Below are 57,671 nucleotides of genomic sequence, written 5' to 3'. Positions count from 1 at the left end.
GCCGCTTGCGACGGCGGGAGGTAACCGCCTAGGTTCCCGACCATCATGGCGACTGCCCTGCCGCAGCACGCTGCCCTCGGCGCGCTCCTTCCCCGGCTACGCCGCTACGCCCATGCCGCCACCGGCCACGCCGTGATCGGCGATGCCATCGTGCGGGCGGCGGTGCCGGCCCTTCGGGCCGAGCTGGAGCGGCCCGCCTGGCCCACCGCCTGGCCCCTGCGCTGGCGTGCGGTCGCGGTGCTAGTGGGCGCGCTCCGGCAGGAGCGGCTGATCCCGCTGCCGCGGGGTGGCGGATTGGCGGCGGCGGTGGCCCGGCTGCCGCATGCCCAGCGCCACGGGTTGCTGCTGCGCCTGCTGGAGGACATGCCGCCGGCGGCGATCGCCGCCATCCTCGACCTGCCACCCGAGGAGCCGGCGCGGCAGGTGGCGGCGGCCCGCGCGGCGCTGCGCCGCAGCGTGCCGGCGCGGGTGATGATCATCGAGGATGACGAGCTGATCGCGACCCACATCACGCAGGTGGTGGAGGCGCTCGGCCACGCCGTCTGCGCCACCAGCAGCGACGAGACGGCCGCCTGCGCGGCGGCGCGGCGGCTGCGCCCGGAGCTGGTGGTGGCCGATGTCCACCTCAGCGCCGGCGGCAGCGGGCTGGTCGCCGCGCGCCGCATCCTGGCGGAGGCGGAAGGGACCGCGCCGCCGGTGCTGTTCGTCACCGCCTTCCCCGACCTGGTCCGCGCCGAGCCCGATTCCTTCGTGGTCCGGAAGCCGTGGCAGGAGGCGACGCTGCGTGCCGCGATCGGAATCGCCCTGGCGTCCCGGCCCGATGCCAGATCGACCCCATCCTGAGCCTCCCGTGACGGAACCCGAGGGCCGGCCGGACTTTAAGGCGAGCATGATGACCGCCCCTCGCAACCCGACCGATCCACGGTCCGCGACCGATGGGGAAGTCCGCCTGCCGCCCGAGCCCGGCGAGCTCGCCTTCGACCGCTGGGTCCGCGACGAGCTCGGACGCCTCTACGACGCCACCCTCTCGGAGCCCGTGCCGGAGGAGTTGCTGCGCCTGCTCGACCCGGATCCGGAGCGGAACTGACGGCCCTCCCCGGTCGCGCCCCGCCCTGCCGGACGGGGCCGCTCCGTCGCCGGGCGGCGACGTGCCGAGCGCGGCCTTGCATGCGGAAAATGCTTCTCTACCCTGTGCAACGCACAACGCCGCGCGCAGCGGCGCCACACGCAGCGCAGGAGATCCCCGCATGTTCCGCCGTCAGCTGCTGACCGGCGCGGCCGCCGCGACGCTCGCCACGCCCCTGGCGGAACTGGCCGCGCCGCGTCTCGCGCTCGCCCAGGCCCTGCCGAAGATCACCATCGGCATGTCGGGCTGGACCGGCTTCGCGCCGCTGACCCTGGCCGAGCAGGCCGGGCTGTTCCGCGACAACGGCATCGAGGTCGAGACCCGGTTCGTGCCGCAGCGCGAGCGCAACCTCGCCCTCGCCTCCGGGGCGCTGAACTGCGTCGTCACCACGGTGGACACGATGATCCTCTGGGCCAGCGCCGCGCCGCTGGTGCAGGTGCTGGTGCTGGACCGCTCCAAGGGCGGCGACGGCATCGCGGCGCGGCCGCGCATCGGCTCGCTGGCCGACCTCAAGGGCAAGCAGGTGGCGGTGGACGGGGCCGGCACCTCGCCCTACTTCACCCTGGCCTACATGCTGAGGAAGTCGGGCTCGGGCATCACCATGCGCGACCTCACCCTGGCCACGCTGGCGCCGCAGCCCGCCGCGCAGGCCTTCGTCGCCGGCCAGTTCGATGCCTGCGCCACCTACGAGCCCTATCTCTCCCAGGTGCGGGCGATGGGCGCCGACAAGGGGAAGATCCTCGCCACCACCCTCGACTACCCCTGCGTCGTGGACACGCTGGCCTTCAAGCCGGACTTCATCCGCGACCACCCGGAGGCGGTGAAGCGCGTGGTGAAGTCCTGGTTCGACGCCATCGCCCTGATCGGCAAGGAGCCGGACCGCGCCTTCGAGATCATGGGCAGGCGGGTCAACCAGACCGGCGATCAGTTCAAGGCCTCGGCGCAGTTCATCGAATGGCTCGATGCCGGGATGAACCGCGACTACGTGACCAACGGCCTGCCGGCCTTCATGCAGGAGGCGGCCGAGGTGCAGAAGGAGACGGGCGTGATCCGCGCCATCCCCGATCTCGGCCCGCTGCTCGACAAGCGTTTCGTGACCTGAGGGGCGGCGCCCTTGGAACCGCTGCGCCCGGTCCCGCCGGGGCTGCGCCTGGCGTTGGGCCTGGGCTTCTTCGCCCTCTTCATCGGGCTCTGGGCGCTCGCCACGGAGGGCGGCTTCGTGCAGCCGCTCTTCCTCGCCTCGCCCGGGCAGACGCTGCGCTCGGGCTGGTCGCTGCTGACCGAGTTCGGCTTCCTCGGCGACATCGCGGTGACGGTGGGCCGGGTGCTGGGCGGCTTCGCCATCGCGGCGCTGATCGGCGTGCCGCTCGGCCTGCTGATGGGCGCCTTCAAGCCGGTCGAGGCCTTCTTCGAGCCGTTCATCTCCTTCGCCCGCTACCTGCCGGCCTCGGCCTTCATCCCGCTGCTGATCCTCTGGGCCGGCGTCGGCGAGGCGCAGAAGCTCTCGGTGATCGTGATCGGCTCGGTGTTCCAGATCGTCATCATGGTCTCGGTGATCGCCGGCGGCACGCGGCCGGACCTGGTGGAGGCGGCCACCACGCTCGGCGCGCGCCGGGGCGGCATCCTGCGCCGGGTGATCGTGCCGGCGGCCGCGCCCGGCATCGCCGAGGCGCTGCGCCTCGTGCTCGGCTGGGCCTGGACCTACGTGATCGTGGCCGAGCTGATCGGCGCCACCTCGGGCATCGGCCACATGATCATGGACAGCCAGCGCCTGCTCGACACCGGGCAGATGATCTTCGGCATCGTCACCATCGGCGTGATCGGGCTGGTGACGGACTTCCTGTTCAAGGCCGCGAACCGGGCGCTGTTCCCCTGGGCGGCCCTGTGAGGGGCGTGGCCCCGGGAGGCCGCGCGAAGGCGGGACCGCCCGCCGGGTGGCGCCGCCGCCCCCGCCCGGGACGCGGCGCGCGGCATGCCCGGGTGCCGGGGCCGGCGGCCCGCCCGATCCGTGGCGGCCGCTTGCGGGCGAAGGCGGCGCCCGGGGCGCGCCCCGCCGCCACCGCGACCACGGCAGGGTAGGCGATGGACGCGACGAACCCGAGGCTTGCCGTCGAGGCGGTCACCCGTACCTTCCCCGCGCGCGGCCGCGCCGGCCCCACCCTTGCCCTGCAGCCCACCACCCTCTCCGTCGCGCCGGGCGAGTTCGTCGCCATCCTCGGCCCCTCCGGCTGCGGCAAGTCCACGCTGCTGCGCATCGTCGCCGGGCTCGACCGGCCGACCGCCGGCAGCGTCACCCTGGCCGGCCGCCCCGTCACCGGGCCGGGGCCGGAGCGCGGCATGGTGTTCCAGTCCTACACCCTGTTCCCCTGGCTCACCGTGGAGCAGAACATCCGCTTCGGCCCGCGCGAACGCGGCCTGCCGGAGGCGGCGCAGCGGGAGATCGCGGCACGGCTGATCGCCCGCGTCGGGCTCCGCGGCTTCGAGGGGCACTGGCCGCGCCAGCTCTCGGGCGGCATGCAGCAGCGCACCGCCCTGGCCCGCGCCCTGGCCAACGACCCGGCCATCCTGCTGCTCGACGAGCCCTTCGGCGCGCTCGACCACCAGACGCGGGAGCTGATGCAGGAGCTGCTGCTGGAGGTCTGGGCCGCCGATGCCGCCGGGGCGCGCAAGACGGTGCTGTTCGTGACGCACGACATCGACGAGGCGGTGTTCCTGGCCTCGCGCGTGCTGGTGATGTCGGCACGGCCCGGGCGGGTGAAGGCGGACCTGCCGGTCCCCCTGCCCTACCCGCGCGACTGGACGGTGAAGACCACCTCGGCGTTCGGGGCGCTCAAGGCCAGGCTGATGGGCGAGATACGCGAGGAGGTACGCCGGGCCGCGGCGACGGAGGCGTAGGTCCTTCCCAAGGCCGTGCACCGCCCCGTCGCGCCATGGCGGATGCGGGAATGCCGGCGGCCGCGGCGGATCGCCGGCGAGGCGGCCGGCCCCGCACGCCGGAGACGGCACGCGGCGGCGGGCCGGCACGGCGGCGCACGGCGCCGGTTGGCCACCGGAGCGGCTCGCCGGAGGGCGGACAGGCTCGAAGGCGTGCAGCCGCCCTGGAAACCCGAAGGCGTGCGGCCGCCCTGGAAACCAGGCCCCGAGCCGGAACCATCAGCCGGGCGTAAGCCGATCCCGGCAGGCTTGCCGGCTGAAACACCGGTCGAGGCGTTCCCATGGCCCCTCCGCCTCCGATGGCGCCGCCGCTCGCCCTGTTCCCGCCGGCGCCCGGCATCACCTTCACCCGCAACGGCCGGCTGGACGCGGCGGTCAAGGCCGCCGCGGCGGCGCTGCCGGCCGGCGGCAACGGCAAGCCCGTCTCGCTCTGCCTGATCGATCTCGGCGTCCTGGCCGACGACCCGTCGCCGCCCGCCGACCTTCCCTTCGGCGGCGCCGAGGACGGAACGGTCCACTACACGGCCAGCCTCGTGAAGGTCGGCGTGCAGTATTCGCTCTACGCGCTGCGGGACCTCGCGCGCCGCTTCGCCACCCTCCGCTCCCCCGCGAACGGCCCGGCCTTCTTCGCCGCGGCGCGCGCCGAGCTCGACCCCTTCATCGCCAGGGCCTCGCCGGTGATCGCCGGCGCGCCGCTGCGCCGCGAGCACCGCATCCCGAGCTGGGACAAGGTGTTCACGGCCGGCCGCTTCGGCTCCGGACTCGCCGTCGAATTCCAGCCCGGCATGCGCAACAGCCTGGAGAACATGATCGTCTCCAGCGAGAATCCGGAGACCGGCCGCTGCGTGCGCGGCCAGGGCTATGCCTACCTCAACGGCGCGCTGGAGGCGGCCGGGCTGTTCGACAGCCCCACCAAAACGGGCTTCTACGTCGGCGGCGACTTCTCCGGGGGCTCGACCTGGCCCTATGCGCGGATCCCCTCCGCCAATGACGGCGACGTGGCGCAGGCCTCCACCGCCTTCACCGTGGCGAAGCTGATGGCGCTCATCGCCGTCGGCGGCCTGCTGGACAAGCCGAGCTGCGCCGAGATGCGCGGGCGTCTCGGCCGCGCCGCGCGCGGCGAGGCCAAGCCCGGGCACGACGCCGACCAGTCCTGGCTCACCCGCGACCCATCCCCCGTGGGCTTCGACAATTCCCGCCTCGCCCTCGACAAGATCGGCCTCGGCCCGCTGAAGACGGGCCGGGAGGTCATCTCGGAAGGGCTGGTGCTGCGCGGGCCCGGGGGGCGCTCCTACGCCGTGGCCTATCAGAACGGTCTCAACAACGCCGCCACGACGCGGGCGCTGGTGGCAGGCATCCGCGCCGCGATCCTCGCCAACGAGGCGCTGTCGGGCGCCTCGGGCAATGCCGGCGTGCCCGGCACGGGCCGCGGGACCCTGCCCTGATCCGCCTTCCCACCGGCAGGGGGACCGCTGGCGCGCGGCGGACGGCCCGATCCGGGCTTGCGGGATGGCCGGCGGCCTTCCGCGCCGCACCGGCTCGTCGGCGGCCTGCCCGTGCGTCCCGGTCCCGCACCGGTCCGCCTCGGCGCGGATCGGCCTGATTCTTCGGACCGGCGGGCCGCCGCTCCCCGGCCGGATCCGCGCGCGATACCGGTCCGCCCTGGGCCCGACGCGGTCGTTCCGGCGGCGGAGCAGGCGTGGGTGGGCGGCGGCGCGAGGCGGTATCGTGCGCGCGGCGGCACCGGCCGGTCCGCGCGGCCCGCCACCGCACGCACGGTGCCCCCGGCCGCGCATGCCCTTCACGAGGCGGAAGGCCGTGCCCGAGACGGCTGGCGTCCGCCTGCCGAGGCATGCGACACGGGAAGCGGTTGCGTGCCGGAACCCGGCCGCGGGCGACGAGGCAGGAGAGCGCAGGCGATGGAGACCACCGACCTCTTTCCCACGGGCAATGCCCTGGGGGACCTGGAGGCGCGGAACAAGACCGAATTGCTCCATGCCCTTTCCGCCGAGGCCGCCCGTCGCCTCGGCCTGCCCGAGACGGAGGTCTTCGAGGCGTTGCGGTCGCGCGAGGCGCTCGGCTCGACCGGGCTCGGCAAGGGCATCGCGCTGCCGCATGCGCGGCTGCCGGGCGAGCACCAGCCGGTGGCGCTGCTGGCCCGGCTGCGGCGGCCGATCGACTTCGAGGCCAAGGACGACGAGGCGGTCGACCTCGTCCTCGCGGTCCTCTGGCCGGACGAGGAGGCGGAGGGTTTCCTGCCGGCCCTGTCCGGCGTCTGCCGTGCCCTGCGCGACCCGCAGGTGCCGCGCCGGATGCGCCGCGCCGAGACGCCCGAGGCGGCGCTGACGGTGCTGCGCGAGGCCTTGTCCCAGGGAGGTGGGCCGGTGCCGGACCCCGCATGACGGGCCGCGGCGGCGCCCACCCGCCGGGCTGGCCCTGCCCCCGACCGGGGCCGGCACCGTCCGCGTCGGGGCCACGGGCGCGCGCCGGCCGGCGGCGGGGCCATCGGGAGCGCCGCCGGGATAGCCGCCCCTGAAGCCGCCGCCCCCGAAGTCGCCGCTTCTTCCGGGCCGGGTCGCCCGACGGCACCTGCCCTCCTGCCGGAAAGGACGCAGCGGAAACGATGCCTGACGAAGTCCTCCTGCTCGCCGCCATCGCCCTGCCCTGGATCGGCGCCTGCGCGACCGGCCTGCTGCCCACCCATGCGCGCAACGCCGCCGCCTGGATCGCCGGCGGCACCGCGCTCGCCGCCTTCCTGCTGCTCTGGGCCTTCTACCCGACGGTCGCGGCCGGCGGGGTGGCGCGGGCCGACTTCGCCTGGATGCCGCAGCTCGGCCTCGAATTCTCGGTCCGGCTGGACGGGCTCGCCTGGGTCTTCGCGGCGCTGGTGAGCGGCATCGGCGGGCTGGTCGTGCTCTACGCCCGCTACTACATGTCGCGCGAGGACCCGGTGCCGCGCTTCTTCACCTTCCTGCTCGCCTTCATGGGGGCGATGACCGGGATGGTGCTGTCGGGCAACCTCGTGCAGCTCGCCTTCTTCTGGGAGCTGACCAGCCTCTTCTCCTTCCTGCTGATCGGCTACTGGTACCACACGCCGGCCGCGCGCGACGGCGCGCGCATGGCGCTGACCGTGACGGCGACCGGCGGGCTCGCCCTGTTCGCGGGCGTGCTGGTGCTCGGGCACATCGTCGGCGGCTACGACCTCGACCTCGTGCTCTCGGCGGGCGACCGGGTCCGCGAGCACCCGCTCTACCTCGTGGCGCTGGTGCTCATCCTGCTCGGCGCCCTGACCAAGAGCGCGCAATTCCCCTTCCACTTCTGGCTGCCCCACGCCATGGCGGCGCCCACGCCGGTCTCGGCCTACCTCCATTCCGCGACTCTGGTGAAGGCCGGCATCTTCCTGATGATCCGCCTCTGGCCGGTGCTCTCGGGCACGGATGCGTGGTTCTGGCTGGTCGGCTCGGCCGGGCTGACGACGCTGGTGGTCGGCGCCTACATCGCCATCTTCCAGAACGACCTGAAGGGCCTGCTGGCCTACTCCACCATCAGCCATCTCGGGCTGATCACGCTGCTGATCGGCCTCAACAGCAACCTCGCCCTGGTGGCGGCGGTGTTCCACACCATGAACCACGCCACCTTCAAGGCCTCGCTGTTCATGGCCGCCGGCATCATCGACCACGAGACCGGCACGCGCGACATACGCCGCCTCTCCGGCCTCAACGCCTCGATGCCCTTCACCACCCGCCTCGCCGTGGTGGCGGCCTCGGCCATGGCCGGGGTGCCGCTGCTGAACGGCTTCCTCTCCAAGGAGATGTTCTTCGCCGAGTCGCTCTCGGCGACGGTGCCGCTGGAATTCCTGCGCGGCGTGCTGCCGGCGGCGGCGATGCTGGCGAGCGGCTTCAGCGTCGCCTACTCGCTGCGCTTCATCCACGGCGCCTTCTTCGGCCCCCCGGCCACGGACCTGCCGCGCCAGCCGCACGAGCCGCCCGGCTGGATGCGCCTGCCGGTCGAGATCCTGGTGCTGCTCTGCCTCTTCGTCGGCATCCTGCCGGCGGCGACGATCGGGCCGTACCTGCACCTCGCCGTGCGCGCGGTGCTGGGCGACGCGACGCCGGAATACAGCCTCGCCGTCTGGCACGGGGTGAACCAGCCGCTGGTGATGAGCATGATCGCGCTCGCCGCCGGGGTCGGGCTCTACGCGCTGCTGCAGCGCCACTTCCGGCGCGGCATGGAGGGGCCGCCGGTGCTGCGCCACCTCAAGGGCCAGCGCATCTTCGAGCGCACGGTGGTGTTCCTCTCCTGGCGCCTCGCGCGCACGCTGGAGCGGCTGCTCGGCACGCGGCGGCTGCAGCCGCAGCTGCGGCTGGTGGCCGCCGTCACGCTGGTGGCGGGCGCCGCGCCGGCGCTGCTGCGCGGGCTCGGCCTCGCGCCGCCGGCGCTCGCGGGGCTGGACCCGGCGCTCGGGCTGGTCTGGCTGATCGGCGCGGCCTGCGCCGTGGGCGCCGCCTGGCAGGCCAAGTTCCACCGCCTCGCGGCGCTGATCCTGCTCGGCGGCGCCGGCCTCGTCACCTGCATCACCTTCGTCTGGTTCTCGGCGCCCGACCTCGCCCTGACGCAGCTCCTGGTGGAGGTGGTGACCACGGTGCTGCTGCTGCTCGGCCTGCGCTGGCTGCCCAAGCGCCTCCCCGACGACGGCTTCGACGCCGCCGGTCCCGGCCTGCTGCCGCGGCTGCGCCGGCTGCGCGACCTGCTGCTCGCCGTGGCGACCGGCGCGGGACTCGCGGCGCTGGCCTACGCGGTGATGACGCGGCCGCTGCCGGACTCGATCTCGCGGCACTTCCTGGCGCGCGCCTACACCGAGGGCGGCGGCACCAACGTCGTCAACGTCATCCTGGTCGATTTCCGCGGCTTCGACACGATGGGCGAGATCACGGTCCTCGCCGTCGTGGCGCTCGCCGTGTTCGCGCTGCTGCGCCGCTTCCGGCCCGCGCCCGACAGCATCGCGCTGCCGGAGCAGCAGCGCGACCAGACCGCCTACGACGAGGCGCATCCCGGCCGCACGGTGGGCGACACGGTGCAGGACTGGCTGCTGGTGCCGGGCGTCATCATGCGGCTGCTGTTCCCGGTGATCGGCGTCGTCGCGATCTACCTGCTGCTGCGCGGGCACGACCTGCCGGGCGGCGGCTTCGTGGCGGGGCTGACCATGTCGGTCGCGATCATCCTGCAGTACATGGCGGGCGGGGCGCGCTGGGTGGAGGACCACCTGCGCATCCACCCGCTGCGCTGGATGGGCACCGGGCTGCTGCTCGCCGCCGGCACCGGGGCGGCGGCGATCGCCTTCGACCGGCCCTTCCTCACCACCTACTTCGCCTACGAGACGCTGCCGGTGATCGGCAAGGTGCCGGTCGCGAGCGCGCTGCTGTTCGACATCGGCGTCTATTCGCTGGTGCTCGGCGCGACGGTGCTGATCCTCATCGCGCTCGCGCACCAGTCCCTGCGCAGCCACCGCGCCTTGCCGGCCCGGCTCCGGCCGGCGGCGCACGCGGCCGACAGCCTCGCCGAGGCGGCGGTGCCCGGCTCGGCGGCGGCGCTGGCCTCGCCTTCCTCATCGTCCCAGGCCCCTTCCCTGGCCCCCTCCCTGGCCACGACCGGAGACCCGCCCAGGGCCGGGCCGGGCGCGGCCGGCGCCGCCCCTCCCGCCCGCCTGCCGGCCTCCCTGCCGGAGAACCGCTGATGGAACTCCTCGTCGCGCTCGGCATCGGCGTGCTCGGCGGCTCCGGCGCCTGGCTGCTGTTCAGGCCGCGCACCTTCCAGGTGATCATCGGCCTCTCCCTGCTCGCCTACGCCGTCAACCTGTTCATCTTCGGCATGGGGCGGCTGCGCAGCAACGCCGCGCCGATCCTGGCGCCCGGCGGCACCGGCAGCCTGGCGCAGCATGCCGACCCGCTGCCGCAGGCGCTGGTGCTGACCGCGATCGTGATCGGCTTCGCCACCACGGCGCTGTTCCTGGTGGTGCTGCTCGCCGCGCGCGGCCTGACCGGCACCGACCACGTGGACGGGCGGGAGCGGCGCCGATGAGGGACTGGCTCGCGCACCTCGCCATCGCGCCGATCCTGCTGCCGCTGCTCGCCGGGGCGACGATGGTGCTGATCGAGGGCAGGCGGCCGGTGAAGGTCGTCATCGGCCTCGCCTCGACCACGGCGATGCTGGCCATCGCCGTGGCGCTCGCCTTCCTGGCCGACGCGGCGCCCGGCGCGGCGCCCGCCATCGTCTACCGGCTGGGCGACTGGCCGGCCGCCTTCGGCATCGTGCTGGTGGTGGACCGCCTCGCGGCCATGCTGCTGGCGCTGGCGGCGGCGCTGGGGCTGGCGGCGCTGGTCTTCTCGCTGGCGCACTGGCACCGGGTGGGGGCGCATTTCCACCCGATCCTGCAATTCCAGCTCATGGGGCTGAACGGCGCCTTCCTGACCGGCGACCTGTTCAACCTGTTCGTCTTCTTCGAGGTGATGCTGGCCGCCTCCTACGGCCTCGTGCTGCACGGCTCGGGCACGGCGCGGGTGCGCGCCGGGCTGCACTACATCGCGATCAACCTCGCCGCCTCGCTGCTCTTCCTGCTCGGCGCCAGCCTGATCTACGGCGCGGCGGGAACGCTGAACATGGCCGACCTCGCCGCCCGCGTGCCGGGGCTGGCGCCCGACGCGCGCACCCTGCTGGAGACCGGCGCGGCGATCCTGGGCACCGCCTTCCTCATCAAGGCCGGCATGTGGCCGGTCGGCTTCTGGCTGCCCACCACCTACGCCGCCGCCACCGCGCCGGCGGCGGCGCTGCTCTCCATGCTGAGCAAGGTGGGCATCTACGCGCTGCTGCGGCTGTGGCTGCTGCTGTTCGGCGCCCAGGCCGGCGCCTCGGCCGGGTTCGGCGGCGACTGGCTGCTGGTCGGCGGCCTGCTCACCATCGCCTTCGGCACCATCAGCGTGCTGGCGACGCAGGACCTGCCGCGCCTCGCCGGCGCCTGCGTGCTGGTCTCCTCCGGCACGCTGCTGGCCGCGATCGGCAGCGGGCAGGTGGCGGTGACGGCCGGGGCGCTGTTCTACATCGCCAGCGCGGTGCCGGCGATCGGCGCCTTCTTCCTGCTGATCGACATCCTGGAGCGCGGGCGCGAGGTCGGCGCCGACGTGCTGGCGGTCACCGCCGAGGCCTTCGGCGAGGGTGACGAGGAGGAGGCCACCGAGGGCGAGGCGGTCGGCCTCGCCATCCCCGGCACCCTGGCCCTGCTGGGCGCGGCCTTCCTCGCCTGCGCCCTGCTGCTGGCCGGGCTGCCGCCGCTCTCGGGCTTCCTGGCCAAGTTCGCCATGCTCGGGCCGCTCCTCGGGCGTTCGGGGATCGCGGGCGGGCCGGTGCCGCTGCTGTCCTGGCTGGTGCTGGCGGCGCTGGTGCTGTCCGGGCTCGCCACCGTGATCGCCATGACGCGTACCGGCATCAACCTGTTCTGGGGCTCCTTCGAGGACCACCTGCCGCGCATGCGCCTGACGGAGATCGCGCCGGTGGTCGGGCTCCTGCTGCTCTGCGTCGGCCTGACCGTGCTGGCGGGGCCGGCGCTGCGCTATGCCGAGGCCGCGGCGGGGGCGGCGCATGCGCCGCAGGACTATGTCCGCGCCGTGCTGCACGAGGTGCCGCGCCGCGCCGCCCCAGGACGCGCCGCTCCGGGACGCGACGGCGCCCGCGCCGGCCCGGGCCCGGGCGGCGCGGCGCCCGGGATGCCAGACGGGGTGCCAGATGGGGCGCGGTCGGCCGGCCGACTGCCGGAGGGCGGGGCATGAGGCGCCTGCTGCCCTTCCTGCTGCTCTGGGCCTGCCTGTGCGCGATGTGGCTGCTGCTGGTCGGCGGCGTGTCGCCGGGCAGCCTGCTGCTGGGCGCCGCGCTGGCGGCCGGCGCCTGCTGGGGATACGCCCTCCTGGAGCCGGGGCGGGCGCGGCTGCGGCGGCCGCTGGTGGCGGCCCGGCTGTTCCTCGACGTGCTGGCGGACGTGATCCGTTCCAACGTCGCCGTGGCCGGGATCATCCTGCGGCCCGGCCGGGCCGACCGCCGCGCCGGCTTCGTGCGCATCCCGCTGGCGCTGCGCGCCCCCGGCGGGCTGGCGGTGCTGGCCTGCATCCTCACCGCCGCCCCCGGCACCGCCTGGGTGGAGTACGATTCCGCCACCGGCGTGCTCCTGCTGCACATCCTCGATCTCGTGGAGGAGGAGACCTGGGTGCGCACGGTGAAGGACCGCTACGAGAGGCCGCTGCTGGAGATCTTCGCATGAGCGCGACGCTGCTGGCCGGCGCCATCCTGGCGTCCGGCGTCATGATCGCCCTCGCCATGGCCTGCGCGACGCTGCGGCTGCTGCGCGGGCCGCGCGCGCAGGACCGGGTGCTGGCGCTGGACGCGCTCTACGTCAACGGCATGCTGCTGCTGCTGGTCTTCGGCATCCGTTCCGGCACGACGCTCTACTTCGAGGCGGCGCTGGTGATCGCCCTGCTCGGCTTCGTGGCGACGGCGGCGCTGGCGAAGTTCCTGATGCGCGGCGAGGTGATCGAGTGACGCCGCTGGAGCAACTGCCCGCCTGGGCCGCGGTGCCGGCGGCGCTGCTGCTGCTGGCCGGCGCCGCGATGACCCTGCTCGGCTCGATCGGGCTGCTGCGGCTCGGCGGCTTCTACGAGCGCGTGCACGCCCCGACCCTCGGCACCAGCGCCGGCATCGCCTGCGTGCTGCTCGCCTCGATGCTGGTCTTCAGCGTGCTGCAGTCGCGCCCGGTGCTGCACGAGTTGCTGGTCGGCCTGGCCGTGATCGTCACCACCCCGGTCACGCTGATGCTGCTGGCGCGCGCGGCGCTGTACCGCGACCGCCAGGAGGCCGACGCCACCGTGCCGGCCAGGCAGCCCGACGCGCCGGCGGCCGGTCCACCTGCAGCCCCATTGGCCGCCCCGTTGGCCGCCCCGTCGGCCGGCCCGGGAAAAGAGCCACCGGCCGGCGACGCCGCTTCCGCCGCGCCCTGAGCCGCCGCCCCCCGCTCCCTGGCCCCCTGCTCCTGGGCCTTCTCCCCTGGGCCCTCCCCTGGCCCCTCCCCTGGGCCGGCCGCCTCGTGCAGCATGCGCGGGAGGAAACGCCGGGACGGGGTCGGGTGGCATGGCGGCTCACGCATGACGACGGGTGCGACCGGAAGCGCGCCGGAAGGCGCGACCGGGGGCACGATCCCACGTCGCACGGTGCTCTGCCTCGGCCTGTCGCAGCTCATGGCCTGGGGCGTCTCCTACTACCTGATCGGCGGCTTCGCGCCGTTGATCGCGGCCGATCTGGGCTGGAGCCGGGCGGTGGTCCAGGGCGGCTTCTCGACGGCGCTGCTGGTGATGGGCCTCGCCTCGTCCCGCGTCGGGGCCTGGATCGACCGGTACGGCGGGCGGCCGGTGATGGTGGCCGGCTCCTGCCTCGTGGCGCTGGGCTGCCTCGGCCTCGCCGCCGCGCACGGGCTCGCGGCCTACTACGGCGCCTGGGCGGTGCTCGGGCTCGGGATGCGCTGCTGCCTCTACGACGCGGCCTTCGCCACCCTGGCGCGGCTGGGCGGCCCGGCGGCCGGCCGGCCGATCTCGCAGATCACGCTGCTCGGCGGCCTCGCCTCCACCGTGTTCTGGCCGGTGGGCGAGGCGCTGGCCGCGCCTCTCGGCTGGCGCGGCGCGCTGGTGGCCTATGCCGGGATCGCGCTGCTGACCGTGCCGCTGCATCTCGCCATCCCGGCGACGGGCCGACCCGCGCCGGCCGCAGGCCCGGCCGGGGCGGCCCGAATGCGGGCGTCGGCGCGGCCCGCGCTGCGGGGGCGGGAGCTGCGCGTCGCGGCCGCGCTCTACGCGCTGCTCGCCGTGCTGATCAACGTGCTCAACGCCGCCATGTCGGCCCACATGATCGGCCTGCTGATCGGGCTGGGCCTCGGCGGGACGCTGGCGGTGTGGATCGCGACGCTGCGCGGCATCGGCCAGTCCCTGGCACGGCTGTGCGAGGTGGCTTCCGGCAGCCGCCTGCACCCGCTCGACCTCAACCTCGCGGCGACGGCGGCGCTGCCCGCCTGCTTCCTGCTGGCGCTGCTGACCGCCGCCTTCCCGCCGGCCGCGATCGGCTTCGCCTTCCTCTACGGCGCCGGCAACGGGCTGCTCACCATCACCCGCGGCACGCTGCCGCTGGTGCTGTTCGACCCGCAGGCCTACGGCGCGGTGGTCGGGCGGCTGCTGGCCCCGTCCTTCCTGCTTTCCGCCGCGGCGCCGCTCGCCTTCGCGCTGGTGATCGAGCGGTACGGCGAGCGGGCGGCGCTCGGCCTGGCGCTGGCGCTGGCCTCGGCGGCCTTCGGCGCGGCGCTGTACCTGCGCCGCTGCGGCAGGGAGCGGCGGCGGGCGGCGGCCGAACCCGGCCCGCGCCAGTCCTGACCCGGGCAGGCGGACATCGCGCGGGGCCGCCCGCGGCGCCGGCAGCGGCCGCGCGCCGGCACGAGGCGAGGCGACAAGCGGTCCGGGCTGCGCCACACTCGCGCCCATCCGGAGGAAGCCGCCGATGCCGATCGAACTCTATGCCTGGAACACGCCGAACGGCCGCAAGATCAGCGTCGCGCTGGAGGAGATGGGGCTGCCCTACGTCGTGAGGACGGTGAACATCGGCAAGGGCGAGCAGTTCGAGCCCGCCTTCCTGCGCATCAGCCCCAACAACCGCATCCCCGCCATCATCGATCCGGATGGGCCGGGCGGCCAGCCGATCAGCGTGTTCGAGTCCGGCGCCATCCTGCTCTACCTCGGCGAGAGGACCGGCCGCTTCCTGCCGGCCGAGCTGCGCGCCCGGGTGCCGGTGCTGGAGTGGCTGATGTGGCAGATGGGCGGCTTCGGCCCGATGCCGGGCCAGGTGCACCACTTCCTGCAGGTGGAGGACGAGAACGACCGCCGCTACGGCCTCGCCCGGTACGGCAAGGAGACGCGCCGCCTCTACGGCGTGCTGGACCGGCGGCTGGAGGGGCGCGACTTCGTGGCCACGGCCGACGAGCCGAGCGTCGCCGACTTCGCGATCCTCGGCTGGGCCTGGCGGCACGAGCGGCATCAGGTCGACCTCGCCGAGTTCCCGCAGGTGCAGCGCTGGTACGCGGCGATGATGGCGCGACCGGCCACGAAGCGCGGCTTCGAGGTGGCGCTTTTCTGAGGCGGCGGCCGGGTCCGGCGGGCACGCCCCGGCATGGCCGGGGGGGGGGCCCCCGCCGCCCGCCCGTTCACTCCGTCTTTTCGCCGCTCCCGCCATCCTCCTTGCCGGCCGCGAAGGCGGCCTCGGCGACGGTCTCGCCCTGGCCGCCCTGGCCCTGCGGCTCCGCCGGCTGGCTCGGCACCGGCGCGGACTGCTCGTTCAGCCGCAGCAGCGCCCGCGTCGCCCGGCGCAGCGCCACCGAGGCCTCGCCCTCCGGCTCCAGCGCGAAGAGCAGCACGGAACGGCCGGTGACGAGATAGGTGTCGCCGCTGCCGAACCGCTCCACCTCGGGGTTGCCCACCACGTTGGTGTCGAGCAGGCAGTGCCAGATGTTGCCGCCGGCGATCTCGGGCAGGCGGAACTCCACCACGTCGTAGTGCGCGTTCATCACGATCAGCGCCGTGGCGTCGGCGCCGGGGCGGCGGATGCCGGTCGCCTGGGCACGGCCGTCGAGCAGCAGGCCGAAGCAGCGCGCCGTGGGGTCGTTCCACTGCGCCTCGCCCATGTCGTCGCCGGAGGGGGTGAGCCAGCGCGCGTCGCGCACGTCCAGCTCCTCGTTGTACTCGCCGGTGAAGAAGCGCGCGCGGCGCAGGATCGGCAGGGTGTTGCGCAGCGCCACCAGCTTGCGGGTGAACTCGATCAGCTCATGGTCGGCATCGGTGATGCCTTCCCAGTTGATCCAGTTCAGCTCGTTGTCCTGGCAGTAGGTGTTGTTGTTGCCCTTCTGCGTGCGGCCCAGCTCGTCGCCCGCGAGGATCAGCGGCGTCCCCTGCGAGACCAGCAGGGTGGCCAGCAGGTTGCGCTTCTGCCGCTCGCGCAGCGCGCAGACCTCGGGATCGTCGGTCGGGCCCTCGACGCCGCAATTCCAGGACAGGTTGTGCGAATGGCCGTCGTTGTTGTTCTCGCCGTTCGCCTCGTTGTGCTTCTCGTTGTAGGAGACGAGGTCGGTCAGGCAGAAGCCGTCATGCGCGGTGATGAAGTTCACCGAGGCCCAGGGGCGCCGGCCGCGCCGGTCGAACACGTCGCCGGAGCCGGTCAGGCGCTTGGCGAACTCGGCGAGCTTGCCGTCCTCGCCCTTCCAGAAGGCGCGCACCGTGTCGCGGTACTTGTCGTTCCACTCCGCCCAGCCGGGCGCGAAGCCGCCGACCTGGTAGCCGCCGGGGCCGCAGTCCCAGGGCTCGGCGATCAGCTTCACCGAGGAGAGCACCGGGTCCTGCCGGCAGGAATCGAGGAAGCCGCCGCCCTCGTCGAAGCCGTAGGGCTCGCGCGCCAGGATGGTGGCGAGGTCGAAGCGGAAGCCGTCGACGTGCATCTCCTGCGCCCAGTAGCGCAGGCTGTCGGTCACCATCTGCAGCACGCGCGGATGCGAGAGGTTCACCGTGTTCCCGGTGCCGGTCTCGTTGATGTAGTAGCGCTTCTCGTCCGGCATCAGCCGGTAGTAGCTGTTGTTGTCGATGCCCTTGAAGGAGAGGGTCGGCCCCTTCTCGTTGCCCTCGGCGGTGTGGTTGTAGACCACGTCGAGGATGACCTCGAGGTTGGCCGCGTGCAGCCGCGCCACCATCTCCTTGAACTCGCTCGCGGCACCGCGCCGCTCGGTGCGCGTCGCGGCGTAGCGGAGCTCGGGCGCGAAGAAGCCGATCGTGTTGTAGCCCCAGTAGTTGGCGAGGCCCTTCTCGACGAGGTGGCTGTCCTGCACGAAGGCGTGGATCGGCAGCAGCTCGACCGAGGTGACGCCGAGCGAGCGGATGTAGTCCACCACCTCGGGCGTGGTGAGGCCGGCATAGGTGCCGCGCAGCGCCTCCGGCACCGCCGGGTGCAGCCTGGTGAAGCCCTTGACGTGGGTCTCGTAGAAGATGGTGCGGTCCCAGGGGATGGCCGGCTTGCGGTCCTGGCCCCATGTATAGGCGGAGTCGACCACGCGGCACTTCGGCATGTAGGGGCCGCTGTCGCGCTCGTCGAAGGTCAGGTCGTCGCCCGTCTCCATCTTGTAGCCGAAATGGGCGGGGTTCCACCGGATCTCGCCCACCAGCCCCTTGGCGTAGGGATCGAGCAGCAGCTTGTTGGCGTTGAAGCGGTGCCCGGCCTCCGGCTCGTAGGGGCCGTGGACGCGGTAGGCGTAGATGGTGCCGGGGCGGGCATCGGGGACGTAGCCGTGCCACACCTCGTCCGTGTACTCCGGCAGCTCGATCCGCTCCAGCTCCTGCTCGCCGGTCTCGTCGAACAGGCACAGCTCGACCTTGGTGGCGCTGGCGGAGAACAGGGCGAAGTTCACGCCGAGCCCGTCCCAGGTGGCGCCCAGCGGAAAGGGCAGCCCTTCCCGTACCCGGGAGCGCCGCATCACCTGCGGCCCGCCACGCGTTGTCGTACCCATGCAGTCCCCCGTTCGCGATACCGGCCAGAACAGCCGGCGGCGCCGGTCGTTTCCGCCGGCCGGCGGGAATTTTGCACTGCGGCGGAACGACGGGGCCGCCCCGGGTGTTTGCCCCGCGCCCCCCCGGTCCGATCCCGCAGTCCGGTCCGCAGTCCGATCCTCCAGTCCGATCCCGCAGCCCGACCAGGATACGCCATGACGCCGCGCGCCACCTACCGGCTCCAGTTCCACGAGGGCTTCGGCTTCGACCGGGCGGCGGAACTCGCCCCGTACCTGGCGCGGCTGGGCGTCAGCCACGTCTATGCCTCCCCCTACCTGAAGGCGCGGCCGGGCAGCAGCCACGGCTACGATATCGTCGATCACGGCGCGCTCAACCCGGAGCTGGGCGGCGATGCCGGCTTCCGCCGCATGGTCGCGGCGCTGCGGGAGGCCGGGCTCGGCCAGATCCTCGACTTCGTGCCCAACCACATGGGCGTCGGCGGCGCCGACAACCCGTGGTGGAACGACGTGCTGGAATGGGGCCCCGATTCCGCCTTCGCCGGCTGGTTCGACATCGACTGGGACCCGGACCGCCGCTACCTGCAGGGCAAGCTGCTGGTGCCCTTCCTCGGCGACCAGTACGGCGCCGTGCTGGCATCCGGCCAGCTCGCGCTGCGCTTCGACCCGGCGGCGGGCAGCTTCGCGGTCTGGGCCTACGGCGCGCACAAGCTGCCCATCTCGCCGCTGCACTACGGCCGGATCCTGGGCGACGCGCACCCGGCGCTGGAGCGCCTCGGCGACAGCTTCTCCGGCCTGCCCGACTGGCGGCCGCAGGTCGGGCGGCGCGCCGGCACGCTGAAGCGCGCCCTGGCGGACCTCGTGCGCGGGGACGATTCCGTCCGCGAGGCGGTGGACGCGGCGGTGGCGCGGCTGAACGGCCGGGAGGGCGACCTCGCGAGCTGGGCCGGGCTCGACGCGCTGATCCGCGACCAGAGCTGGCGCGCCGCGCATTTCCGGGTCGCCGCCGACGACATCAACTACCGTCGCTTCTTCAACGTCAACGACCTCGCCGGCCTGCGCATGGAGCTGGACGAGCTGTTCGACCATGCCCACGCGCTGGTGTTCCGCCTGCTCGGCGAGGGCGTGCTCGATGGCCTGCGCATCGACCACGTGGACGGGCTGCTCGATCCCGGCGGCTACCTGCGCCATCTGCGCTCGCGCGCGCCCCGCCCCGACTACTACCTCGTGGTCGAGAAGATCCTGGCGCATCACGAGCAGCTGCGCGAGGACTGGCCGGTCGAGGGCACCACGGGCTACGAGTTCACCAACCTCGCGCTCGGCCTGCTGGTCGATCCGGCCGGCGAGGAGGCCTTCTCGCGCCTCTACGTCGAGTTCACCGGCCGCACCGAGGAATTCGAGGAGATCGTGCGCGACTGCAAGATCCGCATCATGGAGAACGAGATGGCCAGCGAGCTGACCGTCCTCTCCCGCGATGCCGGCCGAGTCGCCCGCCAGAACCCGCGCACCGCCGACTTCACGCGCAACATCCTGCACCGTGCGATCAAGGAGGTGGTGGCCTGCTTCCCGGTCTACCGCACCTACGTGGACTACGACGGCACGCCCGCCGAGACCGACCGGCGCGACCTCGACTGGGCGCTGGCGCAGGCGCGCCGCCGGCAGCCCGACCTCGACCCGAGCGTGTTCGACTTCCTGGCGAGGCTGCTTTCCGGCGCGCTGGTGGCGGAGCCGCGCTCCGGCTACTCGCGCGCCGCGGCGCTGCGCGTCGCGATGAAGGTGCAGCAGTACAGCGGCCCGGTGATGGCCAAGGGCCTCGAGGACACCGCCTTCTACCGCTACAACCGCTTCGCCGCGCTGAACGAGGTGGGCGGCCACCCGGACCAGTTCGGCATCGGCCTGCCCGCCTTCCACAAGGCCAACGCGCAGCGCGCGAAGCGCTGGCCGGCCGCCATGCTCGGCACCTCGACGCACGACACCAAGCGCGGCGAGGATGTGCGCGCCCGCCTCGCCGTGCTCTCCGAGATGCCGGAGGAATTCGCGCGGCAGGTGCAGGCCTGGAGCCGCATCCTGCGCGCCCGGCGCGGCGACGTGGAAGGCACCGCCCCGCCCGACCGCAACGACGAGTACCTGCTCTACCAGCTCCTGCTCGGCTCCTGGCCGGCCGAGCTGACCGGCACCGGCGTGCCCGGGGCCGAGGCGCTGGCGGCGTATGCCGAGCGGATCGCCGGCGCGATGATGAAGTCGATGCGCGAGGCCAAGGTGCACTCCACCTGGGCCGCGCCCAACGCCGCCTACGAGGAGGCGACCATGGGCTTCGCGCGCGAGGCGCTGGACCCGTCGCGCTCGGGCGCCTTCCTCGGCGCCTTCCTGCCCTTCCAGGAGCGCGTGGCGCGGCTCGGCATGCGCAACAGCCTGGTGCAGACGGCGCTGAAGCTGACCCTGCCCGGCATGCCCGACATCTACCAGGGCGCCGAGCTGTGGGAACTGTCGCTGGTCGATCCCGACAACCGCCGGCCGGTGGACTACGCCGCGCGCACGGCGCTGCTCGACCGGATCGAGGCGGGGTTCGCGAAGGACCGGCGCGGCACCATGCTGGGGCTGCTGGAGAACTGGCAGGATGGCGGCATCAAGCTCGCCCTCACCGCCACGCTGCTCGGCCTGCGCCGCGAGCACCCGGCGCTGTTCGCCGAGGGCGGCTACGAGCCGCTCAACGCCACCGGCGGGATGGCGGAGCAGATGGTCGCCTTCCTGCGCCGCCACGCCGAGGCGCCGCCGCTGCTGGTGGCGGCCAGCCGCTTCCCGGCGCGGCAGGAAGGGGGCGGCCATGTCGAGGCCCGGATCCCGGTGCCGGAAGGCGTGGCGGCCTGGCGCGACGCGCTGACCGGCGCGGTGCTGAAGCCCGCGGGGGGCACGCTCTCGGCCGGCTCTCTCCTCGCCGACCTGCCGGTGGCGGTGCTGCTGCCGGTCGAAACGGAGGCATGACCCCCATGCGACGCGCGGTGATCTTCGACGTGGACGGCACGCTGGTGGACACGGTGGACATGCACGCCGAGTCCTGGGCCCGCGCCTTCGCGCATTTCGGCTTCGACGTGCCGGCGGCGGCGGTGCGCACCCAGATCGGCAAGGGCGGCGACGAGCTGATGCCGGTCTTCCTGCCGCCCGAGGTGATCGAGCGGCAGGGCGAGGCGATCGAGTCCTGGCGCAAGGACCTGTTCGCGCGGGAATACATGCCGAAGGTGCGCGGCTTCCCGGACGTCCGCGCCCTGTTCGAGCGGGTCCTGGCGGACGGGCTGCAACCGGTGCTCGCCTCCTCGGCCAAGGGCGACGAGCTGGAGGGCTACAAGCGCGCGGCCGGCATCGCGGATCTGGTCGCGGCTGAAACCTCCTCGGACGATGCCGAGCGGTCCAAGCCGCATCCCGACATCTTCCAGGCGGCGCTGGCGCGCGCCGGCGTGGCGCCGGGCGAGGCGCTGGTGGTGGGCGATTCCCCGTACGACGCCGAGGCGGCCGGCAAGGCCGGCATCCCGATGATCGGCCTGCTCTGCGGCGGCTTCCCGGCCGACGACCTGCGCCGCGCCGGCGCCCGGGCCCTGTTCCGCGACCCGGCCGACCTGCTGGCGCACTGGCCGCCGCCGGGCTGAGATCCCGCCCCCCCGGATGGCCTGCGGGCCGGTCCGGCGGGTCCTTCCCGTGCCGGGGGCGCCAGGCCCCCGGCCCGCCACACCGCATCGCGCCGGCGGTCCGTCCCTCGCGGCACGAAGGATCCGTCACCGTCCCCGCCGCCATTCCCGGCCACCATCTCCGGCCACCATCCCTTGCGGCCGGCCACCCCGCCAGGCGCCGCGGGCGCGACCGGATCCGGGCCTGGCGGCACGCCCCCGTCTCAAAGAATATCCTCTCGTCAGCGGCGAAGCGGCACGTCAGTTTTCCGCGCAACGATGAACCATCATCGACCGAGGGCGGGGGACGCGTGCATGGCCGACGGTGACTGGGAGTGGATGACTCCCGGCGAGTGCGCCGACTGGTGGAACGGCCTGTTCCAGTCCAGGGCCCAACGCATCGCCGAGAAGGCGAGCGGCGTGCCCTATGTCGGCTTCTACGTCTCCTGGGCGAGCTACAGCGCGGCCGACGCGGCGGACCTGCTCTTCCTCGACAACCTGCGCCTCGGCCGCGGGCTGCAGGACGCGGTGGACAACCCCGAGGGCAAGGGCCTGTTCGGGCGCGGCCTGTCGGTGGTGGCCGATGTCGGGCGCGCGGCCTTCTTCGTGCCGGTCGGGCGCGTGGCGAAGACCGCCGTGATGGGGCGCGGGGGCGGCAAGGCCGGCACGGTGGCGGTCGAGGAGGCCGCGAGGCTGCCCGGGCCGCACGCACCGGCGCCGAAATCGCCACCGATGCGGGCCGGCGGGGACGCCGTGGCGCGCGGCAACCCGAGCCCCGAGGTCAACGGCCTGTTCCGCAAGATGTTCTATTTCCACGACCCCGCGCCGGGGCGCGGCATCTGCTGGTTCGTCTCGCTCGGCCAGGCGCTGCGCCACACCGGCCGCTACTGGATCAAGCTGGACGACCTGCTGAACCTGTTCCCCAGCATCCGCAACCTCGCCTCGCTGGACGGCAAGCTCGCCAGGCTGGAGACGATCGGCCACTTCGACTTCGGCAACATGGCGCGCTACCTGCACGAGCTGAACGTCAGCTTCCGCCCGCTCGGCAAGGTCGCCAGCCTGCAGGAGCTGATGCGGGTCGTCGGCCCGAAGCCGAACGGCGCCGTGCTGTTCGGCATACGCTGGATCCACCCGGTGGAGGGCGAGTGCGCGCACGCCCTCTACATGGCGCTGCGGCCGAACGGCAGGCTCGCCATCTTCGACCGCTCCGGCATCGTCGTCGAATCCTTCGCCGAATTCGAGCGGCTCGCGATCGCGAAGGGCTGGAAGGGCTATCGCGGCATCGCGCACGCGAACCTGCTCGAACGCGCCGAGCCGATCCTCGTCTACAACGCCCGCGTCGTGGAGACGACCTGGGCCGCCCTCAAGGCGGGCTACGCCTCGGGCCTGTTCGGGGCGCTGGCGCTGGAGATCAAGGTGATCAGCGCGATGTTCGACCCGAACCGGCGGTAGCCGCGCCCGGCCCGGCATCCGGCTCCCGCGCCGGCCGGCGACCGGCCGGCACCGGTGACGGATCGGACCGAACGCGCCGCCCCGCTTTCCCTCCCCCGCACGAGCGCCTAGGTTCCTCCCATGTGCGAACTCCTCGGCATGAGCGCGAATGTGCCGACCGACATCTGCTTCAGCTTCGCCGGGCTGATGCGCCGGGGCGGCCAGACCGGGCCGCACTCGGATGGCTGGGGCATCGCCTTCTACGAGGGCAAGGGCTGCCGCACCTTCCACGACCCCGAGCCCAGCGCCCGCTCCGAGATCGCGGCGTTCCTGCGCCGCCACGCCATCAAGAGCTGCACCGTGATCTCGCACATCCGCCGCGCCAACCGCGGCCGGGTGGCGCTGGAGAACACCCACCCCTTCACGCGCGAGCTGTGGGGCCGGATCTGGTGCTTCGCCCATAACGGCCAGCTTCGCGGCATCAAGCGGCGGCGCCTCTCCCACTACCGCCCGGTCGGCACCACGGACAGCGAGCATGCCTTCTGCTGGATGCTGGACCAGTTGCGCGCCCGCTGGCGCAACCAGCCCTCGGACGCCGCGCTGGAGCGGGCGGTGGGGGAGATGGCGCAGGACCTCGCCGGGCTCGGCGTGTTCAACCTGCTGCTGAGCGACGGGCGCACCCTGTTCTGCCATTGCAGCACCAAGCTCGCCTGGCTGACCCGGCGCGCCCCCTTCGGCCCCGCCACGCTGGTGGACGAGGACCTGACGGTGGACTTCGCGCGCGAGACCACGCCCGACGACGTGGTGACGGTGGTCGCCACCCGCCCCCTCACCCGCGACGAGCGCTGGGAGGTGCTGTCGCCCGGTGCGTTCATCGCCTTCCGCAGCGGCGACCCCGTCGCCCGCCGCGCCGCGCCGCTGCCGCCGGCACAGGGCTTGCAGCGCCGCGCCGCCTGACGGCGGGCGCCGGCGACGCGCCCCGGCGCGCCGCCGTGCCCCGCCTGCTGCCCCATCCACCCGCCATGGCCGAATCCGCCGACGCCGAGGAGCCTGCATGAGCGACCCCGCCCCCGCCGATGACGGCCCCGTGGGCGCCCCCGGCGCCGCACCACTCGCCGGCCGCCACGTGGTGGTGCCGGAGACGCGCGAATTGGAGGTGCTCTCCCGCCTGATGGAGAAGCAGGGCGCGCGGGTGATGCGCTGCCCGATGGTGGCGATCCTCGACCACCCCGACCCCGCCCCGATCGAGGCCTGGCTGCGCCGCTTCGTGGAAACCCCGCCGCAGGACCTGATCCTGCTCACCGGCGAGGGGCTGATGCGCCTGCTCGGCGTCGCCGAGCGGGCCGGGATGCGCGAGCCCTTCCTCGCCACGCTCGCGAAGGTGCGCCGGATCACGCGCGGGCCGAAGCCGGTGAACCGGCTGCGCCAGCTCGGCCTGACCGCCGACCTCTCGCCGCCCAACCCGACCACGGAGGGGGTGATCGAGGGGCTGGCCGGCGAGGACCTCGCCGGGCACCGGATCGGGGTGCAGCTCTACCCGGACAACCCGAACGAGAAGCTGCTCGACTTCCTGCGCGGCAAGGGCGCCGAGCCGGACGCGATCCTGCCCTACGTCTATGCGTCCAAGGCCGAGGATGCGCGGGTGCTGGCGGCGATCGACGCCATGGCGGACGGCTCGGCGGACCTGATCGTGTTCACGAGTTCCCCGCAGGTGCGCCGGCTGCTGGACGTGGCCAAGGCGGCGGGGAAGGAGGCGGCGCTGCGCGAGGGGCTGGCGCGGGTACGGATCGCGGCGGTGGGGCCGGTGGCGGCGGCGGCGGCCGAGGAGGCGGGCGGCACGGTGGCGGTGATGCCGGAGGACAACTTCCACATGCGCCCGATGGTGAACGCGATCGTGGCGGCGCTGGGGTAACCCCTCCGGGACCGCCCCGCCGCCACCGGCGAGGCACCGGCCGGCTTCGGGGCGTGGGTGGATGCCTCGCGCTCCGTCCCGGCCTCAGCGTTGCACGGCCGCCGCGCCATCCTCGTCCCAGCGCCAGCACGGCCCCGAACCGGAGATGGACACCCCACCGACCCATCTGGGCCGTGGCCCCAGCGACAGCCAGTCCACCGTCCCCGCCAGCACGGCGCGGCCGAGCGGCGTGATCGTCAGATGCTCCCGGAACCAGCGCCGGTCCGCATCCTCGTACCGACCGGCGAGGACCGGCCGTTCCACCGCGCGCAGGCCCTCCACCATGTCGTGGCAGATGAGATCCGTCATCCAGGGCAACGGCTCGCGCTCCGTCATCAGCGCGTGGAACACCTGGCCCGCCATCCGTGGCGCCTCCGCGACCAGTTGCAGGATCAGCCGCTGCGTCAGGCCCAGCCCGTCCGTCGTCCAGGGCAGTTCCCGGCAGTGCCGCCGCACCGCCCGGCCGAGCTGCGGGATGCCCGGCGTACCCTCCCGCGCCAGCGCGGCGAGCGGCCGCGGATCGGGCGCCCGCAGCGCGTCCCACACCGCCCCGCCGGCGTGCAGCGCCTCGATGGGCACCGGCGTCCGCTCCGCCCAGAGCAGGCGCAGCGCCTCCGGCGGCAATTGCCCGAGGCCGATGAAGCGCACCGAGCCCGGGTAGCGGGCCGGCGAGACCAGTTCCAGGCGCGGCGGCGCCGTCCTTGCGAAATGCGCGAGGCAGCGCGCCAGGATGAGCTGGTCGTAGGTGTCGTGCTCGAACCAAAGCACGATGCGCTCGTAGCGGGCCGGCGCCGCGAGCAGGCTTTCCTCCGCCAGATGCAGCTTCGCGGTGATCTCCGCCCGGCTCATGCCCGTGCCGGCGCCGTAGGCGTGCGACAGGAAGTCCGCGCGCCGTTCCAGCCAGTCGGGCGCGTCCGGCACCGGCCCCTGGCAGAAGGGATCGGAATATTCGAGGAATTCGCCCACGAACCCGGCCTCGCGCAGCCCGGGGCCGATGTCGCTGCCGCAACGCAGGTGCAGCGTCGTCATGTCCCGGTCGGGCGCCGGGTCGCCGCGCTCGATGCCGGCGAGGCTGCGCGCCGAGGCCGCGACATGCGCCACGAGCCGGGGCCAGCTCGGCAGGCCCAGCTCCCGGGCGATGACAAGCTGCGCCTCGCTCAGCCGTGCCAGCCGCCCGGGCAGCCCCGGGCCGTCCATCCCGCCGACCAGGGGCCCGCCGGCCAGGGGATGATGCAGGCGGAAACGCCGCAGCGCCTGCGGCTCGCCCGCCCGCAGCGCCCGGAGCAGTTCCTTCGCGCGCTTGCGCTGCTGCTCCAGGTTCAGGCGGAACGGCGATGACGGGTTGGGCGCCACGGACGCGGCACGGCCGTGCGAACGATCGGACAAGGCAGGGCCCCTTCCTCGCGTCTGCGTCCGCCGATCAGACAGGAAAGGGTGGGAGGGAAGGCTCGCGCGCACCCGGGGAGAGCGTGGGCGCAGCCCTTCCCGCGGACACGGCGGCTCCGATCAAGCCGTGCCGGGACTGAACAGGCATCCGCCCGGCGGGTCAAGGCGGCGCGGCCGCGTGGCACCGGCCGCCCGCTCCGGCCGTGCCGCCTACCGTGGGGCCGCCGGGGCACCCACCGTTGCGCCGGCATGCCGGCTGCCACGCCCGGCGGGCGCCACGCAACCCCTGCAACCCAGCCCTGGCACATCCCGGGGCGCATCGTGCGCACCAGGGGTCCCAACCGGGGGCTTTCTTGCGCTACACAGGGGGCAGCAAGCAACGAAGTACTGGAAGCTGGCGTCATGACCACCCCCACCATCGAACTGACCCGCACCCAGGCCCCGAAGCCCCGCCCCGACGACGCCGACCTCGTCTTCGGCAAGGTCATGACCGACCACATGTTCCTGATGGACTACGAGGACGGGAAGGGCTGGCACGACCCGCGCATCGTCCCCTACGGCCCGCTCAGCATGGACCCGGCGACCTCGGTGCTGCACTACGGCCAGACCGTGTTCGACGGGCTGAAGGCCTTCCGCGGCCCGGACGGCCATATCCGCCTGTTCCGCGCCCAGCGCCACGCCGAGCGGCTGAACAAATCCTGCGCCGCCCTCTGCATCCCGCCGATGGACACCGACCTCGTCCGCCGCTCCTTCGAGGCGCTGGTCTCCGTGGACAATGCGTGGGTGCCGCACCGCCCCGGCACCTCGCTCTACATCCGCCCCACCGTGGTCGCGACCGAGGTGCAGCTCGGCGTCCATCCGGCGCACAGGCTGACCTACTTCGTGATCTGCTCGCCGGTCGGCGCCTACTACAAGGAGGGCATGAAGCCGGTGAAGATCCTGGCCACGGACAAGTACGTCCGTGCCGTGCGCGGCGGGCTCGGCGAGGCCAAGACGGCCGCCAACTACGCCGCCTCCCTCGCCGCCGCCCAGGACGCCGAGGCGCAGGGCTACACCCAGGTCCTCTGGCTCGACGGCGTGGAGCGCCGCTACCTCGACGAGGTCGGCACCATGAACATCATGGTGAAGATCGGCGACGAGGTGATCACCCCGCCGCTGGCCGGCACCATCCTCGACGGCGTGACGCGCAACTCCATCCTCACCCTGCTGCGCGACTGGGGCATCAAGGCCAGCGAGCGCCCGATCACCATCGACGAGGTGATGCAGGCCGGCCGCGACGGCACCCTGGCCGAGATGTGGGGCACCGGCACCGCCGCCGTGGTCTCGCCGGTCGGGCTGCTCGGCTACAAGGGCGAGAAGCTGACGATCAACAACGGCGAGACCGGCAAGCTGACGCAGAAGCTCTACGACGCGATCGTGGCGATCCAGTACGGCACCGCGCCGGACCCGCATGGCTGGACGAGCGAGGTGAAGGTGCCGGCGGAAGCGGCGTAGGGCGCGGGCTGCCGGCGCCCGGGAAGGGCTCTGCCCTTCCCGGACCCATCCCGCCAAAGGCCACAGGGCCTTTGGAAACCATGATTTTTCGTACCGGGCGGTCGGGCCGCCCCGGACCCCGAAAACCAATGGGAGGTCCAGGAGAGCTTTGCCTGCTGGCGGATGGGGTCCGGGGAAGGCGGCGCCTTCCCCGAGGGGCGGATGGGGTCCGGGGAAGGCAGCGCCTTCCCCGAAAAGCCCCCCGCGCTACTCCGCCGCCACCTTCTGCCCCGGCGCCCCGGGCTTCCTCACCCGCAGCCGCCGGATGCGGCGCGGGTCCGCCTCCAGCACCCGGAATTCCAGCCCCGACGGGTGCGACACCAGCTCGCCCTTCGCCGGCACCCGACCGGCGAGGGAGGAGACCAGCCCGCCCACCGTGTCGATGTCGGCGTGCCGCTCCTCCTCGGTCAGCACCGGGCCGAGCTTCTCCTCGAAGTGCTCGACCGGCGTGCGGGCATCCATCTCCAGCGTGCCGTCCGGCTTCTCGGTGATGTACTGCTCCAGCGGCTCGTCGTGCTCGTCCGCGATGTCGCCGACGATGGTCTCCACCACGTCCTCGATGGTGACCAGCCCGTCGATGCCGCCATACTCGTCCACCACCAGCGCCATGTGGATGTGCGCCTGGCGCATCTGCAGCAGCAGGTCGAGCACCGGGATCGACGGCACCACGAAGAGCGGCTTGCGCAGGATCGCGGCCATCGAGAAGGGCTCGTCGCGGCCGACGCTCGCGAACACGTCCTTGATGTGGACCATGCCCACCACGTCGTCGAGCTGCTCGCGGTAGACCGGGAAGCGCGAATGCCCCTCGCGCTGGATCAGGCGGATCGCCTGCTCCAGCGTCAGCGCCTCGGACATGGCGATGATGTCCGGGCGCGGCACCATCACGTCGGCCGCGGTCTTGCCCCGCAGCTTCAGCACGTTGGTGAGCAGGGCGCGCTCCTGCACGTCGAGGGCGGGCCGGCCGCCCTCGTCGTGCGGCGCCTCCTCGGCCTCCACCAGCGCCTCGACCTGGTCGCGCACGCTCTCCGCCTGGCGCCTGCGGACCAGCCCCTGGAGCATCCAGAGCAGCCCGTCGCGATGCACGGGCTGGCTGCCCGCTATGCCATGGCCGGAGCCGCTCACTGGTGCCTCCAAGGGTTGGGCAGGCGCAGCCGGCGCATGATGCGGGCCTCGGCCCGCTCCATGCGCCGCGCCTCGCCGACGAGGATGTGGTCGTGCCCGGCCAGGTGCAGCGCGCCATGGGCCACGAGATGCGCGAGATGCGCCGCCGGCCGCCGGCCGGCCTGCCGCGCCTCCCGGCGCACCACGCCGAGGGCGAGCACGAGGTCGCCGCCGCCCGCCTCGGCGGGGTCGGGGAAGCTCAGCACGTTGGTAGGCTTGTTGCGGCCGCGATGGCGGTGGTTCAGCCGACGCACCGTGCGGTCGTCGGTGAGGAGGATCGTGACCGGCTCCTCCGGCGCGACGCCGGCCTCGCGCCGCGCCGCCGCCGCCGCGCGGCCAGCCAGCCGCGCCGCCGCCGGCACGGTGGCGCGCCAGCCGGGGGCCCCCGGCGCGGCGTCGATGATCACCTCGATGGCGTCGCGCGGTTTTCGCGCCGCCTCAACCGGCCCGACGGCCTCCCGCCCATCCGGGGCCCCCATCGCGGATGCCGCTGGGGCGCCCCGGGGTCGCGTGCCGCCGGGCGAACTACTTGCCGGTTCCATCCTTCTCCTTCTTGCCGCCGGCGGGGCCGGCGGCACTCCCATCCTCGGGGCGCCGCTCCGGCCCCCTACGGACGCGCCGCTCGTCGGCCGCCCCGTAGGCGGCCACGATCCGCGCCACCAGCGGATGCCTTACCACATCCCGCTCGCCGAATCGCGCGACGGCTATGCCCTCGACGCCCTCCAGCGTTGCGAGGGCGTCCCGGAGCCCGGATTGCTGCCCGGGCGGCAGGTCCACCTGGGTCGGGTCGCCGGTGATGACCATCCGGGTCCCCTCGCCCATGCGGGTGAGGAACATCTTCATCTGGGCGGGGGTGGTGTTCTGCGCCTCGTCCAGGATGGCGAAGGAATGGGCCAGGGTGCGCCCGCGCATGAAGGCGAGCGGCGCGATCTCGATCTCGCCCGAGGTGATGCGCCGCTGCACCTGCTCGGCCGGCAGCATGTCGTGCAGCGCGTCGTAGAGCGGGCGCAGATAGGGATCGACCTTCTCCTTGAGGTCGCCCGGCAGGAAGCCGAGGCGCTCGCCCGCCTCCACCGCCGGGCGGCTCAGCACGATCCGGTCCACCCGCCCCGCCTGGAGCAGCGCGACGCCCTGCGCCACGGCGAGGTAGGTCTTGCCGGTGCCGGCGGGCCCGACGCCGAACACCATCTCGTGCCGCGCCAGCATCTCGATATAGGCCGCCTGCGCCGGGGAGCGGGGGGCGATGGCGGACTTGCGGGTGCGTATCTCCGGGAAGTCGGCCAGCGGCAGGCGCGGGTCGCCCTCGCGCGGGCCGCCACCGGTGCCGCCGCCCTGGTAGCCACCTTGTGCCATGCGCAGCGCCGCCTCCACCTCGGCCGTGCCGACCGGCTGGCCGCGCTCCAGCCGCTTCCAGAGCGACCGCAGCGTGCCCTCCGCCACCTCGGTCCGCTCCGGCGGGCCGCTGATCGACAATCGGTTGCCGCGCGAGGCGAGGCGCACGCCGAGCTGCTGCTCGATGCGCGCGAGGTGCCGGTCGTGCTCGCCGTAGAGCACCGGCAGGAGGCCGTTATCGTCGAATTGCAGCGTGACCGTGCGGGGCGCGGGGCCGCCGCCCGAGGCGGACCGCGCCGTGGCGCGGTCCTCGAACAGCTTGGTTGGAAGCACGATGGCGGTTTGGCTCAAGCGCAGGCTACCTCCGTCTCCTCCGGTTGCCCCATGCCCGCACCCGGCGCCGCATCGGCGTCGATCAGGGCGGCGGACAGGGAATTGGGATGCGCGGCCAGGATGCGCACCGGCACCACCCGGCCGACGAGAGCCTCCGGCGCCACCCCGTCCGGCCCGCGCAGATGCACGGGCTGCAGCCAGGGGGAGCGGGCGGCGAGCTGGCCGGGATGCCGGCCCGGGCCGGTCAGCAGCACGTCGCAGGCGAGGCCGACGCGGGAGCGGTTGAACGCGTCCTGCTGCGCCCGCAGCAGCGCCTGGATCTCGGCCAGGCGTGCATCCTTCACCGCCTCGGGGATCTGGAGGGCGGTGCCGGCCGCCGGGGTACCGGGGCGGGGCGAGTACTTGAAGGAGAAGGCCTGGGCGAAGCCCACCTCGCGGATCAGCGCCATGGTGGCGGCGTGGTCGGCGTCGCTCTCGCCCGGATGGCCGGCGATGAAGTCGGAGGAGAGGGCGAGGTCGGGCCGCGCCGCCCGCAGCTTCTCCACGATGCGCAGGAAGTCCGCCGCCGCGTGGCCGCGGTTCATCGCCCGCAGCATGCGGTCCGAGCCCGACTGCACCGGCAGGTGCAGGAAGGGCATGAGCTGCGGCAGCTCGCCATGGGCGGCGATCAGGTCGTCGTCCATGTCGCGCGGATGGGAGGTGGTGTAGCGCAGCCGCGCGAGGCCGGGGATCGCCGCCAGCGCCCGCAGCAGCCGGCCGAGGCCCCAGGGGGAGCCGTCCGGGCCCTCCCCGTGCCAGGCGTTCACGTTCTGCCCGAGCAGCGCGATCTCCCGCGCGCCGGCGGCGACGAGGCGGCGCGCCTCGGCCAGCACGGCGGCGGCCGGGCGGGAGAATTCGGCGCCGCGCGTGTAGGGCACCACGCAGAAGGAGCAGAATTTGTCGCAGCCCTCCTGGATGGTCAGGAAGGCGATCGGGCCGGGCGCGGCCGCGGCGTCCGGCAGGTGGTCGAATTTCGGCTCCACCGGGAATTCGGTGTCGATCACGGCGCCGCCGGCGCGGGCGGCGCGCGCCACCATCTCCGGCAGGCGGTGATAGGTCTGCGGCCCGAGCACCAGATCGACCCAGGGGGCGCGGCGCAGGATCTCCTCGCCCTCGGCCTGGGCGACGCAGCCGGCCACGGCCACCACCATGCGCCCGCCCTCGGCCTCCCGCGCCTGCTTGGCCGGGCGCAGCCGGCCGAGCTCGGAGAACAGCTTCTCCGCCGCCTTCTCCCGGATGTGGCAGGTGTTGAGGATCACCATGTCGGCCGATTCCGCCTCGTCGGACGGGGCGTAGCCGAGCGGGGCCAGGACATCGGCCATGCGGCCGCTGTCGTACACGTTCATCTGGCAACCCCAGGTGCGTACGAACAGGCGCTTGCGGCGCCCCTCCGCGCCGGGGGCCACCGGCTGGGGTGCCCTGGGGGATGCCCCGGCGGGCACCGTCGGGGCCACAGAACCGTCATTCATGCCGGGACCAACTCCGCCGATCCGCCGCGCGGATCGCGGCAGGCGGGGAGCAGATGCGAAACGCTGGGGGCGAGGTCAAGCGACTCGCCGGCCGTCGGGGTCCGCCATGAAGGGGAAGGTCGTGCGCCGGGGGTGCCGGGTCAAGGCAATCCCGCACCGACCCGCCGCATGGCCACGCCCGGCGGTGCCGCCGTGCACGGGCGGCGCGCCGGCGCTTCCTGCCGCCCACCGGGCGAGACGATGGCATGAAGAATGGCCGCCCGGTGGTGGCGCCATGCCGCAACAATCGGTATCATCCGGCACAGCCGGCCGCCCGCCGAGCCAGGATCCTGTCCTCCGGCCCGCACGAATCCCTCCCCCGGAATGGCGCACGACATCTTCATCAGCTACTCGCATCGCGACGAGGGCGCCGCCCACGCGCTCTACGACGCGCTGGTCGGCCGCGGCGTGCGCTGCTGGCTGGACAAGCGCGACATCCGCCCCGGCGAGCACTGGGACGACGCCATCGTCCGCGGCCTGCAGGGGGCGCAGGCGGTGGTGCTGGTCTTCTCGCGCCACGCCGACAGCTCCGTCCACGTCAGGAACGAGATCCGCAACGCGGTGGAGCGCCACAAGGCGATCCTGCCGGTACGCGTCGAGGACGCGGTGCCGACCGGCTCGCTGCAATTCCACCTCGGCGCGCTGCATTGGCTCGACCTCTTTCCCGGCCCGCTGGAGCAGCACCTGCCGGCGCTGATGCGCAGCCTGGGCGAGGTGCTGGACCGCACCGTGATGCTGCGGCCGGAGCCGGCGCGCGTCGTCCGGGCCCCGCCCCCGGGCGCGCCCGGCACACGGGGCCCGGCCCCGGCTGCCCACGCCGCCCCGGGCGAACCCCTGGCTGCCGCACCCCTGGCCGCCGCTCCCCTGGCCGCCACACCCATGGCCGCCACGCCCATGGGCGGCCCGGCGAGCCTCCTGGCGGGCGGCCATCCGGACGGCATGGCGGCCTTCGCGTCCAGGCCGCCTGCCGGGCCGGCCGCGGTCCTGCCGCTGGCCGCCGGCCTGCCGGCCGCGCGGCAGGCCGGCCGGCCCGGCCCGGCGCTCGCGCCCGCCACCCTGTCGCGCGGCTGGAGCTTCTGGCTCGCCGTCGCCCTCTACGTCCTGGCGGCCGCCGGCCTGACCGGCGCCTGGGTGCTCAACCGCGACCGGCTGCTCGGCATGCTGTCCTCCGCCTCGGCCACCGGCCTCGCCGCCCGGCCGCTGCCGGCCGGCCCCGCCCCCACACCAGGGCCGGGGACGGGGACGCCGGGGCCGGCCTCGCTCGCCGCGATCGAGCCTCCCGCCGCGCCTCCCGGTGCCGCCGCGGACGTCCCGCGTGCCGCCCCCGCGACCGCCTCCCCGCGAGACGCCGAGAGCGGGACGCCGCCCGCCGACTTCGCGGTGGTCAATGCCGGCCCGTCCGGGATGTACGAGCTGCAGATCTCGCCCGTCTGGCAGCGCGACTGGGGCCGCAACCTGCTCGGCATCCTGGAGATCCCGCCCGGCAGCCGGCTGGTCTGGCGCCGTCCGGCCGGCGGCGACTGCGCCTACGACCTGCGCGCCCGCTTCCGCGACGGCACCGTGATCGAGAACCGGCGGCAGGATCTCTGCGCCCTGTCGGAGCTGCGGATCGGCCCGGCCGGCACGATGCAGGCCGGTACGGCGCGATGAGCGGCGGCCGCCGGGCGGGGCGGCCGGCCCCGGACCGCCCCGCCCGGCGCCGTCGCCCGGCACCGTTCCTCGCCCTCGCCGCGTCCTGCTGCCTCGCCGCGAGCCCCGCCGCCGCGGCCAAGCCCGAGCCGCCGACGCCGGCCCTGCCCCTCAAGGGCCCGCCCCCTGCCGCTGCGCCCGCGCCGGGCCAGACCCAGGCCCAGGCCCCGCTCGGCGGCGGCAGCCGGTTCCGCCTGTACAACGACAGCACCCAGCCCATCGACGCGCTGCACCTTTCCACCGACATGGCGCGCGGCTGGAGCGAGAACCTGCTCGGCCAGCTCCGCCTGCCGCCGGGCGCCGTGGTCGCGGTGACGCCGGCCGAGCGCGACCACTGCACCTTCGACCTGCGGCTGGTCTACGCCGACCGTCGCGTCGAGGTGCGCCGCCGCGCCGATGTCTGCCAGCCGCCGCACGAGCTGCACCTCGACGGCAGCGGCGCCGAGCCCGCCGCCCCCGGCGGCCGCCGCTGAGCACGCGGCCCCGTGCCGCCGCCATCGCACCGCCAGGGCGCGCAGCCGGGGCGCGCCGCCAGGGCGCACGGCCCGGGTCCGGCCCCGCCGCGTTCCCCCGCATGACGCGGGCGACATCTCCGCGACGGGGCTGGTGCCATCTCCGGTCGCCACTATGGTGCCGCCGACCATGACGACACCCGATCCCGATGCCGATGCGCTCCCCGACCGGACCGACCCCGGGCCCGGACGGCCGGAGCCCGCGCGCGCCGGCACCCCGCGCCCGGCCTCTCCCCGGCCCCCGTCCCCCGGGGTGCTGCGGGACGAGATCCTGCGCCAGACCGCCGCGCGCGGCCCGCAGCACTCCATTTGCCCGAGCGAGGTGGCGCGCGCACTCGACCCCGATGGCTGGCGCAGCCTGCTCGGTCCGGTGCGCGCCGAGGCGGCGGCCCTGGCGCGCGAGGGCTGCATCGAGGTGCTGCGCAAGGGCAAGCCCGTCCAGCCCGAGGCGATGCGCGGGGTGCTGCGCCTGCGGGCGCGCTGAGGCCGCCGCTTCCCCGCCCGTCCCGCCAGGCGACCGCCGCCGCATGCCCTGACCCGCCGCCCGGGCCCCCTCGGCCCGGGCTCCCCCCCGGCCGCTCCCGCGGCCATCCTTCCCGACGCCAACCACGCCCGGAGCGCCACGATGCGCCGCATCGTTTCCTTCCTGCACGACGCCTGGGCGCTCGCGCGCCCCTACTGGACCTCCGAGGAACGCTGGCGCGCGCGCGGCATGCTGGCGCTGCTGGTGGTGCTGAACCTCAGCCTGGTCGGGCTCAACGTGCTGCTCACCTTCTGGCAGCGCGCCTTCTACAACGCGCTGGAGGCGCGCGACTGGGACGGCTTCCAGTCGCTGCTGCTCACCTGGCGCGTCAACGAGGAAGGCTTCCTGCCCGGCTTCTGCGGCATCGCCGCCGTGTTCATCCTGATCGCCGTCTACCAGCTCTACCTGCGCCAGGCGCTGCAGATACGCTGGCGCCGCTGGATGACCGTCGTCTACCTGGAGCGCTGGCTGGCGGACCGCGCCTACTACCGCCTCGCCCTGTCGGAGGGCGGCCGGGGGAGCCGGGGACAGGCGGAAGAGGGCACCGACAACCCCGACCAGCGCATCGCCGAGGATGTCCGCCTCTACGTGGACAACACGCTGGCGCTCGGCCTGGACCTGATGAGCACGGTGGTGACGCTGTTCAGCTTCGTCGCCGTGCTGTGGTCGCTCTCCGGGCCGCTCACCCTCTTCGGGCTCGACATCCCGGGCTACATGGTCTGGGTGGCGATGATCTACGCGGTGTTCGGCACCGTCGTGACGCACCTCATCGGCCGCCGGCTGATCGGGCTGAACTTCGACCGCCAGCGCGTCGAGGCGGATTTCCGCTTCGCGCTGATGCGCCTGCGCGAGAACGCCGAGGGCATCGCCCTCTACGGCGGCGAGCGGGACGAGCATCGCGGCCTCGCCGAGCGGTTCCGCGCGCTGATGGAGAATTTCTGGTCGATCATGGTCACCACCAAGCGGGTGACCTTCTTCACCGCCTCCTACAGCCAGGTGGCGATCATCTTCCCCTTCGTGGTGGCGGCGCCGGCCTTCTTCGCGGGCAAGGTGACGCTGGGCGGGCTGTTCCAGATCAGCTCCGCCTTCGGGCAGGTGCAGGGCTCGCTCTCCTGGTTCGTCACCTCCTACCGCGACCTCGCTGACTGGCGCGCGACGGTGCGGCGGCTGACCGGCTTCGACGCGGCGCTCGCCGCCGCCCGCGCCGCCGCGGCCGAAGGCCCGGCGCTGCGCGAGGGGCCGGCGCTCGGCGTGGAGGGCCTCGGCCTCGACCTGCCCGACGGGCGGCGGCTGCTGGCGGATGCCGCCCTCACCGTGCGCCCCGGCGAGTCGGTGGTGATCACCGGCGCCTCGGGCAGCGGCAAGTCGACGCTGCTGCGCGCCATCGCCGGCATCTGGCCCTTCGGCCGCGGCACGGTCACCCGGCCGCTGGCGCGCGCCGGCGAGGACCAGGCGGGCGAGGACCCGGCGGGCGGGGCGCCCGCGCAGCCGGTGGGGACGGCGACGGCCGGGGGCACGGCGCTGTTCCTGCCGCAGCGCCCCTACCTGCCGCTCGGCACGCTGCGCCGCGCCGTCTGCTACCCGGCCGACGCCGCCCGCTACACCGATGCCGAGATCGGCGCAGCGCTGGAGAAGGCGGGGCTCGGCGCGCTGCGCGACCGGCTCGACGAGGTCTCGGCCTGGGACCGGCGCCTCTCCGGCGGCGAGCAGCAGCGCGTGGCGCTGGCGCGGGCGCTGCTGCTGCGGCCCGACTGGCTGTTCCTCGACGAGGCGACGGCGAGCCTCGACCCGGCCGCCGAGCAGCACCTCTACCGCGTGCTGAAGCAGGAGCTGCCGGGCACCGCGCTGGTCTCGGTGGCGCACCGGCCGGCCGTCGCGGAATTCCACGACCGGCGGGTGCAGGTGAAGGATGGCGGGCTGGTCGAGGCGGCCGCGGCGCCGGCATAGGGCAGCCTCAAGCCGGGCGTACTCGCCCGGCGCCCCGGAGAATGCGCCGGATCACAGACCGGCGCCACGACCGCGGCCGCGGCCGGAGGGAGCGCGGTCACGCGCGACGTCCCGGCCGACAGGCGGAGCGGCTCCGCCTCGGTGACCGCCATCGACGCCAGCGTCAACCGGATCACCGACGGCGTGCGGCAGGTGGAGCGGCTCCTCGCCGGCACCGGCGAGGCGGCGCGCGGCTCGTGCGCGGAAGGCCCGGCGCTGAAGGCCCGGCGCGACGGCGGGAATGCCTGCCCGGACGGGGGGCGGCGCCCTGCGGCGGCACCTTGGGCCGGGACCATGGGTCGGGGCGGGATGGAAGGCAGGGCGGAGGCAGGCGGAGAGGCGCCGGCGCGGCAAGCCGGCGGCGCGACCGATCCCCGGCGCGCCGGGGCGGCGATTGGTTGTACCATGCCGTCATGTTCGCCCCCCGCCCACGCCTCACGCCGCAGATCGGCCCCCATGTCTGGCAGGCCGACACGCTCTCGCCGGCCGACTGGATGATCCCGGTCGGCCAGGAGGACGCGGCCGAGCTGGCCGCCACCGTCGCCGCCCTCGACGGCCACCGCCCCGCCGCGCGCGGGGAGGTGCCGCTGCCGCGCCTCGCCCCGACCCTCGCCGCCCTGGCCGAGCGGCTGGAGACCGGGCACGGCTTCGCCCTGCTGCGCGGCTTCCCCGTGGACCGGGCGCAGCCGGAGCACGCGGAGCTGGCGCTGCTGATCCTGGCGCTGCAGCTCGGCGCGGTGCTGCCGCAGGAAGGCGCGCCGGTCGGGCGGCTCGCCGCCGCCGGCGCGGACAGGGGTGGGAGCGGCGGCCGCTTCCATGCCGATCCGTGCGACGTGGTCGGGCTGCTCTGCCTGCGCCAGCCGCCGGCCGGCAGCTCCACCCTGGTGGCGGCGGGGGCCGCGCACAACGCGCTGATGCGGCTCGACCGCGCGGCGCTGGAGACCCTCTACCAGCCGCTGCCGCAGCGCCTTGGCGGGATGGTGATGCGGCGCGCCGTGTTCGGCGCCGCCGGCGGCGCCTTCGTCGGCCGCTACGAGCGCGACGCGATCGAGGACGCGGTCGCGGAGCACCCGCTCACCCCCGCGCAGCGCGCGGCACTCGACCGGCTCGACGCCGCCTGCGAGGAGCCGGCGCTGCCGCTGACGCTGGAGACGCGCGCCGGCGACGTGCTGTTCTACAACCCGCACCTCGTCTGGAAGCGGCAGGCGGCGGACGGGCCGGAGGCGGGCGCGGCGCTGCCGCGCGAGATGCTGCGGCTCTGCCTCGCCGCGCCGAGCCCGCGCCGGCTGCCGGTCGAGGCGCCGGAAGCACCGCCCGGCGCCTGACGGCGGAAAGGCCCGGCCCGCCGGGTCAGGGCTGCGGGTATCGCACCGCCCGCGCGCGGACGGCATCCGCGTCGAAGGCGTTCACCGCCGGGACGAACCGGTTGGTGTAGGCGGCGGCGAGGTCGGGATCCGCCGGCAGCCGCCCCGCCGCGCGCATCATGCCGGCCACGCGCTCCCACTGCGCCGGCCGGCTCTCGCCGAAGCGCGCCCCCGGCTCCAGCGCGTAGAGCACGAAGCGCGACATGAAGACGTGCTTCGCGTCCTGCAGCAGCTTCGCCTCGTCGCCGCCCTGCGGGCGCGACTGCGGGTAGGCCTGCCAGTGGATGCGGATCGCCGCCTCCGGGTTGGCCATGCCGAAGGTGACTCCCTCGGCGATGCCGCGGCACATCCCCACCACCAGATCGGGCCGCTTCTCCACCACCTCGTCGCGCGTCGCGACGCAGAGGCCGAACAGCTCGTCGTAGTAGCTCGGCCTGAATTCGGTGAACCTCATCCCCCGCACCTCGAGGCCCGCGACCGCCGTGTCCCAGGCGAGGTAGCCCGCCACGTCGCCGCGCCGCAGCGCCAGCAGCGCCGGCGCGCCCGTGCCGACCGCGACGCGGGTCACGTCCTTCTCCAGGTCGAGCCCGGCCTCGGCGAAGGCGCCCGTCGCGTAGGGGTCGGGGCCGAGCACCGGCACGCCGAGCGTCTTCCCCCGCAGCTGCGCGATCGCGGTGATGCCGGAATCGGCCGGCACGACGATTCGCGAGATGGGCTGGCGCGCGTGCAGGTAGACCGAGCGGATCGGAATGCCGCGCGCCCGCGCGGCCAGGATGTCCTCGCCGCTCAGCCCGACGAAGTCCACATGCCCCGCGCTGAGCAGCTGCACGCCCATGGTGGAGCCGGCGATGCCGAACACGTTCACGTCCAGCCCCTCGTTGCGCCAGTAGCCGAGGGTCGCGGGCAGCGAGGTGTGGCCGGCATGGCCGGTGGAGATGTCGGTGGTGGTCGGCCCGTAGCTGGTGCGCACCAGCGCCTGCGCCGAGACGCGGCCGCCCGCGAGCAGGGCGGGCGCGGCCAGGGGCGGAACGAGAGCGGCCGCCGGCAGGGCGGCGAAGCGGCGCCGGGAAATCATGTCTGCATCCCCCTTCCCGCGCGCTCCGGTCACGCGGCCTGACTCGTGGCGGAGCAGCAATCGCCGTGCCAGCGGCGCGGGGCGATGGCGCGGGAATTGCGTGGTGCCCGCCACCGGATCGCGGAACGGGAGGGATGGCGGTGGAGCGGATCGAGGGCGGCGCGGAGACGGTGGCGGAAGCTTGGCTGCTGCTGCTGAAGGCGCGCGGCGTGGACTACCTGTTCGGCAATGCCGGCACCGACTTCCCCTCGGTGATCGAGGCGCTGGCGCGCGGCCGCGCCACCGGCGCCGCCATGCCGCGGCCGATCCTGGCGCCGCACGAGAACGCCGCCGTCTGCATGGCGCACGGCTACGCCATGGTCACCGGCCGCGCGCAGGCGGCGATGGTGCATGTCAACGTCGGCACCGCGAACGCGCTGGCCGGGCTGATGAACGCCTCGCGCGAGCAGGTGCCGCTGCTGCTGGCGGCCGGCCGCACGCCGATCCTGGAGGAGGGCGCGCCCGGGGCGCGCTCGCTCTCGATCCACTGGGCGCAGGAGATGTTCGACCAGGCCGGCATCGTGCGCGAGATGGTGCGCTGGGACTACGAGCTGCGCGAGCCGCGCCAGCTCGCGACGGTGGTGGACCGCGCCCTGGCGATCGCCCACAGCACGCCGCCCGGCCCGGTCTACCTGTCGCTGCCGCGCGAGGTGCTGGCGCGCCCGCCCGAGGGTTTCGCCGGCGCCGTGCCGGCGCGGATCGCCCCGGCCAGCCCGCCGGCGCCCGACCCAGCGGCGATCGCGCGCGCCGCCGCCCTGCTCGCCGCGGCGCGCTGCCCGGTCGTCATCACCAGCCGGCTCGGCTGCGACACGGGCGCGGTGGCGGCGCTGGCCGAATTCGCGGAACGGCACGCCGTGCCGGTGGTGGACCATAAGCCGCGCTACATGAACCTGCCGGACGACCATCCGCTGCACGGGGGCGTCGAGCCGGGGCCGTGGCTGGACGAGGCCGACTGCCTGCTGGTGCTCGACAGCGACGTGCCCTGGCTGCCCGGCGGCGAGCGCCCGCGCGAGGGCACGCCGGTGATCCAGGTCGGGCTCGACCCGCTGCACGCACGCTACCCGATCCGCGGCTTCCCCTCCGACCCCACCATCCTGGCCGCCCCCGGCGCGGCGCTGCGCGCGCTGGACGCGGCGCTCGCGGCCGACCCGGCCGCCCTCGCCGCCGCCGGGGCGCGTCGCGCGGCGATGCTGGCGCGCTGCGCCGCGCTGCGCGCGGCGGCCGAGGAACGCGTCGCGGCGGCGCGCGACGCGGGCGCCCGGATGGGCCGCGCCTGGGTCAGCCGCTGCATCGCCGAGGCGGCGGGCGACGAGGCCGTGCTGGTCAACGAGTACCCGCTGAGCCGCGAGGGCGCGCGCCGCGTCCTGCCGGGAAGCTACTTCGGCGCCAGCTCGGTGAGCGGCCTCGGCTGGGGGCTGCCGGCGGCGCTCGGCGCGCAGCTCGCCCTGCCGGGGCGGACCGTGGTCGCGACGCTGGGCGACGGTGCCTACCTCTTCGCCAACCCGCTCGCCTGCCACCAGATCGCCGCCGCCTACGGCCTGCCCGTGCTGACGGTGGTGTTCAACAACGGTGCCTGGGGCGCGGTGGAGGGGGCGACGCGCGCCATGTACCCGCAGGGCCACGCGGTGCGCGACAACGCCATGCCGCTGGTCGCGCTGGAGCCGGCGCCCGATTACGAGGCCGTGGTGCGCGCCTGCGGCGGCCATGGCGAGCGGGTGGAGACGGCCGAGGCGCTGCCGGCGGCGCTGCGGCGGGCGCTGCGGGTGGTGCGCGAGGAAGGGCGCCAGGCGCTGCTGAACGTGCTCTGCACCTGAGGCGCCGGGGAGCCGGGCCCTTTCCGGATCCCTTTCGCCCGGCGGAGGCAGCCAGGGCCTTCCCCGCCGGGACCCCGGGGCGGCAACCTCGCCGGCCCCTCGCCGCCCCCTGGCATATGGCTTGCTGCCACGCGGCAAACCGTCCCGTGGCCGCCCCGCGCCCCGATCCGCCGCCCGCTTCCCGCGCAACGGCTGCCCGGCGAAGCGGCGCGCTGCCGACAGGATGATCGGACCGGGGATCTGAGCCACTGCGTGTCCTGCTGATCGACGGCGATGCCGGGCGCGCCGCCGCCGTGAAGGCGGGCCTGGAGGCGAGCGGCTGCACCGTGGCGCTCGTCGCCTCGGATGCCGCCGACCTGACCGCCCGCGTGCGCGAGATCGACGCCGAGGTGGTCGTGTGCGACCTCGACGATCCCTCGCGCGACGCGCTGGAGAGCATGCGCGCCCTGCATCGCGACGCGCCGCGCCCGGTGGTGGTGTTCGCCGCGCGCGGCGAGCCGGACCAGATCGAGGCGGCGCTGGAGGCCGGCGTCGCCGCCTACGTGGTGGAGGGGCTGGCGCCGGCGCGGGTGCGGCCGGTGATCGAGGTGGCGATCCGCCGCTTCCGCGCCCATCAGGCGATGCGCGACGAGTTGGCCCGTGCCCGCGCCACCCTGGCCGACCGCACCGTGGTCGAGCGCGCCAAGGGCGTGCTGATGCGCCGCCGCCGGCTGAGCGAGGCGGAGGCGCACCGTGCCCTGCAACGCATGGCGATGGATCGCGGCAAGCGGCTGAGCGACATGGCCGAGATGCTTCTGCACGAAGAAGAGGCAGGAAAGGCACGTTCCTAAGCAAAATACGCGCAAAAGACGCTGAGAAGCCTTTATTTAGGGCGAATTCGACGTTGACGCGGGTGGGCCGCTTTTGATTTAAGCACCGCCGCCGGAGCGCAATGGCGCGCAGCGGCGACGCGAGCCTCCCTCTCAGTCCGGCGGTCCAATGGCGGTCCGCTTCGGGAATCCCGCAGGGGAATTCCCGGGAGTGCGCCGCGCGTGTCCGGACCCTTCCCTTCCCCCGCCGCCCCCGCGATCCTCGATCCGGATCCCGGCCTGCGCATCGGCTTCATCCCGCTGACCGACGCGGCACCGCTGCTCGTCGCCGAGGCGCTCGGCCTGTTCCGCGCGCACGGGGCCAAGGTCACCCTCGCGGCCGAGCATTCCTGGGCCACGCTGCGCGACAAGCTGGCCTTCGGGGCGCTGGACGGGGCGCACCTCCTCTATCCGATGCCGATCGCCATGGCGCTCGGCCTGGGCGGCGTCCGCGCCGGCCTCGCCGTCGTGGCCGGGCTCGGCATCAACGGCAACACCCTCACCCTCTCGCCCGGGCTCGCCGCCGAGGTGCTGGACTCCGGCCTGCCCGCCGCCGTCGGCTTCGCCCGCGCGGTGCGCCGCCGCGCGCGCGAGGGGCTGCCGCCGCTGCGCCTCGCCGTGGTGTTCGCCTACTCCTCGCACCATTACCTGGTGCGCTACTGGCTGGCCTCCGCCGGGCTCGACCCGGACCGCGACGTGGAACTCACCGTGGTGCCGCCGCCGCTGATGCCGCGCCGGCTCGCCGAGGGCGCGATCGACGGCTTCTGCGCCGGCGAGCCCTGGGGCAGCCAGGCGGTGCTGCTCGGTGCCGGGCGGATCACGCTGACCAGCGGCGAGATCTGGCCCAACCATCCCGAGAAGGTGCTGGCCGTCACCGCCGCCACGGCGCGCGCGGCGCGCCCGGCCGTGGTCGGCGCCACCGCCGCCGTGATCGAGGCGGCGCGCTGGCTCGACGATCCCGCCAACACCGCCGCCGCCGCCGCGCTGCTGCGCGAGCGCGCCTTCCCCGATCTGCCGGAGGATGCCGTCGCCTGCGCGCTCACCGGCCGAATCCCGCTGGCCGACGGGGTGCGCCGGCTCGCCTACCCGCTCCGCTTCCGCCCCGCCACCCTGCCGCAGCGCGCGCACGCCGCCTGGTATCTCGGCCGCATGCGCCGCTGGGGGCACGTGCCCGAGGGCGCGGACGAGGCCGTGGCGCTCGCCGCCTGGAACGGCGCGGCAGCCACGCCCGCCGCGACGCCGCCTTCCTCCAGCCGGGCCGCCTCCATCTGGCCCTCCTCCATCTGGCCCTCTTCCATCTGGCCCTCTTCCATCTGGAACGAGGCCGCCGCGCTGATCGGCGAGCCCGTGCCCGGCGCCACGCCGGTGCCCGTCACCCCGCCCCCCCTCGTTCCCGTCCCTTCCCTGCCCGCCCTTTCCCTGCCCGCCCTTTCCCTGCCCGCCCTTTCCCTGCCGGAGACCGACCGATGAGCCTCACCCGCCGCCAGGCGATCACCCGCACCGCGGCACTGCTCGCCGCCGCCCGCGCCGCCCTGCCGCACGGCGCGCCGGCGCAGTCCACGGCGCCCGAGGTGCGCGGCGCCAAGCTCGGCTACATCGCGCTGACCGACGCGGCGCCGCTGATCATCGCCAAGGAGAAGGGCTTCTTCGCCAAGCACGGCCTGCCCGAGGTGGAGGTGCTGAAGCAGGCGAGCTGGGGCGCCACGCGCGACAACATCGTGCTCGGCTCGGGCTCGGGCGGCATCGACGGCGCGCACATCCTCTCGCCGCTGCCCTACCTGATCCACACCGGCCGCGTGGTGCAGAACGGCCAGGGCGTGCCGATGGCGATCCTGGCGCGGCTCAACACCAACGGCCAGGCGATCTCGGTCGCGAAGTCGCACATGCCGCGCGGCGCGAAGCTGGACGCGGCGCCGCTCAAGGGCGTGGTGAACCAGAACAGCAAGTTCGCCATGACCTTCCGCGGCGGCACGCACGACCTGTGGATCCGCTACTGGCTCGCGGCGGCCGGCATCAACCCCGACACCGACGTGCAGACCATCGTGGTGCCGCCGCCGCAGATGGTGGCGAACATGAAGGTCGGCACCATGGACGCCTTCTGCGTCGGCGAGCCCTGGGGCGACCAGCTCGTCAACCAGCAGCTCGGCTACTCCGCCTGCATCACCGGCGAGATCTGGCATGACCATCCGGAGAAGGCGCTCGGCATGCGCGCCGACTGGGTGAAGGCGAACCCGAAGGCCGCCGAGGCGCTGACCGCCGCCGTGATCGAGGCGCAGCGCTGGTGCGACGCCGACGCCAACAAGCAGGAGATGTGCACGATCATCGGCAAGCGCGCCTGGTTCAACGTGCCCGTCGCCGACATCCTCAACCGCTCGCGCGGCAACATCGACTTCGGCGACGGCCGCAAGGTGGAGAATTCGCCGCTGCTGATGAAGTTCTTCCGCGACCACGCCTCCTATCCCTTCCGCAGCCACGACCTGTGGTTCCTGACCGAGGACATACGCTGGGGCGTGCTGCCGGAGAACACGGACACGCGGGCGCTGGTCGCGCAGGTGAACCGCGAGGAGATCTGGCGCGCCGCCGCCGAGCGCGCCGGCGTGCCGGCCGCCGAGACGCCCAACGGCACCAGCCGCGGCACCGAGACCTTCTTCGACGGCAAGACCTTCGACCCCGCCAACCCCGCCGCCTACCTCGCCTCGCAGCCCATCAAGAAGCTGGCCGGAGCCTGATCCGATGACCGCCATCGAGCGCAAGCCCGTCGCCGTGGCCCCGGCCACGACCTCATCCCCCGGCCCTTCGATGATGCCGAAGGCGAACCGGCTGAAGCCGTTCCTCGACGCGGTGGTGCCGCCCGCCGTGGTGGTGCTGCTGCTCCTGGTGGTGTGGCAGATCGCCTTCTCCGGGCCGAACGCCACCCTGCCGCCGCCCTCCAAGGTGTGGGCGGACAGCTCGGAGCTGATCCTCAACCCGTTCTTCGACAATGGCGGCCTCGACAAGGGGCTCGGCCTGCACCTGTTCGCCTCGCTGCAGCGCGTGGCGCTCGGCTTCCTGCTCGCCGCCGTCGCCGGCATCGCGCTCGGCCTGCTGATCGGCACCTCCGAGCTCGCCATGCGCGGCCTGGACCCGGTGTTCCAGGTGCTGCGCACCGTGCCGCCGCTCGCCTGGCTGCCGATCAGCCTCGCCGCCTTCCGCGACGCGCAGCCCTCGGCGATCTTCGTGATCTTCATCACCTCGATCTGGCCGATCATCATCAACACCGCCGTCGGCGTGCGCAACGTGCCGCAGGACTACCGCAACGTGGCGCGCGTCATCCGCCTGCGCGGTCCGAAGTACTTCCTGAAGATCGTGCTGCCCGCCGCCGCCCCCTACATCTTCACCGGCCTGCGCATCGGCGTCGGCCTCTCCTGGCTCGCCATCGTCGCGGCCGAGATGCTGATCGGCGGCGTCGGCATCGGCTTCTTCATCTGGGACGCCTGGAACAGCTCCAACCTCTCCGACATCGTCGTGGCGCTGGTCTATGTCGGCGTCGTCGGCTTCGTCCTCGACCGCCTCGTGGCCTTCGTCGGCCGCCTCGCCACCCGCGGCACCGCCACCGCCTGACCGGGAGAACCAGAGCCATGTCCGCCTTCCTCGAGATCTCCCGCCTCGGCATCGCCTTCAACCGCGCCGCCCCGCCCGTGCTGCGCGAGGTCGACCTCAAGATCGACAAGGGCGAGTACATCGCCGTGATCGGCCATTCCGGCTGCGGCAAGTCCACCATGCTCAACGTGGTGGCCGGGCTGCTGCCGGCGACGGTCGGCGGCGTGGTGCTGGACGGCGCCGAGGTGCGCGAGCCCGGCCCGGACCGCGCCGTGGTGTTCCAGAACCACTCGCTGCTGCCCTGGCTGACCTGCTACGAGAACATCCGCCTCGCGGTGGACCAGGTGTTCGGCCGCGCCATGTCGAAGGCCGAGCGCCACGACTGGACGATGAAGAACCTGGAGCGCGTGCACATGACGCACGCCAGGGACCGGCGCCCGGGCGAGGTCTCGGGCGGCATGAAGCAGCGCATCGGCATCGGCCGCGCGCTCGCCATGAAGCCCAAGGTGCTGCTGCTCGACGAGCCCTTCGGCGCGCTCGACGCCCTCACCCGCGCCCACCTGCAGGACGAGGTGATGCAGATCCACGCCGAGCTCGGCACCACCGTGATGATGATCACCCACGACGTGGACGAGGCGGTGCTGCTCTCGGACCGCATCGTGATGCTCACCAACGGCCCCAACGCCACGGTGGGCGAGGTGCTGACGGTGCCGCTGCCGCGCCCGCGCGACCGGCTGGCGCTGGCCACCGACCCGCGCTTCCTGGAGGCGCGGCAGGCGGTGCTGAGCTTCCTGCACGAGCGCCACAAGAACCCGGCGCTCAAGGCCGCCTGAGCGGAACCTGCCGCCATGCATGTCCTCGTCATCGGCGCGGGGCCCTCGGGCACGCGCTGCGCGGAGCGGATCGCCGGGCACGGCGGCGCCCGCGTCACCCTGGTCGGCGCCGAGCCGGCGCTGCCCTACGACCGGGTCTCGCTCTCGAAGCTGCTGCTCGGCGCCGCGCCCGGCGCGCTGGTGACGCACGACATGCCGGCGCTGGAGCGGCTCGGCATACGCTACCTCAGCGGCACGGCGATCGCCTCGATCGACCGTGCCGCCAGGGCCGCCTTCACCGCCGCGGGCGAGCGCCTCGCCTACGACCGGCTGGTGCTCGCCACCGGCAGCCAGGCGGTGCGGCTGCCGCTGCCCGGCGCGCACCTGCACGGCGTGGTGCCGTACCGCGACCTCGCCGATATCGGCGTGATGCGCCGCGCCTGCCGGCTTGGCGGCCCGGCGGTGGTGATCGGCGGCGGGCTGCTCGGGCTGGAGGTGGCGGTGGCGCTGGCCGGGCTCGGCATGGAGGTCACCGTGCTGCACGCCGTCGGCTGGCCGATGGAGCGGCAGCTCGACCGCGAGGCCGGGCTGCTGCTGACGCGCTATCTCGAATCGCGCGGCGTGCGCTTCGTGATGCCGGCGAAGACCGCCGCCGTCCTCGGCGACGGCGCGGCCGAGGCGGTGCTGCTGGGCGACGGCACCAAGCTGCCGGCGCGCCTCGTCGTGATGTCGGTGGGCGTGCGGCCCGAGGTGTCGCTGGCGCGCGCCGCCGGGCTGCCGGTCAACCGCGGCATCCTGGTGGACGACGCGATGCGCACCGAGGACCCGGCCGTCTACGCCGTGGGCGAGTGCGCCGAGCACCGCGGCGCGGTGTGCGGCCTCGTCGCCCCCGCCTTCGCGCAGGCGGAGGCGGCGGCGGCCGCCATCCGCGGCGAGGCGGCCGCCTACGTGCCGCGCACCGACGCGGCGGCGCTGAAGGTCTCCGGCGTCTCCGTCTGGTCGGCCGGCGAGATCGCCGCCACCGACGCCGAGAGCATCGTGCGCCGAGACGAAGGCCTCGGCCACTACCGCCGGCTGCTGCTGCGCGACGGCCGGCTGGTCGGCGCCGTGCTCTACGGCGACACGGCCGATGCCGGCCTCTACTTCGACCTGATCATCTCCGGCCGCCCCGTCTCGGCGTTCCGCGGCGCGCTCGCGCTCGGCGGCGCCTTCCTGCCCGGGAACGGCATGGCCGACGACCTCAAGGATGCCGCGTGATGGATGGCGACGCGTTCAGCCCCGAGCAGCAGGAATACCTCAAGGGCTTCATGGCCGGCGTCGAGGCGCGCCGCGGCCTGCTGCCCGCCGCCGCCTCCCCCGCCGCCGGTGGCGCCCCGCCCGACGCGCAGCGCGCGGCGCAGGACGCGGTGCTGGCGCGCGGCGGCCGGCTGACGGCCGAGGAGAAGGCCAAGCGCGAGCGCCACCCGCTCGACCGCTGGGACGAGGTGGTGGCCCGCGCCGCGCTGAACAAGTTCCCGACCGGCGTGGACAACCTGCTCACCCGCTGGCACGGGCTGTTCTTCGTCGGGCCCGCGCAGGACGCCTTCATGTGCCGGCTGCGCATCCCGGGCGGCATCCTCAGCAGCCACCAGATGCGCGGCATCGCCGCGATCTCGGAGGAATGCGCCGACGGCAACGCGGACGCCACCACGCGCTGCAACCTGCAGATCCGCCACATCCCCGCGAACCGCGGCCCGGAGCTGATCGAGCGCCTCGGCGAGATCGGCATCCTGCCCAGGGGCACGGGCGCCGACAACATCCGCAACATCACCGCCTCGGCCACCGCCGGCATCGACCCGGCCGAGATCGTCGACACGCGCCCGATCGTGCGCGCGCTGCACTTCCACATCCTGCACAGCCGCGACCTCTACGGCCTGCCGCGCAAGTTCAACATCGCCCTCGACGGCGGCGGCCGCATCCCCGTGCTGGAGGACACCAACGACATCGCCCTCACCGCCGTGCGGGTCGACGGCGCGCCGATGTTCCGCCTCGGTCTCGGCGGCATCACCGGCCACCGGGACTTCGCGCGCGACACCGGCGTGGTGGTGCCGCCCGGCGACGTGGTGAAGGTCTGCGACGCCATCCTGCGCGTCTTCCTGGAGCACGGCGACCGCACCGACCGTCGCCGCGCGCGGCTGAAATACGTGCTCGACGCCTGGGGCTTCCCGCGCTTCCTGGAGGCGGTGGAGGCGAAGCTCGGCGCCCCGCTGCGCCGCGCCGCGACCGCCGAGCCCGCGCCGCCGCAGGGCAGGCACGCGCATCTCGGCGTGCACGACCAGCGCCAGGCCGGGTTGCAGTATCTCGGCGTGCTGCTGCCGGTCGGGCGGATGACGGCCGAGCAGATGCGCGGCCTCGCCGGCATCGCCGACCGCCTCGGCTCCGGCACGCTGCGCCTCACCGTCTGGCAGAACCTGCTGATCTCCGACATCCCGCGCGAGCGCATGGACGAGGCGAAGCAGGCGGTGGCCGCGCTCGGCCTCGGCTGGGAGGCGAGCCACGTGCGCGGCGGGCTGATCGCCTGCACGGGTGCGGCCGGCTGCAAGTTCGCGGCGGCCCACACCAAGCAGCACGCGGCGGCGCTGGCCGACTTCCTGGAGCCGCGCATCGCGCTCGACGCCCCGGTGAACATCCACCTCACCGGCTGCCACCATTCCTGCGCGCAGCACTTCATCGCCGATATCGGCCTGATCGGCGCGAAGGTCGAACGCGGCGAGGAGATGGTCGAGGGCTACGACCTGCATCTCGGCGGCGGCGCCGGCGAGGAACGCGCCATCGCCCGGCTGATCCGGCCGAAGGTCGCGCAGGACGAGCTCAACGGCATCGTGCTGAACCTGCTGCGCGCCTGGCGGGCCGGCCGCGCCGCCGGCGAGAGCTTCCAGTCCTTCACCGCGCGCCATTCCGACGAGGCGCTGAACGCCATGGCCGACGACGCCATCGAGGTGGCCGCATGAACGCGATCGTTCCCTCCGGCGCTCCCGCCAAGCCCCCGGTCATCCCGATGATCCCGGAGAGCGCCCCCTTCTCGCCGGCGCAGCGCGCCTGGCTGAACGGCTTCCTCGCCGGGCTGTACGGCGAGGCGCAGGCCGGCGCCGCCGGCATGTCCACTGCCACCGCCCTGGCCGCGCCCGAGGAGGAGGAATTCCCCTGGCACGACCCGGCGGTCGAGCTGCCCGAGCGACTCAAGCTCGCCGAGGGCCGGCCGATGTCGCGCCGCCTGATGGCCTGCATGGCGCAGCTCGACTGCGGCCAGTGCGGCTATCTCTGCCAGAGCTACGCGGAGGCGATCGCGGAGGGCAGGGAGACCTCCCTCTCCCTCTGCGTCCCCGGCGCCAAGGCGACCAGCAAGGCGCTCAAGGCGCTGGTGGCGGAGGCCCCCGCCGCGAAGCCCGCCGCCGCCCCCGCCACGAAGCCCGCGCGTCCGCTCGGCGAGCCGGTCTCGCTGCTCTCGGCGGCGCGCCTGACCGCCGCGGCCTCCGCCAAGGACGTGCGCCACGTCGTGATCGACCTCACGGCCAGCGGCCTGCGCTACGAGCCCGGCGACAGCATCGGCGTGCAGGCGGACAACGACCCCGCCCTCGCCGCCGCCTGCCTTGCGGCGCTCGGCGCCACCGGCGACGAATCCGTGCCCGGCATCGAACCCGGCACCGTGCCCCTGCGCGCCGCCTTCCTGTCCGAGCGCGACATCGCCCGGCCGCTGGACCGCACGCTGGACCTGCTCGCCGGCACCGCGAAGGACCCGGCCGAGGCGAAGGCCCTGCGCGCCCTCGCCGACGGCGACGACGGCGCCGAGCCCGATGCCGCGGACCTGCTCGACCTGCTGGAAGCCTTCCCCTCCGCCCGCCCGCCGCTCGACCAGCTCGTCGCCTCGCTGCCGGTGCTCAAGCCGCGCCTCTACTCCATCGCCTCCTCGCCGCTCGCCGTGCCGGGCCGGGTCGAGCTGTGCATGTCCGTGGTGCGGGCCGAGCGGCGCGGCCGCGTGCGGGACGGCGTCGCCTCCTGCCATCTCGGCCACCGCTGCGACGCCGGGACGCCGCTGCGCGCCTACATCCAGGGCAGCCATTTCCGCCTGCCGGCCAACCCGGAGGCACCCGTCATCATGTGCGGCCCGGGCACCGGCATCGCCCCCTTCCGCGCCTTCCTCCAGCACCGCGCCGCCCTGGGGCTCAAGGGGGGCCTCAGGGGACGCACCTGGCTGTTCTTCGGCGACCAGCGCGAGGCCGCCGACTTCCTGTTCCGCGACGAGCTGGAGGCGTGGCAGGCGGACGGCACCCTCGCCCGCCTCTCCCTCGCCTGGTCGCGCGACGGCGCGCGCAAGGTCTACGTGCAGGACCGCATGCGCGAGTCGGGCGCCGAGCTGTGGCGCTGGTTCCAGGACGGCGCGCACTTCTACGTCTGCGGCGACGCCAGCCGCATGGCGAAGGACGTGGACGCGGCGCTGCGCGAGATCGCGATGCGGGAGGGACAGCTTTCCGCCGACCAGGCGCGGGACTGGCTCGGCGCGCTCGGGCGGCAGGGGCGGTACCAGCGGGACGTGTACTAGAGCATTTTCAAGCTGAGCGTCCTCGCTCAGCGGCTCGGAAAATGCGGAAAATCAAAAGGTTAGAACCGTTCCGGCCTGATACAGTCAGGCTGGATCGGCTCTAGAGCGGATCGCCGGAGGGCGGCTGCGCCCGGCCGCGCCGGCGGAGATCCAGGAAACCGAGCTTCCCGGCGGGAGAGTGCGGAGAGGGAAGCCCCCTCCCTGCCGGGGTCCGGGGGCGGCGCCCCGCCCCCGCGCGGCACAACTCCTGCTTGCCGATGCCCAACCCGAAGGAGAGTCCGCCAAGATGGACGGATCGCAGCCCGTTGCCGCCGCCACCCGCACCACCTGCCCCTATTGCGGCGTCGGCTGCGGCGTCCTGGCGCGCCCGGCCAACGGCGCGGATTTCCGCGACGGCACGCTGATCGCGGGCGACCCGGCGCACCCGGCCAATGGCGGCCGGCTCTGCTCGAAGGGCACGGCGCTGGGCGAGACGGTGGGGCTGGAGGGCCGGCTGCTGCACCCCGAGGTACGCGGCCGCCGCGCCTCCTGGGCCGCGGCGCTCGACGCCGTGGCCGAGGGCTTCCGCCGCGCGCGGGCGGAACGCGGCCCGGAGGGCGTGGCGCTCTACGTCTCGGGCCAGCTCCTCACCGAGGACTACTACGCGGCCAACAAGTTCGCGAAGGGCTTCCTCGGCACCGCCAACATCGACAGCAATTCCCGCCTCTGCATGGCCAGCGCCGTGGCCGGCCACCGCCGCGCCTTCGGCGAGGACATCGTGCCCGGCATCTACGAGGACCTGGAGCAGGCCGACCTCGTCGTGCTGGTGGGCAGCAACCTCGCCTGGTGCCACCCGGTGGTGTTCCAGCGCCTGGTGGCGGCGAAGGCGGCGCGGCCGGGGATGCGCGTGGTGGTGATCGACCCGCGCCGCACCGCCACCTGCGAGGGCGCCGACCTGCACCTGCCGCTGCGCCCCGGCAGCGACGTGGCGCTGTTCAACGCCCTGCTCCTGCACCTGCACGATTCCGGCCGCGCCGACCCGGCCTGGGTCGCCGCCAACACCACCGGGCTCGACGCCGCCCTCGCCGCCGCCCGCGCGGACGCCGCCGGCGCGGCGCCGACCGGGCTCGACCCCGCCGACCTCGCCACCTTCCTCGACTGGTTCGCCGCCACCCCGCGCACCGTGACGCTGTGGAGCCAGGGCACCAACCAGTCCTCGGCCGGCGCCGACAAGGTCAACGCGATCATCAACTGCCATTTGCTGACCGGCCGCATCGGCCGCCCCGGCATGGGCCCGTTCAGCATCACCGGCCAGCCCAACGCGATGGGCGGGCGCGAGGTGGGGGCGCTCGCCAACATGCTCGCCGGCCATCTGGAATGGGACCGGCCGGACGAGGCGGCGCTGCTGCGCGGCTACTGGGGCGCGCCCAACCTCGCCACGACGCCGGGCATGAAGGCGGTGGAGATGTTCCGCGCCCTCGCCGCCGGGAAGCTCGGCGCGCTCTGGGTGATGGCCACCAACCCCGCCGTCTCGCTGCCCGAGGCCGAGGGCGTGCGCGAGGCCCTCGCCCGCGCGCCCTTCCTCGTCGTCTCCGACTGCACCCGCGAATCCGACACGGCCGACCTCGCCCATGTCCGCCTCCCCGCCCTCGCCTGGGGCGAGAAGAGCGGCACGGTGACCAACAGCGAACGCGTCATCAGCCGCCAGCGCGGCTTCCTGCCCTGGCCGGGCGACGCCCGCCCCGACTGGTGGATCGTGGCGCAGGTGGCGCGCCGCCTCGGCTGGGGCGAGGCCTTCGCCTGGACCGGCCCGGCCGACCTGTTCCGCGAGCACGCCGCGCTGACCGGCCTCGGCCGCGCGGCCGGCCCCCATGGCGGCGGCGCGGCGCACCGCCTGTTCGACATCTCCGGCCTCGCCGCCCTCTCGGATGCCGGCTACGACGCCATGCCGCCCACGCGCTGGCCCTGCCCGGCCGGCACCGGCGGCGGCCTCGCCGGCGACCCGCTCGCCGGCACCGTGGCCGAGGTCGCACCGGCCGCGCGCGCCGTGCCCGCCGGCCCGGTGCTGCCCGCCGCCACCGGCACCTCGCTCGACGGGGTGGTGGCCGTCTCGGTGCTCGCCGCCCCGGCGGCTTCCGCGACTGCCCCCCGGGCCGTTCCGCTGGCCGTTCCCCTGGCCACCACCCCTGGCGGCCGTCGCGCCCCCACGCCGCGCTCCGCCGCCGCCGCCGCGCCCACGGCCCCCTTCGGCGCGCCCGCGGCACCCGGCGGCGGCCGCCTGCTCGCCCAGGGCCCGGCGCGCTTCGTGCCGACCCCCTTCCGTGCCCCCCGCAACGCCACCTCGGCCGAATACCCGCTCGCCCTGCTCACCGGCCGCGTGCGCGACCAGTGGCACACCATGACCCGCACCGGCCTCGCGCCACGCCTCATGGCCCACATCCCCGAGCCCTTCCTGGCCATCCACCCGGAGGGCGCCGCCGCCATCCCCGGCGGCCTCGCCGAGGGCAGCCTCGCCCGCCTCGCCAGCCGCTTCGGCGAGGGCGTGCTGCGCGTGCGACTCGATCCCGGCCAGGGGCGCGGCTCGGTCTTCGTGCCGATGCACTGGACCGACCGCTTCGCCCCGCGCGGCCGCGTCAACCCGGCCGTCAACGCCGAGGTCGATCCGGTCAGCGGCCAGCCGGAGCTGAAGCACACCCCGGTGCGGGTCGAGCCCTGGCGGGCGCGCTGGCACGGCTTCCTGCTCGCCCGCACCAGGCTCGGCACCGACCTCGCCGACTGGACCGCCGCCCTGCCCGTGGCGGCGCCGCCCTCGGCCGATTGCGTCTGGCGGCACGAGCTGGCGGGCGAGGACGCGCCGGAAGCCGCCTTCGAACGCCTGCGCGCTCCCCTCGCCGTGCCCGGATCGTGCTGGCTGACGCTGGAGGATCCGGCCGGCGGCCTGTTCCGCGCCGTGCTGCTGCGCGAAGCGCGGCTGGAGGCGGTGCTGTTCCTCGGCACGGAGCCCGCCCTGCCGCCGCGCGAATGGCTGGCCGGCCTGTTCGCCGCGGCCGCGATCGACGGCCCCACCCGCGCCGCGCTGCTGGCCGGCCGGCTGGCCGACGGGCCGCCGCCCTCGCCGCTGGTCTGCGTCTGCAACGGCGTCTCCGTCGCCGCCATCGAGGCGGCCTGCGCGAAGGGGGCGCGCAGCGTGGACGCGGTGGGCGCCGCGACCCGCGCCGGGACGAGCTGCGGCTCCTGCCGGCCGGAGATCAGCCGCATGCTGGCGGCGATGGCGGTGCCCGCCTGAAGCCCGGGTGAGGGCGAGGCCTTCCCCGGCCGGCACCCATCCGCCGGGGAGGGGTTCGGGCACCCGCCGGGAAGAAGGCTACGCCCCCATGGCCCGACCTCCGCGGCTACGGCGAACCGCAGTCCGGTCGGGACTGCGGTTCGCCGTAGCGCGTTGTTCTCGGCGCGGATTCACGCCTCCGGGCGTAGCCGCCCTCCGGCGATCCGCTCTAGGGCCCGGCCGGACCGGCGGATTCCGGGTCCGGCGGGGCGCGGACGCCCCGCCCGGGACGCTCAGCCGCCCCGCGCCTCCAGGAACCGCACCGGCGCCCCGCGCGGCGTCCCCAGCACCTCGTCGTCGCGCATCGCGACGTGGCCGCGCACCACCGTCATCACCGGCCACCCCGTGCAGACCTGCCCGGCGAAGGGCGTCCAGCCGCAGGGCGAGACGATCCAGCGATCCTCGATCATGCGCTGCCTGCGCAGGTCCACCACCGTGAAGTCCGCGTCGTAGCCGGCCGCCAGCCGTCCCTTGCCGACCGCCCCGTACACGCGCGCCGGCCCGGCGCTCATCAGGTCCACGAGGCGGGCGAGGGAAAGCCGGCCCGAGGTGACGTGGTCCAGCATCAGCGGCACCAGCGTCTGCACGCCGGTCAGCCCGGCCGAGCACTCGGGCCAGGGCTTCTCCTTGTTGGCGCGGCTGTGCGGCGCGTGGTCGGAGCCGATGCAGTCCACCGTGCCGTCCGCCACGGCCGCCCAGGCGGCATCGACGTGGCGCTGGTCGCGGATCGGCGGGTTCATCACCGCGTAGCCGCCGAGCCGGTCGTAGGCCTCCGGCCCCACCTGGCAGAGATGGTTGACCAGCACCTCGCAGGTCGCGACGTCGCGGAAGTCCTTCAGGTACTCCAGCTCCTCGGCGGTGGAGGTATGCAGGATGTGGGCCGGCCGGCCGGTCCTGCGCGCCAGCGCCATCAGCCGCCGCGTGCCGAGGAAGGCGCACTCCACGTCGCGCCACTCCATGTGCGTGCGGTAGGGCATGCCGCCGTGGAACAGCTTCCGCCGCTCCTGGAGGCGGTACTCGTCCTCCGAGTGGTAGGCGATGCGGCGGCGGCCGGCGCGCATCACCGCCTCCAGGCTGGCATCGTCCTCCACCAGCAGGTCGCCCGTGGAGGAGCCCGCGAACACCTTCACCGCGCAGACGTTGGGCTGCAGCTCCAGCATCGCCAGCTCGGGGATGTTCGACTTGGTGGCGCCGACGTAGAGGCCGACGTCGCACCAGGCGCGCCCCTCCAGCCCCGCCCGCTTCTCGTCCAGCCGCTCCAGATCCACCGTGGAGCGCGCGGTGTTGGGCATGTCGAACACCGCCGTCAGCCCGCCGAGCAGCGCCGCCTTCGTGCCGTCCGGGATGGTCTCCACCGCCGGGTCCCCGGGGTCGCGCAGATGCACGTGCGGGTCGATCAGGCCGGGCAGGACGTGCAGCCCCGCGCAGTGCAGCACCTCGGCCGCCGCCGCGTGCCGCAGGTCGCCGATCGCCGCGATGCGGCCCGCGCGCACGCCGACATCCGCCGCTTCGATGCCCCAGGGAAGGACGCACTCGCCGCCCCGCAGCACGAGGTCATAGGTCGCCATGCCAGCCGCTTCTCCGCGCCGTTGCCGAGGGCGCGATGCATCGCACGGATCGCGCCACCCGGCGCGCGAATTCCGTATCGCGCTCCCCGCCCGCCGGCGGGGCACTGTAATTTCAATTTCGCAACATAATTCGAGCTTACATTCTCTTGTTGCGCATGAAACCGAAAGCGCGAAGCATTAGGATCTCGTATACGCCGACCGAAAAAATATAATTGCGCATATAATGCCGGAGTACGGCGCATGGACGGATCCTTCGACCTTCCTCCCGCCCAGCCTCCCGGCGGACCCACCGCCGGCCCGAACGGGGGACGCCTGCGCGACGCGCTGCTGGACGTCACGACGCGGCTGCGGCCCGGCTGGAGCATCGTCGAGGACTGCGCCTTCGGCCCGCCGCCGACGCGCGTCGCCTTCGCCCTGCTGCATCCCAACCACGGCATCGCCCTGATCGACATCGCGCCGCAGTCCACGCCGGACGCGGCCGAACGGCTGCGGCGCGCGCTCGACCGGGCGGACTTCGCCGCGCGCTTCGGCGGGCTGCCGCCGATCGCCTACCACGGGATCGAGGCGGACCGGCTCGCCACGCTGCACGAGGCGATCGAGCGCGACCTCGCCGCCGCCACCGAGCCGACGCCGCCGCAGGCCCGCGCCTGGTCCGCCGCGGCGCGCTACGTGCTGACGCCGCTGCCGCCGCCCCCGCCCGTGCTCCTCGACGAGGCATGGGCCGCGACCCCGCCGCCACGGCGCGGCCTGCGACTGCTCGTCGGCGCCTGCGGCCTCGCCGTGGCCGCGCTCGGCGCGCTGGCGCTGCTGCGCCCCGCCGCGCCGACCATGGCGGAGCGCCCCGCCTACCCCGCCCCGTCGGCGGGCGCCGCGCCGCGGCCCGCCACGGCCCGGCCAGCGACGGCCTCCCGCCCGACGGCACCTGCCCCGACCGACCGGCGTCTCGCCTCGCTCGGCGCGCCGGCGGCGGTCGACCCGATGCCGACCGGCCGGCCATCGCCGCAACCCGCGGGCAGTCCCCCAGCCAGCCCCTCGGTCGGCCCCTTGGCCAGCCCCTTGGCCAGTCTGGCGCCGGCGACGCCCGACGCACCACCGGCATCGGATGCCCTCGACGCGGCCGTCGCCCTGCTGCTGGGCCTGCCGGCCCCCGCCGGCCGCCGGGTCGCGGCCGCCGAGGGCGCGGCGGCGACCGGGCTGCCGGCCGATCCGCCCATGGCCGCCACGCCGGCCCCGCCCGACGCCGAACCGGCACCGCAGCCTTCCCCCACCGCCTCGGCTGCCGATTCCCCGGCGCCCGCCTCCCGGGCCGCCGCCGCGCCCGGGGACGATCCCGGCAACGGGCCCGGCGACGGGCCCGGCAACCGGCCCGGCGACGCCGCCCCGGACACGCCACCCGATACGTCGCCGGGCGCCACGGCCGGTGCGCCCGCGGAGCCGCCCGCCGCGATCCCGGCCGCGCCCGCCCCGGCCGCCGGGGCGCCTCAGCCGCCGTCCGCCGGCGACCGCGCCGACGGCCACGCCGAGCCCTCCCCGCCCCCTGCGGCCGCCGCGCCGCCCCACCCCGCCGTCACGGCGGAAACCCCGCCCGCGCCTCCGTCCGACGGCCCGGCCCGGCCGCCCGCGCCCGCCGAGGCCGCGTCGGACGGGATTCCGCCCTCCCCGCCGCCCACCGCCTCGGCCGGGCCGGCGGATCCCGCGCCGGCGACCGCCGCGACGCCGCCGTTGCCCGCGCCCCCGATGGTGACCCTGCCCGCCGACATCCCGGCCACCGCGCCGCAGGCCAGCAAGCCGCCCGCCCGGAACGCCAATGCCGGCGCCGCCCCCGGCGGGAGCACCGGCGGCGCGGCCAGCCCCGCAGCCAGCGCCGGGACCAGCGCCGGAAGCCTGGCGCCGCTGATCCGGCGCGGCGACGCGGCGCTGGCGCTCGGCGACGTGTCGGCGGCGCGGCTGCTCTACCGCCGCGCCGCC

At 74.6% G+C, this 57,671-nt stretch carries 45 protein-coding genes; 37 read left to right on the top strand and 8 right to left on the bottom strand.

Going from position 1 to position 57,671, the window contains the following annotated elements:
- Positions 1-45: 45 nt before the first annotated feature.
- The 15 genes from M0638_RS01400 (at position 46) to M0638_RS01330 (ending at position 15,271) form a co-directional block, all read left to right on the top strand.
- Positions 46-843, top strand: coding sequence for a response regulator (locus M0638_RS01400; protein ID WP_248665160.1), 798 nt, complete (start codon positions 46-48; stop codon positions 841-843).
- A gap of 46 nt (positions 844-889) precedes the next feature.
- Positions 890-1,087: a hypothetical protein gene (locus tag M0638_RS01395; RefSeq protein WP_248665159.1), complete on the top strand. Its 198-nt coding sequence runs from the start codon at positions 890-892 to the stop codon at positions 1,085-1,087.
- A gap of 160 nt (positions 1,088-1,247) precedes the next feature.
- A complete protein-coding gene (locus tag M0638_RS01390) occupies positions 1,248-2,228 on the top strand; it encodes an ABC transporter substrate-binding protein (protein WP_248665158.1) in 981 nt (326 codons plus the stop codon).
- Between the two features lie 12 nt (positions 2,229-2,240).
- Positions 2,241-3,014, top strand: a complete 774-nt coding sequence (locus tag M0638_RS01385; RefSeq protein WP_248665157.1) for an ABC transporter permease — start codon at positions 2,241-2,243, stop codon at positions 3,012-3,014.
- A 194-nt stretch (positions 3,015-3,208) separates the two neighbouring features.
- Complete coding sequence (locus M0638_RS01380; RefSeq protein WP_248665156.1) at positions 3,209-4,021, top strand: ABC transporter ATP-binding protein; 813 nt, start codon at positions 3,209-3,211, stop codon at positions 4,019-4,021.
- A 320-nt stretch (positions 4,022-4,341) separates the two neighbouring features.
- A complete protein-coding gene (locus tag M0638_RS01375; RefSeq protein ID WP_248665155.1) occupies positions 4,342-5,505 on the top strand; it encodes a hypothetical protein in 1,164 nt (387 codons plus the stop codon).
- A gap of 474 nt (positions 5,506-5,979) precedes the next feature.
- Positions 5,980-6,462 (top strand): PTS sugar transporter subunit IIA, encoded by a 483-nt coding sequence (locus tag M0638_RS01370; protein WP_248665154.1) that lies wholly within the window; start codon positions 5,980-5,982, stop codon positions 6,460-6,462.
- Between the two features lie 221 nt (positions 6,463-6,683).
- Positions 6,684-9,794, top strand: coding sequence for a monovalent cation/H+ antiporter subunit A (locus tag M0638_RS01365; RefSeq protein ID WP_248665153.1), 3,111 nt, complete (start codon positions 6,684-6,686; stop codon positions 9,792-9,794).
- A complete protein-coding gene (locus M0638_RS01360; protein WP_248665152.1) occupies positions 9,794-10,138 on the top strand; it encodes a Na+/H+ antiporter subunit C in 345 nt (114 codons plus the stop codon). The genes M0638_RS01365 and M0638_RS01360 overlap by 1 nt, the downstream gene beginning before the upstream one ends.
- Positions 10,135-11,880, top strand: a complete 1,746-nt coding sequence (locus M0638_RS01355; protein ID WP_248665151.1) for a monovalent cation/H+ antiporter subunit D — start codon at positions 10,135-10,137, stop codon at positions 11,878-11,880. The genes M0638_RS01360 and M0638_RS01355 overlap by 4 nt, the downstream gene beginning before the upstream one ends.
- Positions 11,877-12,365: a Na+/H+ antiporter subunit E gene (locus tag M0638_RS01350; RefSeq protein ID WP_248665150.1), complete on the top strand. Its 489-nt coding sequence runs from the start codon at positions 11,877-11,879 to the stop codon at positions 12,363-12,365. The genes M0638_RS01355 and M0638_RS01350 overlap by 4 nt, the downstream gene beginning before the upstream one ends.
- The gene (locus M0638_RS01345) at positions 12,362-12,643 is read left to right on the top strand and encodes a K+/H+ antiporter subunit F (protein ID WP_248665149.1); all 282 of its coding nucleotides are present in this window, start codon (positions 12,362-12,364) and stop codon (positions 12,641-12,643) included. The genes M0638_RS01350 and M0638_RS01345 overlap by 4 nt, the downstream gene beginning before the upstream one ends.
- On the top strand, positions 12,640-13,098 hold the full coding sequence (gene mnhG / locus M0638_RS01340; RefSeq protein WP_248665148.1) for a monovalent cation/H(+) antiporter subunit G: 459 nt from the start codon (positions 12,640-12,642) through the stop codon (positions 13,096-13,098). Before M0638_RS01345 ends, mnhG begins: the two co-directional genes overlap by 4 nt.
- 144 nt (positions 13,099-13,242) lie before the next feature.
- Entirely contained in the window at positions 13,243-14,514 is a 1,272-nt protein-coding gene (locus M0638_RS01335) for an MFS transporter (RefSeq protein ID WP_248665147.1), read from the top strand.
- Between the two features lie 124 nt (positions 14,515-14,638).
- On the top strand, positions 14,639-15,271 hold the full coding sequence (locus tag M0638_RS01330; protein ID WP_248665146.1) for a glutathione S-transferase family protein: 633 nt from the start codon (positions 14,639-14,641) through the stop codon (positions 15,269-15,271).
- Between the two features lie 67 nt (positions 15,272-15,338).
- Here M0638_RS01330 and glgX read toward each other — a convergent pair whose 3' ends face one another.
- Positions 15,339-17,681 carry a glycogen debranching protein GlgX gene (glgX, locus tag M0638_RS01325; RefSeq protein WP_248665145.1) on the bottom strand — a complete coding sequence of 781 codons (2,343 nt, stop codon included), beginning with the start codon at positions 17,679-17,681 and terminating at the stop codon, positions 15,339-15,341.
- 195 nt (positions 17,682-17,876) lie between these two features.
- Between glgX and treY the strand changes: the two genes are divergently transcribed.
- From treY to M0638_RS01300, 5 genes are all read left to right on the top strand, one after another.
- Positions 17,877-20,660 (top strand): malto-oligosyltrehalose synthase, encoded by a 2,784-nt coding sequence (gene treY, locus M0638_RS01320; RefSeq protein ID WP_248665144.1) that lies wholly within the window; start codon positions 17,877-17,879, stop codon positions 20,658-20,660.
- Positions 20,657-21,319, top strand: a complete 663-nt coding sequence (locus M0638_RS01315; RefSeq protein ID WP_248665143.1) for an HAD family hydrolase — start codon at positions 20,657-20,659, stop codon at positions 21,317-21,319. Before treY ends, M0638_RS01315 begins: the two co-directional genes overlap by 4 nt.
- A gap of 333 nt (positions 21,320-21,652) precedes the next feature.
- Positions 21,653-22,789: a hypothetical protein gene (locus M0638_RS01310; RefSeq protein ID WP_248665142.1), complete on the top strand. Its 1,137-nt coding sequence runs from the start codon at positions 21,653-21,655 to the stop codon at positions 22,787-22,789.
- 120 nt (positions 22,790-22,909) lie between these two features.
- Entirely contained in the window at positions 22,910-23,725 is an 816-nt protein-coding gene (locus tag M0638_RS01305) for a class II glutamine amidotransferase (RefSeq protein WP_282571774.1), read from the top strand.
- Between the two features lie 97 nt (positions 23,726-23,822).
- Complete coding sequence (locus M0638_RS01300) at positions 23,823-24,680, top strand: uroporphyrinogen-III synthase (protein WP_248665140.1); 858 nt, start codon at positions 23,823-23,825, stop codon at positions 24,678-24,680.
- An 84-nt stretch (positions 24,681-24,764) separates the two neighbouring features.
- Here the strand turns inward: M0638_RS01300 and M0638_RS01295 are convergent, their stop codons facing one another.
- Positions 24,765-26,105 carry a DUF1835 domain-containing protein gene (locus M0638_RS01295; protein WP_248665139.1) on the bottom strand — a complete coding sequence of 447 codons (1,341 nt, stop codon included), beginning with the start codon at positions 26,103-26,105 and terminating at the stop codon, positions 24,765-24,767.
- A gap of 402 nt (positions 26,106-26,507) precedes the next feature.
- Between M0638_RS01295 and M0638_RS01290 the strand changes: the two genes are divergently transcribed.
- The gene (locus tag M0638_RS01290; protein WP_248665138.1) at positions 26,508-27,599 is read left to right on the top strand and encodes a branched-chain amino acid aminotransferase; all 1,092 of its coding nucleotides are present in this window, start codon (positions 26,508-26,510) and stop codon (positions 27,597-27,599) included.
- A gap of 246 nt (positions 27,600-27,845) precedes the next feature.
- Here the strand turns inward: M0638_RS01290 and M0638_RS01285 are convergent, their stop codons facing one another.
- The 4 genes from M0638_RS01285 to miaB all read right to left on the bottom strand — a co-directional run bounded on the left by M0638_RS01285 (position 27,846) and on the right by miaB (position 31,972).
- Complete coding sequence (locus M0638_RS01285) at positions 27,846-28,760, bottom strand: hemolysin family protein (protein ID WP_408902678.1); 915 nt, start codon at positions 28,758-28,760, stop codon at positions 27,846-27,848.
- Positions 28,757-29,212: an rRNA maturation RNase YbeY gene (ybeY, locus tag M0638_RS01280; protein WP_248665254.1), complete on the bottom strand. Its 456-nt coding sequence runs from the start codon at positions 29,210-29,212 to the stop codon at positions 28,757-28,759. Before ybeY ends, M0638_RS01285 begins: the two co-directional genes overlap by 4 nt.
- Positions 29,213-29,324: 112 nt before the next feature.
- Positions 29,325-30,383, bottom strand: a complete 1,059-nt coding sequence (locus M0638_RS01275; RefSeq protein ID WP_408902721.1) for a PhoH family protein — start codon at positions 30,381-30,383, stop codon at positions 29,325-29,327.
- A 95-nt stretch (positions 30,384-30,478) separates the two neighbouring features.
- Complete coding sequence (gene miaB / locus M0638_RS01270; protein ID WP_282571773.1) at positions 30,479-31,972, bottom strand: tRNA (N6-isopentenyl adenosine(37)-C2)-methylthiotransferase MiaB; 1,494 nt, start codon at positions 31,970-31,972, stop codon at positions 30,479-30,481.
- A gap of 363 nt (positions 31,973-32,335) precedes the next feature.
- Between miaB and M0638_RS01265 the strand changes: the two genes are divergently transcribed.
- From M0638_RS01265 to M0638_RS01245, 5 genes are all read left to right on the top strand, one after another.
- Positions 32,336-33,661: a toll/interleukin-1 receptor domain-containing protein gene (locus tag M0638_RS01265; RefSeq protein WP_248665137.1), complete on the top strand. Its 1,326-nt coding sequence runs from the start codon at positions 32,336-32,338 to the stop codon at positions 33,659-33,661.
- Positions 33,658-34,173: a hypothetical protein gene (locus tag M0638_RS01260; RefSeq protein ID WP_248665136.1), complete on the top strand. Its 516-nt coding sequence runs from the start codon at positions 33,658-33,660 to the stop codon at positions 34,171-34,173. Before M0638_RS01265 ends, M0638_RS01260 begins: the two co-directional genes overlap by 4 nt.
- Positions 34,174-34,342: 169 nt before the next feature.
- Positions 34,343-34,696, top strand: a complete 354-nt coding sequence (locus M0638_RS01255) for a DUF3253 domain-containing protein (protein ID WP_248665135.1) — start codon at positions 34,343-34,345, stop codon at positions 34,694-34,696.
- Between the two features lie 141 nt (positions 34,697-34,837).
- A complete protein-coding gene (locus tag M0638_RS01250) occupies positions 34,838-36,682 on the top strand; it encodes an ABC transporter ATP-binding protein/permease (protein ID WP_248665134.1) in 1,845 nt (614 codons plus the stop codon).
- Positions 36,683-37,134: 452 nt separating this feature from the next.
- A complete protein-coding gene (locus M0638_RS01245) occupies positions 37,135-38,046 on the top strand; it encodes a TauD/TfdA family dioxygenase (protein ID WP_248665133.1) in 912 nt (303 codons plus the stop codon).
- A gap of 25 nt (positions 38,047-38,071) precedes the next feature.
- Here the strand turns inward: M0638_RS01245 and M0638_RS01240 are convergent, their stop codons facing one another.
- Positions 38,072-39,160 carry an ABC transporter substrate-binding protein gene (locus M0638_RS01240; RefSeq protein ID WP_248665132.1) on the bottom strand — a complete coding sequence of 363 codons (1,089 nt, stop codon included), beginning with the start codon at positions 39,158-39,160 and terminating at the stop codon, positions 38,072-38,074.
- A 134-nt stretch (positions 39,161-39,294) separates the two neighbouring features.
- Here M0638_RS01240 and M0638_RS01235 point away from each other — a divergent pair, with 134 nt between their 5' ends.
- From M0638_RS01235 to M0638_RS01190, 10 genes are all read left to right on the top strand, one after another.
- Complete coding sequence (locus tag M0638_RS01235) at positions 39,295-41,013, top strand: thiamine pyrophosphate-requiring protein (RefSeq protein ID WP_248665131.1); 1,719 nt, start codon at positions 39,295-39,297, stop codon at positions 41,011-41,013.
- 248 nt (positions 41,014-41,261) lie between these two features.
- Complete coding sequence (locus M0638_RS01230; RefSeq protein WP_282571779.1) at positions 41,262-41,843, top strand: ANTAR domain-containing response regulator; 582 nt, start codon at positions 41,262-41,264, stop codon at positions 41,841-41,843.
- Positions 41,844-42,044: 201 nt separating this feature from the next.
- Positions 42,045-43,331, top strand: coding sequence for a CmpA/NrtA family ABC transporter substrate-binding protein (locus tag M0638_RS01225; RefSeq protein ID WP_248665129.1), 1,287 nt, complete (start codon positions 42,045-42,047; stop codon positions 43,329-43,331).
- Complete coding sequence (locus tag M0638_RS01220; RefSeq protein ID WP_248665128.1) at positions 43,328-44,590, top strand: CmpA/NrtA family ABC transporter substrate-binding protein; 1,263 nt, start codon at positions 43,328-43,330, stop codon at positions 44,588-44,590. Before M0638_RS01225 ends, M0638_RS01220 begins: the two co-directional genes overlap by 4 nt.
- Before the next feature lie 4 nt (positions 44,591-44,594).
- Complete coding sequence (gene ntrB, locus M0638_RS01215) at positions 44,595-45,461, top strand: nitrate ABC transporter permease (protein ID WP_248665127.1); 867 nt, start codon at positions 44,595-44,597, stop codon at positions 45,459-45,461.
- A 17-nt stretch (positions 45,462-45,478) separates the two neighbouring features.
- Positions 45,479-46,273 (top strand): ABC transporter ATP-binding protein, encoded by a 795-nt coding sequence (locus M0638_RS01210; protein WP_248665126.1) that lies wholly within the window; start codon positions 45,479-45,481, stop codon positions 46,271-46,273.
- A gap of 15 nt (positions 46,274-46,288) precedes the next feature.
- Entirely contained in the window at positions 46,289-47,509 is a 1,221-nt protein-coding gene (locus M0638_RS01205; RefSeq protein ID WP_248665125.1) for an NAD(P)/FAD-dependent oxidoreductase, read from the top strand.
- On the top strand, positions 47,509-49,242 hold the full coding sequence (locus tag M0638_RS01200) for a NirA family protein (protein ID WP_248665124.1): 1,734 nt from the start codon (positions 47,509-47,511) through the stop codon (positions 49,240-49,242). Before M0638_RS01205 ends, M0638_RS01200 begins: the two co-directional genes overlap by 1 nt.
- A complete protein-coding gene (locus M0638_RS01195) occupies positions 49,239-50,831 on the top strand; it encodes a sulfite reductase subunit alpha (RefSeq protein ID WP_248665123.1) in 1,593 nt (530 codons plus the stop codon). The genes M0638_RS01200 and M0638_RS01195 overlap by 4 nt, the downstream gene beginning before the upstream one ends.
- 286 nt (positions 50,832-51,117) lie before the next feature.
- Positions 51,118-54,096, top strand: coding sequence for a nitrate reductase (locus M0638_RS01190; protein WP_248665122.1), 2,979 nt, complete (start codon positions 51,118-51,120; stop codon positions 54,094-54,096).
- A gap of 272 nt (positions 54,097-54,368) precedes the next feature.
- Here the strand turns inward: M0638_RS01190 and M0638_RS01185 are convergent, their stop codons facing one another.
- Positions 54,369-55,703, bottom strand: coding sequence for a dihydroorotase (locus tag M0638_RS01185; protein WP_248665121.1), 1,335 nt, complete (start codon positions 55,701-55,703; stop codon positions 54,369-54,371).
- 240 nt (positions 55,704-55,943) lie between these two features.
- Between M0638_RS01185 and M0638_RS01180 the strand changes: the two genes are divergently transcribed.
- A partial coding sequence (locus M0638_RS01180; protein WP_408902670.1) for a hypothetical protein occupies positions 55,944-57,671 on the top strand: 1,728 nt, incomplete at its 3' end.

Source organism: Roseomonas acroporae, from assembly GCF_023223525.1.
In the GTDB taxonomy this organism is placed as follows: domain Bacteria; phylum Pseudomonadota; class Alphaproteobacteria; order Acetobacterales; family Acetobacteraceae; genus Roseomonas_E; species Roseomonas_E acroporae.
This window is presented reverse-complemented; position numbering and strand designations above follow the sequence as displayed.

What these genes read in the sequence shown, in the direction of transcription:
- M0638_RS01400 (WP_248665160.1), top strand. Translation starts at nt 46, where the DNA reads ATGGCGACTGCCCTGCCGCAGCACGCTGCCCTCGGCGCGCTCCTTCCC.
- M0638_RS01395 (WP_248665159.1), top strand. Translation starts at nt 890, where the DNA reads ATGATGACCGCCCCTCGCAACCCGACCGATCCACGGTCCGCGACCGAT.
- M0638_RS01390 (WP_248665158.1), top strand. Translation starts at nt 1,248, where the DNA reads ATGTTCCGCCGTCAGCTGCTGACCGGCGCGGCCGCCGCGACGCTCGCC.
- M0638_RS01380 (WP_248665156.1), top strand. Translation starts at nt 3,209, where the DNA reads ATGGACGCGACGAACCCGAGGCTTGCCGTCGAGGCGGTCACCCGTACC.
- M0638_RS01375 (WP_248665155.1), top strand. Translation starts at nt 4,342, where the DNA reads ATGGCCCCTCCGCCTCCGATGGCGCCGCCGCTCGCCCTGTTCCCGCCG.
- M0638_RS01370 (WP_248665154.1), top strand. Translation starts at nt 5,980, where the DNA reads ATGGAGACCACCGACCTCTTTCCCACGGGCAATGCCCTGGGGGACCTG.
- M0638_RS01365 (WP_248665153.1), top strand. Translation starts at nt 6,684, where the DNA reads ATGCCTGACGAAGTCCTCCTGCTCGCCGCCATCGCCCTGCCCTGGATC.
- M0638_RS01360 (WP_248665152.1), top strand. Translation starts at nt 9,794, where the DNA reads ATGGAACTCCTCGTCGCGCTCGGCATCGGCGTGCTCGGCGGCTCCGGC.
- M0638_RS01355 (WP_248665151.1), top strand. Translation starts at nt 10,135, where the DNA reads ATGAGGGACTGGCTCGCGCACCTCGCCATCGCGCCGATCCTGCTGCCG.
- M0638_RS01350 (WP_248665150.1), top strand. Translation starts at nt 11,877, where the DNA reads ATGAGGCGCCTGCTGCCCTTCCTGCTGCTCTGGGCCTGCCTGTGCGCG.
- M0638_RS01345 (WP_248665149.1), top strand. Translation starts at nt 12,362, where the DNA reads ATGAGCGCGACGCTGCTGGCCGGCGCCATCCTGGCGTCCGGCGTCATG.
- M0638_RS01335 (WP_248665147.1), top strand. Translation starts at nt 13,243, where the DNA reads ATGACGACGGGTGCGACCGGAAGCGCGCCGGAAGGCGCGACCGGGGGC.
- M0638_RS01330 (WP_248665146.1), top strand. Translation starts at nt 14,639, where the DNA reads ATGCCGATCGAACTCTATGCCTGGAACACGCCGAACGGCCGCAAGATC.
- glgX (WP_248665145.1), bottom strand. Translation starts at nt 17,681, where the DNA reads ATGGGTACGACAACGCGTGGCGGGCCGCAGGTGATGCGGCGCTCCCGG.
- treY (WP_248665144.1), top strand. Translation starts at nt 17,877, where the DNA reads ATGACGCCGCGCGCCACCTACCGGCTCCAGTTCCACGAGGGCTTCGGC.
- M0638_RS01315 (WP_248665143.1), top strand. Translation starts at nt 20,657, where the DNA reads ATGACCCCCATGCGACGCGCGGTGATCTTCGACGTGGACGGCACGCTG.
- M0638_RS01310 (WP_248665142.1), top strand. Translation starts at nt 21,653, where the DNA reads ATGGCCGACGGTGACTGGGAGTGGATGACTCCCGGCGAGTGCGCCGAC.
- M0638_RS01305 (WP_282571774.1), top strand. Translation starts at nt 22,910, where the DNA reads ATGTGCGAACTCCTCGGCATGAGCGCGAATGTGCCGACCGACATCTGC.
- M0638_RS01300 (WP_248665140.1), top strand. Translation starts at nt 23,823, where the DNA reads ATGAGCGACCCCGCCCCCGCCGATGACGGCCCCGTGGGCGCCCCCGGC.
- M0638_RS01290 (WP_248665138.1), top strand. Translation starts at nt 26,508, where the DNA reads ATGACCACCCCCACCATCGAACTGACCCGCACCCAGGCCCCGAAGCCC.
- miaB (WP_282571773.1), bottom strand. Translation starts at nt 31,972, where the DNA reads ATGAATGACGGTTCTGTGGCCCCGACGGTGCCCGCCGGGGCATCCCCC.
- M0638_RS01265 (WP_248665137.1), top strand. Translation starts at nt 32,336, where the DNA reads ATGGCGCACGACATCTTCATCAGCTACTCGCATCGCGACGAGGGCGCC.
- M0638_RS01260 (WP_248665136.1), top strand. Translation starts at nt 33,658, where the DNA reads ATGAGCGGCGGCCGCCGGGCGGGGCGGCCGGCCCCGGACCGCCCCGCC.
- M0638_RS01255 (WP_248665135.1), top strand. Translation starts at nt 34,343, where the DNA reads ATGACGACACCCGATCCCGATGCCGATGCGCTCCCCGACCGGACCGAC.
- M0638_RS01250 (WP_248665134.1), top strand. Translation starts at nt 34,838, where the DNA reads ATGCGCCGCATCGTTTCCTTCCTGCACGACGCCTGGGCGCTCGCGCGC.
- M0638_RS01245 (WP_248665133.1), top strand. Translation starts at nt 37,135, where the DNA reads ATGTTCGCCCCCCGCCCACGCCTCACGCCGCAGATCGGCCCCCATGTC.
- M0638_RS01240 (WP_248665132.1), bottom strand. Translation starts at nt 39,160, where the DNA reads ATGATTTCCCGGCGCCGCTTCGCCGCCCTGCCGGCGGCCGCTCTCGTT.
- M0638_RS01235 (WP_248665131.1), top strand. Translation starts at nt 39,295, where the DNA reads ATGGCGGTGGAGCGGATCGAGGGCGGCGCGGAGACGGTGGCGGAAGCT.
- M0638_RS01220 (WP_248665128.1), top strand. Translation starts at nt 43,328, where the DNA reads ATGAGCCTCACCCGCCGCCAGGCGATCACCCGCACCGCGGCACTGCTC.
- ntrB (WP_248665127.1), top strand. Translation starts at nt 44,595, where the DNA reads ATGACCGCCATCGAGCGCAAGCCCGTCGCCGTGGCCCCGGCCACGACC.
- M0638_RS01210 (WP_248665126.1), top strand. Translation starts at nt 45,479, where the DNA reads ATGTCCGCCTTCCTCGAGATCTCCCGCCTCGGCATCGCCTTCAACCGC.
- M0638_RS01205 (WP_248665125.1), top strand. Translation starts at nt 46,289, where the DNA reads ATGCATGTCCTCGTCATCGGCGCGGGGCCCTCGGGCACGCGCTGCGCG.
- M0638_RS01200 (WP_248665124.1), top strand. Translation starts at nt 47,509, where the DNA reads ATGGATGGCGACGCGTTCAGCCCCGAGCAGCAGGAATACCTCAAGGGC.
- M0638_RS01195 (WP_248665123.1), top strand. Translation starts at nt 49,239, where the DNA reads ATGAACGCGATCGTTCCCTCCGGCGCTCCCGCCAAGCCCCCGGTCATC.
- M0638_RS01190 (WP_248665122.1), top strand. Translation starts at nt 51,118, where the DNA reads ATGGACGGATCGCAGCCCGTTGCCGCCGCCACCCGCACCACCTGCCCC.
- M0638_RS01185 (WP_248665121.1), bottom strand. Translation starts at nt 55,703, where the DNA reads ATGGCGACCTATGACCTCGTGCTGCGGGGCGGCGAGTGCGTCCTTCCC.